The sequence below is a fragment of the Pseudomonas sp. EA_35y_Pfl2_R5 genome (assembly GCF_963970805.1).
Taxonomy (GTDB): Bacteria; Pseudomonadota; Gammaproteobacteria; order Pseudomonadales; family Pseudomonadaceae; genus Aquipseudomonas.
The window spans coordinates 109,385-165,874 of sequence record NZ_CAXAOW010000009.1; the positions used below are offsets into that span (position 1 = coordinate 109,385).

A 56,490-nucleotide genomic window follows, 5' to 3' on the forward strand; every position below is an offset into this window, starting at 1 on the left:
CCGGTAACGGCAAGCGCAGTGCTGCACCGGTTGCCCAGCCAGGCAGCATATAAGCGAGGGACCAGCCGAGCCCGGCCAGAAGGCTGACGATAAAAAAGCGCACGAAGGGCATGTCGAACATGCCAGCGACCATCGGCAACATGGGGCGCAGCGGGCCGATAAAGCGCCCGACCAGCAGGCTGGCGACGCCGTAGCGTACAAAGTAACCGTGGGCGCTATTCAGCCATTGCGGGTTATGGCGCAGCACTGGCAGGCGGCCGATATCCTGATGGAAATAGCGCCCCAGCGCATAGGACAGGCAATCGCCCAGTAAGCCGCCGCAAAACGCCAGCAGCAGGGTTTCACCCAGACCCAGTGCGCCGTTGCCGGCCAATGCCGCGACGGCAAACAACAGCACGGTGCCGGGTACGAGAAGGCCGACAATCGCCAGGCACTCGCCGCAGGCCAGCAAGAAAATTGCCAGGCCCAGCCATTGTGGGTTGGCGCTTAGCCAGAGGGTCAGGGTGTCGAACCATTGGCTCATCGGTGGTCATCCATGATGATTAATCGTTAATAGCCCAGCGGGGTCGGCAAACTTAGGGTGGGTTTGGCTGACATGCGGTGTCACGCTCACGCGGCAGGGCATAGGCTGGGGCGATGATAACAATAAGAGTCTTAACCATGTCTGAACGTGCCCGCGTCAGCAGCGCTCATATCAGTCCCAGTGCCCATTACACCGGCTATATCTGGTATCGCCATCAGCTGGCGGATGCGGCCTTTGCCACCGGATTCGGGCGTTTTGTGCATGGTCTGCTTAGCCCGATCACCTGGGGCGCGCGAGTCGGGTTCGGCCTGGATATCGAGCAGTTTCTGCTGCAGCGGCATTTGCAGATCGATGCCCAGCTGACTGCGGCAATTGAGCAGGGCGGCGTGTGTCAGGTGGTGGAGATTGCCTGCGGCCTGTCGCCACGCGGCCGCCGCTTTACAGCGCGTTACCCGCAGCTGCGCTATATCGAGGCCGACCTGCCGGTGATGGCAGCGCGCAAGCGCTTGCTGCTGAATGCTGAAGGCTGGTTGGGCAGCCAGCATCAGGTGCGCGCGGTGGATATCCTCGCCGAGGAGGGCAGTAAAAGCCTGGCGTCGCTGTTCGCCGAGCTTGATCACAGCAAACCGGTGGTGGTGATCACCGAAGGCCTGGTGAATTACTTCGAACTGACGCTGATCGAGTCGTTCTGGACGCGCCTGGCCGAGCAGCTGCGTGAGTTCCCCCAGGCCACCTACCTGACTGAACTGTACCCGGACCTGCGCGAGCACCCACGTTATCGCCAGCTGCGCTGGGGCGTCGGTCTGATTGGTCGGCTAACCCGTGGTAACTATCCGCTGCACTACCGCAATGATCAGGCGATTGTGCAGGGCTTTGAGAAATGTGGCTTTACTCAGGTAGCGGTGTTCGATCCAAGCCGCACCAGTCAGGCGCTTGGCCTAGCGATATCACGCAATGCCGGGTTGGTGCGGGTAATCGAGGCGCGGGTGTGAACGGCCGCGCCAGGGCGTAGGGTGTATCCGGGGCTGAGGTTCGGAGGGTTACGCGGCGCAGGCAAGATGGGTCGGCATAAGCTGACCTTGGCGCTAACCCACCCTACGCGCAGGCTGCTGTTGGTAGCGGCTTTGGTTGGAATTGCGTCGCCAGTGCCTGGCTGGCCTGCTGGTCGCTGTGCGGGAAGACAAAGGCTAGGCCGTTGTGATCCTGGCGCAGCGGTAGCAGGGGCTGTGCGGGCAGGTCTTTGTACAGCAGTTGCCAGCCGCGCGTGCCACGGATAATCGGCAAGTCGGCCTGTAACAATCCGCCAAAGAACCCCTGCTCATTTACCTCCACCAGCCATTCACCGCCTTCGACATGCTGCAGGCGGGCATGACGCTGGCTGGGCGGCAAGCGTGGCTCGTGACGTTTTTCCAGCTGCAGCAGTTGCGGGTTGGCCAGCAGGCAGCTGCCTGGGCTGTGGTTTGGCAGGGCTTCGCCGCGCAGGAATGGGTTGTACAGGCTGGCGCAGGCATCGCGTTGTTCGAACTGGGCAAGGTGATCAGCATTGTGGATCAGTGCACAGCTGGCCTGTTCGCAGGCGGCAGCAAAGTGTGCGTGCTCCCAGGGTTGGGTGAAGTGGTCATATTCACCGGCCAGCACCAGAGTTGGGCAACTGGGGTGCGCGTGAAATCCCTGAAAATCCAACAGGCGCTGGCTGTTTTGCCGGTAGCGCTCGATGTCGGCGGGGGATAGGCGCTGGATCTGCCGCAATAGTGCCTTGCGAAATACCGGGGCAACGCCGGTCTGTTCCAGGCGCAGTGGATTAAGCAGGCCGGTCAGCGCGCCATGGGCAAAGGCCTCGCAGCGCCCTTCGGCCAGCAGCGCCAGGCCTTCCTGCAGCAGCAGGCGCGCGCCGGGGCGGCCGAAAGCGGTAATTCCAGCGAGCAGCACGCGGGCGCAGCGGGTCGGATGGCGTGCAGCAAACAGCGCGGCTAGGGCCGAGCCATAGGACAGACCGATAGGCATCAATGGGGGCAGGTCGAGCTCCTCGGCGAAGGCGGCGATCAGATCGGCCAACTGCTCCAGGCTCAGGTCGGGCACCACTTGCAGGTTGCCGCCCTGACTGGGCAAGTCGAGCAGGATCACTGGGTGCTCGCCGAGCAGCTCGCTGACCTCAGCGGCAAACGAGCGAAAGCTCTGGAACGCACCGCCCAGCATCAGTACCGGTGGGCGCGGATCGTGGCTGTGGCAGGCGTAGGCCTGGTAGTGCAAGCGCAGATCGCCAAGGTGTAGCACCTGTGGGGCTTCGCTGAGTTGTGCGGCGCAGTAGTCGGTACGGTAATGCATGCTGATCCCACCCCGGCGGTCGGCCGCCTATCTTGCTTTGAATGGCAAGGTAAACATTCGGGCGGTTTTTGTTTACCTAACCTTCGGGCGGCTGATGGTCTGCGGTGTCACTGTTTCTCTGACCGGTCAGCCGGCAGTGGGCTGACGGCGTTACCGCGCGTGCTGCCGAACGCGCTGTATACCGTCCGCCGCGCAGCGCTGGGCGTGGAGCGGCGCGACCGTTATACTCAGCGACTTTTTTCAATCGCCAGACCTGCCAAGACCATGACTGAGTCCGTGCTCGACTATATGACCCGCCTGGGACAGGCCGCCCGCAGCGCTTCGCGTGTGCTGGCGCGTGCCAGTACCGCGCAGAAAAACCGTGCCCTGCAGGCCGCTGCGGCCGCGCTGGATGCGGCCCGCAGCGATTTGACTACCGCCAACGAACTGGACCTGGCCGCCGCTCGCGCGGGTGGTCTGGAGCCGGCCATGGTTGACCGTCTGGCGCTGACGCCGGCAGTGATCGACTCGATGATCGAAGGTCTGCGTCAGGTCGCCACCTTGCCCGATCCAATCGGCGAGATCCGCGATATGCGTTACCTGCCGTCGGGTATTCAGGTCGGCAAGATGCGCGTGCCACTGGGCGTGATCGGCATCATCTATGAGTCGCGGCCGAACGTGACCATCGACGCCGCCAGCCTGTGCCTGAAATCCGGTAACGCCACCATCCTGCGTGGCGGCTCCGAGGCGATTCATTCCAATCAGGCGATTGCTCGTTGCATTCAGCTCGGTCTGGCCGAAGCCGGCTTGCCTGCCAGTGCCGTGCAAGTGGTGGAAACCACCGATCGCGCCGCCGTTGGTGCGCTGATCACCATGCCTGAATTTGTCGATGTGATCGTGCCGCGTGGCGGCAAGGGCCTGATCGAACGCATCAGCCGTGACGCCAAGGTGCCGGTGATCAAACACCTGGATGGTGTGTGCCATGTCTATATCGACGTCGCCGCCGACCTCGACAAGGCGATTCGCGTTGCCGATAACGCCAAAACCCAGCGCTACTCGCCGTGCAATGCCATGGAAACCCTGCTGGTGCATACGGCTGTGGCCGACCAGGTGCTGCCACCGCTGGCGGCGATCTACCGCGACAAAGGCGTTGAACTGCGTGGCGATGCCGCGACCCGCGCGCTGCTCGGCAGCGACGTGTTGGAAGCGAGCGAGGACGACTGGTTTGCCGAGTACAACGCGCCGATTCTGGCGATTCGTATCGTCGATTCGCTGGAAGCGGCCATCGAGCACATCAACCTTTACGGCTCGCAGCACACCGACGCGATCATCACCGAGAACTTCAGTGATGCGCGGCGCTTCCTCACCGAAGTGGATTCCGCCTCGGTGATGGTCAATGCGTCGACTCGCTTCGCCGATGGCTTTGAATACGGCTTGGGCGCGGAGATCGGTATTTCCACCGACAAGCTGCACGCGCGCGGTCCGGTCGGCCTGGAGGGGCTGACCAGCGAGAAGTACGTGGTGTTCGGCGACGGACACATCCGTACCTGATGGCCCGACGTAGCGACGCCCGACGCATTGGCTTGCTCGGAGGCACCTTTGATCCGGTGCATATCGGCCATCTGCGCAGCGCCGTGGAAGTGGCTGAGGCGTTGCAGCTTGATCAGCTGCGCCTGATTCCCAGCGCACGGCCGCCACACCGCGTGACGCCACAGGTCAGCGCGGCGGATCGTCTGGCCATGGTCAGGCTGGCGCTGCCTGAGGCCGGGGTGTTGCAGGTGGATGATCGTGAGCTGCTGCGCGACAAGCCGTCCTACAGCATCGACACCCTGGAGTCGTTGCGCAGTGAGTTGGCAGTGGACGATCAACTGTTTCTGCTGCTGGGCTGGGATGCCTTCTGCGGTTTACCCAGTTGGCAACGCTGGGATGAATTGCTGCAGCACTGCCATATTCTGGTGTTGCAGCGGCCGGATGCCGACAGTGAGGCGCCCGAGGCGCTGCGTAATCTGTTGGCGGCGCGCAGTGTGAGTGATCCTTCGGCCCTGAGTGGGCCGAGTGGGCAGATTGCTTTTATCTGGCAGACACCGCTGGCGGTGTCGGCTACCCAGATCCGTTCGCTACTGGCGAACGGAAAGTCGGCACGTTTTCTGGTGCCTGACGCGGTACTGGCCTATATCCATGCGCACGGACTGTACCGTGGCGCGAATTGAACACGAGGCAAACGAGTTAGTTATGACAAACGCAAGCAAAATGCAGAGCGAAGACCTGGTCAAGTTGGCCATCAGCGCTCTGGAAGAGATCAAGGCGCAGGACATCACCACCATCGATGTGCGCGGCAAGACCAGCATCACCGACTTCATGCTGATCGCCAGCGGCACCTCCAGCCGTCACGTCAAGTCGCTGGTCGACAACGTGCTGGAGAAGGTCAAAGAGCAGGGCGTGCGCCCGATCGGTACTGAAGGCATGGACACTGGCGAGTGGGCACTGCTCGACCTCGGCGACATCGTAGTTCACGTGATGCTGCCGACTGCCCGTCAGTTCTATGACCTTGAGCGTCTGTGGCAGGGTGCCGAGCAGAGCCGTGCGCAGTTCAGCGCCGAGCCGGGCGCAGAACAATCGAGTGGCGAGCAGAAATAAGGACGCGCAGCGGTGCGGATCAAACTGATCGCCGTCGGCTCGCGGATGCCACGTTGGGTGGAAGAGGGCTGGCAGGAATATGCCAAGCGCATGCCCAGCGAGTTGTCCCTGGAACTGGTGGAAATTCCGCTGACCACACGCGGCAAGAATGCCGACGTGGCGCGGATGATCCGCCAGGAAGGCGAGGCCATGCTGGCCAAGGTTGCACCGGGGGAACGCATTGTCACCCTGGAAGTCGAAGGGCGACCTTGGAGTACCGAGCAGCTGGCGGTCGAACTGGACAAGTGGCGCCTGGATGCGCGCACCGTCAACCTGATGGTCGGTGGCCCGGAGGGGCTGGCGCCTGAGGTGCAGGCGCGCAGTGAGCAGCGTTGGTCGTTATCGCCGCTGACCTTGCCGCATCCGTTGGTACGCATTCTGATCGGCGAACAGATGTATCGTGCCTGGACCGTATTATCCGGCCACCCTTACCACAAATGATTTTTCATAAGTAACCAGCAGCCACCGATGCCGCAACCAATTCGCCTCAAAGACCACGAGAAAGACGGCCGCCTGATCCGCAAACGCGCGGTGGTCGGTGCTGTGGTGGTTCTGTTGCTGACCTCGGTGCTGGTGGCACGCATGTATTACTTGCAGGTGGTGCAGTTCGAGCATCACACCACCCTGGCGGAAAACAACCGCATCCACGTGCAGCCGATTCCACCGAACCGTGGGCTGATCTACGACCGCAACGGAGTAATCATCGCCGATAACCGCCCCAGCTTCAGCTTGACCCTGACCCGTGAGCGCGCCGGTGACTGGGCGCAGGTGCTCGATGTGATTGTCGAGGTGCTAGAGCTGGGCCCGGATGAACGCGCGCTGTTCGAGCGTCGCGTGCGTCAGGGGCGGCGCCCCTTCGAGCCGGTACCGGTGTTGTTCGAGTTGAGCGAGGAGCAGATCGCCCGTGTGGCGATCAATCAGTTCCGGCTGCCGGGTGTGGAAGTCGCCGCGCAACTGGTGCGGCATTACCCGCTGGGCGAGCATTTTGCCCATTCGGTGGGCTATGTCGGGCGAATCAACGAGAAAGAGCTGAAAGAGCTCGATCCGGTGGCCTACAGCGGCACACACCATATCGGCAAGACTGGTATCGAGCGCTTCTATGAAGACGAGCTGCACGGTGAGGTGGGGTACGAGGAAGTGGAAACCAACGCCCGTGGCCGCGTGTTGCGCGTGCTTAAGCGTACTGACCCGCTGCCCGGCAAGGATATTGTGCTGAGCCTCGATATCCGCTTGCAGGAGGCCGCTGAAAAGGCCCTGGCTGGTCGTCGTGGGGCGATTGTGGCGATTCAGCCGCAGACTGGTGAAGTATTGGCGATGGTCAGCCAGCCAAGCTTCGACCCCAACCCCTTCGTGACCGGTATCGGCTTCAAGGCCTATGCTGACCTGCGCGATTCCATTGACCGGCCGCTGTACAACCGCATATTGCGCGGTCTCTACCCGCCTGGCTCGACCATTAAGCCGATGGTCGCGGTGGCGGGGCTGGATGCTGGCGTAGTGACGCCGCAAACCCGGGTGTTCGACCCCGGCTTCTATCAGTTGCCCAATCACAGTCACAAATACCGTAACTGGAACCGCACCGGTGATGGCTGGGTGGATATGGACCTGGCTATCGCCCGCTCCAACGACACCTACTTTTACTCGCTGGCGCACAAGATGGGCATCGACCGCATGCATGACTACATGACTCGCTTCGGGCTAGGTCAGCGCGTGTCGCTGGACATGTTCGAAGAAACCGCCGGGCTGATGCCGTCGCGGGACTGGAAGCGCGCGCGTTACCGTCAGGCCTGGTATCCGGGCGAAACGCTGATTCTCGGTATCGGACAGGGCTATATGCAGACCACGCCGCTGCAACTGGCTCAGGCCACGGCGCTGATGGCCACGCGTGGCAAGTGGATTCGCCCGCACCTGGCCAAGACCATCCAAGGCCAGGTGCCGGTTGACCCCAACCCCGTCCCCGATATTGTGCTGCGCGATCCGTCGTTCTGGGATAACGGTCGACATGGCATGGAGCAGGTGATGCACGGCCCGCGCGGTACCGCGCGCAAGGTGGGCGATGCGGCGCTGTACCGAATGGCCGGCAAGAGCGGTACCGCCCAGGTGGTGGCGATCAAGCAAGGCGAGAAGTACGATCGCAGCAAAGTCGCCGAGCGCCATCGTGACCACGCCCTGTTCGTCGCTTTTGCGCCAGCGAATAACCCGCAAATTGCCGTGTCGGTAATGGTGGAAAACGGCGAATCCGGCTCCGGAGTGGCCGCGCCAGTGGTCAAGCAGGTAATCGATGCCTGGCTGCTGGATGAAAACGGTCAGTTAAAAGCCGAATATGCGCCGCCTGTGGCAGCCGAGGTTGCCGCGCCATGAGTAATAGCTTCGACCGAAACTTATCCACCGAAGACTTGCTGCGCCGCCGTGCCACCTTGCTACAGCGTCTACACATCGACGGCATCCTGCTGTTGCTGCTGCTGGTGCTGGCCACCGGCAGCCTGTTTATCCTCTATTCAGCCAGTGGCAAAAACGTCGACCTGCTAATGAAACAGGCCACGTCCTTTGGTATTGGCTTGGTCGGCATGTTTATCATCGCCCAGTTTGAGCCGCGCTTTATGGCGCGCTGGGTGCCGTTGGCCTATGTCGGCGGCGTGGCCTTACTGGTGGCGGTGGATGTGATGGGGCATAACGCCATGGGCGCCACGCGCTGGATCAATATTCCCGGGGTGATCCGTTTCCAGCCTTCTGAATTTATGAAGATCATCATGCCGGCGACTATTGCCTGGTATCTGTCCAGCCGCAGCCTGCCACCGCGGCTCAAGCATATTGCGGTCAGTCTGGCGATGATCATCGTGCCCTTTGTGCTGATTCTGTTGCAGCCGGACCTGGGTACTTCGTTGTTGATCATCGCCTCGGGCGGTTTCGTGCTGTTTATTGCCGGCTTGCAGTGGCGCTGGATTCTCAGTGCCGTCACCGCGGTAGTGCCGATCGCTATTGGCATGTGGTTATTCGTGCTGCGTGACTATCAGAAACAGCGTGTACTGACCTTCCTCAATCCGGAAAGCGACCCGCTGGGCAGTGGCTGGAACATCATCCAGTCCAAGGCGGCCATCGGTTCGGGGGGCGTGCTGGGCAAGGGCTGGCTGCAAGGCACTCAGTCGCACCTGGATTTTCTGCCGGAGAGTCACACCGACTTTATCATCGCCGTACTGGCCGAAGAGTTCGGTCTGGTCGGGGTGTGTTTGTTACTGCTGGTGTACATGCTGTTGATCGCGCGCGGCCTGGTGATTACCGTGCAAGCGCAGACGCTGTTCGGTAAGCTTCTCGCCGGCGCGCTGACCATGACTTTCTTCGTTTATGTCTTCGTTAATATCGGTATGGTTAGCGGCCTGCTGCCGGTGGTGGGCGTGCCGCTGCCATTTATCAGCTATGGCGGCACTTCGCTGATCACCCTGCTGGCGGGATTTGGAATTTTGATGTCGATCCACACTCATCGTAAGTGGATGACACAGGCTTGATTGGGATTATGAATTCAATGCAAAACGCGCGTGGTTGGATGGTACGTACTGCACCTTGGTTGGCGTTGGCCGGGGTGTGCGCAGTGGCTCAGCCCGCATTGGCCGGGGATTACCAGCAATCGCCGCAGGTGGCTGAGTTCGTCGGCGAGATGACCCGCGACTATGGCTTTGCCGGTGAGCAACTGGTCGAGCTGTTCGCCCAGGTCGAGCGCAAACAGGCGATCCTCGATGCCATTTCGCGTCCGGCAGAAAAGGCCAAGCCGTGGAAGGATTACCGGCCGATCTTTATCACCGACAAGCGCATCAGCAAGGGTGTCGAGTTCTGGAAGCGGCACGAGGAAACCCTGGCCCGCGCGGAGGCTGAGTACGGTGTACCGGCCCAGGTGATCGTGGCGATCATCGGTGTGGAAACCTTCTACGGCGGCAATACAGGCAGCTGGCGGGTGATGGATGCTTTGTCGACTCTGGCCTTCGACTACCCGCCGCGCGCGCCATTCTTCCGCAAAGAGCTGCGCGAGTTCCTCCTGCTAGCCCGCGAAGAACAGGTCGAGCCGCTAAACATGACCGGCTCCTACGCCGGCGCCATGGGTTTGCCGCAGTTTATGCCGAGCAGCTTTCGCGCCTATGCAGTGGACTTCGATGGCGATGGTCATATCAATATCTGGAGCAATCCGACCGATGCCATCGGCAGCGTCGCCAGTTACTTCAAACGTCACCACTGGCAGCCGGGGCAGCCGGTGGTCAGCGCTGCCACCATCAAGGGTGAGCAGGCTGAGCAAGGCCTCACTGTTGGCCTGGACCCGGTGAAGAATGTCGGTGAGCTGCGTGCGTTGGGCTGGGCCAGTGCCGACCCGCTGGCTGACGATTTGCCGGTGACGGCCTTCCTTCTGGAAGGTGCTGATGGCGCCGAGTACTGGTTGGGCCTGCCTAACTTCTTTGTGATCACCCGCTACAATCGCAGTGTGATGTATGCCATGGCGGTCAATCAGCTGGCCGAGTTGCTGGTTGATGCACGGGGTAAGAATTGATGTCGCGTTTGTCTTTCAAATTGGCTGCCTATGGCAGCCTGGCGCTGCTGCTGGCCAGCTGCTCATCCACCCGTGCGCCGCAACCGGTTGCGCCAGTGCAGCCAGGTGGGGCGATTTCCGGCCCGGGTGATTTCAACCGTCCACACAAGGATGGCGCGCCCTGGTGGGATGTCGACGTGTCGCGGATTCCCGATGCGGTGCCGATGCCACATTACGGCCGAGTCAAGGCCAGCCCCTACACCGTATTCGGCAAACAGTACTACCCGATTCCCGATGCCCGTCGTTATCAGGCGGTGGGTCCGGCGTCCTGGTATGGCACCAAGTTCCATGGTCAGGCCACCGCAAACGGTGAAACCTACGACCTGTACGGCATGACTGCAGCGCACAAGACCCTGCCGCTACCCAGCTATGTGCGGGTGACCAACCTGGAAAACGGCAAAACCGCGATTCTGCGGGTCAATGATCGTGGGCCGTTCTATTCCGACCGGATTATCGACCTGTCCTTCGCCGCAGCGAAGAAGCTCGGCTATGCCGAAAGCGGTACCGCGCGGGTCAAGGTCGAAGGCATCGACCCGCACGAGTGGTGGGCTCAGCAGGGCCGTCCGGTGCCGATGGTGTTGGCTGCGCCGCAGCAAGTGGCACAGGCTCAGCCCATTGCGCAGCCTATCGCGCAGCCGGTTGAACAATATTCACCGCCACCGCAGCAGCATGCCGCCGCGGTGCTCCCCGTGCAGATTGACGCAAAAAAAAACGCTTCAGTCGGAGCCTCTGGCCTGTATCTCCAAGTGGCCGCCTTCGCCAATCCGGACGCTGCGGAGCTACTCCGGTCGAAGCTGAGCGAGACAGTGGCTGCGCCAGTGTTCGTCAGCTCAGTGGTGCGCAACCAGCAGATATTGCACCGCGTGCGCCTGGGGCCAGTGAGCAGCCAAAGCGAGGCTGAGCAGTTGCAGAGCAGCGTGCGCCTAGCCAATCTCGGTGAACCGACCCTGGTCAAGGCAGACTGACAGGGCACTTATGGTTCTTCTGCGGGACTAAACAAACAACTCTGGCCAGCCAACGGTTAGCCGGGGGGATCAGCACCTTATGCCCACTGGGCCTGTTCACCATCAGCAATCTAGAGAGACGGATGAATATCACCAGCTTTACGCAACGCGTTTTCCTTTCACTTTGCCTACTCAGTGCATCGACCGCCTGGGCCGATCAGCCAGCAATTCCTTCGGCGCCGCAATTGGCTGCCAAATCTTATGTGCTGCTGGATGCCGCCAGCGGCAAGGTGCTGGTGGAAAACAATGGTGATCAGCGTCTGCCGCCGGCCAGCCTGACCAAGCTGATGACGGCCTACATCGCCACCCTGGAAATCCGTAAGGGCAAGATTGGCGAGCAGGATCTGGTGCCAGTCAGCGAGCACGCTTGGCGCACCGGTGGCGCTGCATCCGGTGGATCGACCATGTTCCTGCCGCTGAATAGCCAGGCCACTGTGGATGACCTGCTTCACGGTGTGATCATCCAGTCCGGCAACGATGCCAGCATTGCCCTGGCCGAGTACATCGCCGGTAGCGAAGATGCCTTCGCCGACATGATGAACGAGACCGCCGCGCGCCTGGGTATGAGCAATAGCCACTTTATGAATGCGACCGGTTTGCCACATCCGGAGCATTACTCCAGTGCCCATGACATGGCCGTTCTGGCTCGCGCGATCATCAATGAAGACCAGCAGCACTATGCGATCTACGCGCAAAAGGAGTTCCTCTGGAACAACATCAAGCAGGGCAACCGCAACCTGCTGCTGTGGCGTGACAAGACTGTTGACGGTCTGAAGACCGGCCACACCGAAGAAGCGGGCTACTGCCTGGTTGCTTCCGCCGTACGTGATGGCGCGCGGATGATCACCTCGGTATTCGGCACCGTCAGCGAGTCGGCCCGTGCTGCGGAAACCCAGAAGCTGCTGACCTATGGTTTCCGCTTCTTCGAAACCCGCACCTTCTACAAGCAAGGTCAGGAGCTGGCTCAGGCCCAAGTTTGGAAAGGCGCTGTGCGCCAGGTCAAAGCCGGCCTCGGCGCTGATCTGAGCCTGACGCTGCCGAAAGGCCAGCTGGAAAAACTGCAGGCCGGCATGATCCTCAACCCGCAGCTGACGGCCCCGATTGCCCAGGGTGATGTGATCGGCAAGGTTGAAGTGAAACTGGGCGAAGAAGTGGTACACAGCGCCGATCTGATCGCTCTTGAGGCCGTTGAGGAAGGTAGTTTCTTCCGTCGCCTGTGGGATAGCATCAGCCTGTTCTTCTACGGATTGTTCAACTGATAGCGTGACCAATAACGCCCCTGCCGACCCGCAGGGGCGTTGTTGCTGCCACGGCTTACGAGGCCGTTACTGCCATGACTCAACCAGACGTCAAATCGCACAAAATCGAATTCCCCTGCGCGGACTACCCGATCAAGGTCGTCGGCGACAGTGGCGACAACTACAAGAGTACGGTGATCGAGATCCTTAGCCAGCACGCCAAGGTCGATCTCAGTACCCTGGCCGAGCGCCAGAGCAGCAACGGCAAATACACCACTGTGCAGCTGCATATCGAAGCCACCAGCGAAGATCAGCTACGCGATATCAACAGCGCCCTGCGCGCGACCGGTATCGTGCATATGGTGCTGTGATGAGCCTACCGCTCGGCTTTCGTGAGCTGGGCCAGGTTGACTACGAGCCTACCTGGCATGCCATGCAGCGGTTTACCGATGCCCGTGGCGTGAGCACGCCTGATGAGATCTGGCTGCTCGAACACGCGCCCGTATTTACCCAGGGCCAAGCTGGCAAGGCCGAGCATGTGCTGTTTCCGGGTGATATTCCGGTGGTGCAGGTGGATCGCGGCGGCCAGGTGACTTATCACGGTCCGGGCCAGTTGGTGGCTTACCTGCTGCTGGATGTGCGCCGTAGCGGCATTGGTGTGCGCGAACTGGTGAGTCGTATCGAGCGCAGTCTGATCGATCTGCTTGCCAGTTATGGTGTCAGCGCCAGCGCCAAGCCGGATGCGCCAGGGGTTTATGTGGGTGGCGCGAAGATCGCCTCGCTCGGTCTGCGTATCCGCAACGGCCGTTCCTTTCATGGTCTGGCGCTGAATGTGGACATGGATCTGCAGCCGTTCCAGCGCATCAACCCCTGCGGCTATGCCGGCATGGCCATGACGCAGTTGGCCGATCTGGTGGCAGAGCCGATAAAGCTATCCGAAGTCAGTGCGCGGCTACGTGAGCAACTGGTCAAGCACCTCGACTACGCGCAGCAGCAGAGCCTGGCGGGCGCAATAGACTGCTAGAGCGGGCAGAGCAGATACACAAACGCCTGACCCCAGGCAAAGCCGCAAGGTCAGGCGCTGTGTGGCTCAATCAGTTTAGATTGAGGGCAGGAATCAGACTGTTGTCGAGCTGTTGACCCGGTACGGGTACCGGGGCGGCCAGGCCCAGGTTGTTCTTCTCGAACACCTTGTCGGCACGGTAGCTGGAACGTACCAGCGGGCCGGCGGCGACCTCCATAAAGCCTTTCTGCAGACCAATTTCGCGCAAGCGATTGAACTCTTCCGGGCTGACCCAGCGCTGCACCTTCAGGTGGTTGCGTGTCGGTTGCAGGTACTGGCCGAGGGTGAGGATGTCGACGTTGATAGCGCGCAGGTCATCCATGGTCTGGATGATCTCTTCATCCGTCTCGCCCAGGCCGAGCATCAGGCTGGTCTTGGTCAGCACGTCCGGGCGGTGGCGCTTGGCGTGTTCCAGCGCGCGCAGGGTCTTCTCGTAGCCGGCACGCGGGTCGCGCACTTCATAAGTCAGGCGTTTGACCGTCTCAACGTTCTGCGCGAACACCTCAAGACCGGAATCCACCACGCGCTCGATTGCTTGCAGGTCGCCGTCGAAGTCCGGGGTTAGGGCTTCCACCACCACGTGCGGGGTATTGTCCTTAATCGCCCGCACGCAGGCCGCGTAGTGGCTGGCGCCACCGTCATCCAGATCGTCGCGGTCCACTGAGGTCAGCACGATATAGCGCAGGGCCATTAGCTCCACAGACTTGGCAGTGTTCTGCGGCTCTTCCAAGTCCAGCCAGCCGTTGGGGTTGCCGGTGTCCACTGCACAGAAACGGCAGGCGCGGGTACACACCGAACCCATCAGCATGATGGTCGCGGTGCCGTTGGACCAGCACTCGCCCATGTTTGGGCAGTGGGATTCCTGGCACACGGTGCTCAGGCGGTGTTCGCTGACGTTGCGTTTGACCGCCTCGAAGCGGCTGCCGCCAGGCGCCTTGACTCGTAGCCACTTGGGTTTGGGCTCGAACACCTGAGGCTCGCTGGAGGCGCGGCGCTTTTGCCCGTCCTTGATCGCGGTGATGCCTTGGGTGGTACGGAATTTTTCGCCACTGGCGACGGTTTTAGGCGTGGAGGTATCGGACATCGACAATCTGGGCTCCGCTAGAGGCTCCGTGAACGAGGCGGCTTGTGGCCGCCGCGCAGCTTATCATAGAAGCTGACCGTTCAGTCCGGCGGGCGCCGTGCGGTTCTGCCGCCACGCGCTGCGCGATTGCTTACCTGAGTTGCTGCAGCAACTTATGGCTGGGATAGCCATCGGCAGGTTGCCCTTGGGATTGCTGAAAGGCACGTACGGCCTTGCGCGTGTTGGCACCGATGATGCCATCAGCCGGGCCTGGCTCGTAGCCTTTGTTGGCCAGCAACTCTTGCAGTTCGATCCGCTCGCTGCGGCCCAGCTGGCGATCATTGCGCGGCCAGGCGGCTTGTACGCCAGGATTACCGTCCAGTGCATCACTCAGCAGGCCGATGGCCAGGGCGTAGGCGGTGGAATTGTTGTACTTGAGGATGCTGCGGAAGTTGTTCAGCAGTAGGAACGCCGGGCCGCGATGACCTGCAGGCAGAAACAGCGAGGCCTGGCTTTGTTCATTGGCATCAATGGCTCTGACCGGGTTGATCCCGAGGATGCGCCACTGCGCCAGGCTGCGGCGTACTTCTGGATCGGCCAGAGCGTAATCGAAGCCCTGCGGCAGGTTCACTTCAAAACCCCAGGGTTGGCCGTTCTCCCAGCCTGAGGCTTGCAGGTAATGCGCGGCAGAAGCGAGGGCGTCGGGAGTTGAGGTCCACAGGTCACGCTTGCCATCGCCATCAAAATCCACGGCATGCTGATTGAAGGTGGTCGGCATAAATTGGGTTTGCCCCATAGCGCCCGCCCATGAACCGATCAACCCCTGTGCTGGGGCATCGCCAGCTTGCAAGATTTGCAGCGCGGCCAGCAGTTGGCTGCGCCAGAACACCTGGCGGCGGCCATCGTAGGCCAGGGTGGCGAGGGAGCGAATGACGTTATGGCTGCCGATATTGCTGCCGTAATTGCTTTCCATGCCCCAGATCGCGATCAGCACTTCATGGTCGACGGCGTAGGTGCTGCGGATAGCTTTCAGGGTTGGTCGATGCTGCGCCTTGAGCAGGCGTCCCTGTGCAATACGCGGAACGGAAACGGCACCATCAATGTAGTCCCACACCGGGCGGGTGAACTCCGGCTGGCTGTTATCGGAGGTGACAACTCTGGGGTCCAGGGTGATACCGGCGAATGTGCGATCGAACAGTGCGGCATCAATACCGGCGGCGATGGCATCGCTGCGCAACAGCATGCGCCATTCATCGAAGCTGAGTAGCGGGGTTGGGCTGCTGGCAACGCTAGCGGCTGGGCTTGCAGGCGCTGTGCTGGTTGTAACTGGTGTGGCGGCAAGCGGCTGGGCCGGTGCTTCGGCACAGGCGGTCAGAAACAACAGGATGCAGGCGGTAGCGCTATGAGATAGGCCCCGAAGAAGCAGGTAAGGCATGGTGGTCTCGGCACATTTTGCAGGCCGTAACCTTAGCATGATTGAGCTGGTGTGCGGGTGCTGGCGGGCTGTGACGGGCTTTTCAGGCAGCCAGAACGTATGAAGCCTCCCAGTTTTGCTGGGAGGCTTCGCGGCGGTAGCTACCTTTGCCTTTGCTCGGCGTTTCCTGGCGTGAGCGAAACAGTGGCTGAGCTATCAGAGATTTGGCCTTGTTCGGGCCGCGTTTGGCTTTCTTCGCCATGACCTTTCCTCGGTAAATGACCTGCAAGTCGCAGGCGTGCGAAGCATGATCCGCACGCCGCTAAAAGTCCAGAGTCTGTGGCTAGCGGGATATACCCAGGCGTTGACCGCAGATGTTTAGCGTCAACAGGCTTAGGCCGCTCCAGGGATCGCCGGCCGCCTGGCCTTTGATCTGCGCATCGATCTGCTGGGCATCCTGCAGCAGCGCGGCCCAGCGGGCGGCGGAGAGGCGTTGTAAGGCTTTGCTGACCAGCGGCCGTCGCTTCTCCCAGACTGGAGGGCGCGCCGAGCTGAAGGCTTTTTCCAGCGGCATACCCTGGCCGTACTGCTGGGCGATGGTGGCCAGCAGGCGGATTTCCCGGGCCAGGGCCCAGAGAATTACCGGTGGCTCAACACCTTCCCCGCGCAGCCCTTCGAGCATGCGCAGGGCGTGGGCGGCTTCGCCATTGAGGGCGGCATCGATCAGGCCAAATACATCGAAGCGTGCGCTGTCGGCGACCGAGGCATGTACGGTGTCGACGTCGATCTGCGTGCCTTCGGCGAGCAGTTTGAGTTTTTCGATTTCCTGGGCGGCAGCGAGCAGGTTGCCTTCGACACGTACAGCAATCATATCCACGGCTTCGGCGCTGGCGCTGAGGCCCGATTGTGCGAGGCGCTGGCGAATCCACTGCGGTAGCTGGTGGGCATCGACCGGCCAGATCTGCACAAACTGCGTCTGCGCGCCTTCGATCAGCGCCTTGGCCCATTTGGTCTTCTGCGCGCTGCCGTCGAGTTTCGGCAGGCTGATCAGCAGCACGGTGTCTTCGGCGGGGCGGGCGAGGTATTCGATCAGCGCAGCAGCGCCTTTGTCGCCGGGTTTGCCGTTGGGTAGGCGCAGTTCCAGCAGGCGCTTGTCGGCAAACAGCGACAGGCTGGCACCTGCTTGCAGCAGGTTGCCCCAGTCGAAATTGTTGTCGGCGTTAAACACCTGGCGCTCGCTAAAGCCCTGTTGGCGGGTGGCGGCGCGAATAGCGTCGGCGGTTTCCTGGCAGAGCAGAGGTTCATCGCCACTGACCACATACACCGGACTCAGGTTGCCCTGCAGGTGTTTGCCGAGTTGTGCAGAGTTAAGCTTCATGGGGTCGCAGAGCGGGGCCGCTGGCGCGGCCCGGCAAAATCTACTGGGCCGGAGTCGGCAGCTGAATTGGCGACTGCTGAGGTTGCGCGGCCTGTTGCTGGCGAGCGGCTTCCAGCGCATCGGCTTCTGCCTTGGCTTTGGCTTCTGCAGCTTGCTGCAATTGGTCCAGTTGCACAGGGTCGACCTGTTGTAGGCGCTGAACCAGCTGCTGAACCAGTTCGCGGTTCATTTCCCGGCGTACCTGAGCGGCTTCTTGGTCACCACCCGTCAGGTTGTTGCCGTCGTGGTTGTAGAAGCGCTGCATTTCAACTTTGTCGCTGATCAGCAGCAAATCTTTGCTGCCGCGGATTTCGTAGTCGAGTGTTTTAGTCATCTCGTACTCCGCAGTGCGGGCCGCGCTGGTGAAGCTTGCGGCGCGGCGTTCTTCCTTTTCCTTGCTCAGTACCAGGCGGTATGGTGCGCCTGCGTAGACCCGTACGCCGTTGTTCTGCAGCACGTCGCGCACGTCGTTGACGGTTTCGCCATAGGCGTTACGTGCGCTGACATCCAATTCCTTGAGGGCGAATTGCACGTCACCAGTGCCGCGCAGCTGGAAGCCGCAAGCGCTAAGCAGAGTAGCCAGGCCAATTACCAACAGATTCCGTTTGATCATCTTTTATCCCCTTGGCGTGTCTTGCGGCGCGCCGCTGTGCGGGCGCGCCAAGCTTAATCAGTTGGCAACAATATTCACAAGTTTGCCTGGCACTACGATGACCTTGCGAATGCTTAGGCCTTCGGTAAAGCGCAGCACGCTCTCATTGCCACGTGCAGCTGCTTCCACCTCCTCGCGAGAGGCTGATGCCGGTACTTCAATTTGTCCACGCAGCTTGCCGTTTACCTGGATCACCAAGGTCAGGCTGTCCTGTACCAGAGCAGACTCATCCACCTGAGGCCAGGATGCGTCGATGATAGCTTCGTCGTGGCCCAGTTCCTGCCACAGCTGATGGCTGATGTGCGGTGTGATCGGCGCCAGGAGCAGGGCCACGGCTTCCAGGCCTTCTTGTAGCAGGGCGCGATCTTGAACTGTGGTTTGTGCCGCTTTCTCCAGCACGTTCATCAGCGTCATCACTTGGGCGATGGCAGTGTTGAATTTGTGGTGCTGGCCAATATCGAAACTGGACTGTTTGATTGCCAGATGAATCGCACGGCGTATGGCTTTCTGGCCGTCATCCAGGCTATCCAGGTCGAGCGCACCGGCGATGCCCTGGTTGACGTGGCTTTGCGCCAGGCGCCAGACGCGGCGCAGGAAGCGATTGGCGCCTTCAACGCCGGAATCGGACCATTCGCAGCTCATGTCCGGCGGCGAAGCGAACATCATAAACAGGCGGCAGGTGTCGGCGCCGAACTGATCGATCATCGACTGTGGGTCGACGCCGTTGTTTTTCGACTTGGACATCTTCTCGGTGCCGCCGATTTCCACTGGCAAACCATCGCTTTTAAGCTTGGCGCTGATGACCTTGGCTTTGCTGTCGCGCTCCAGCTCGACATCGGCCGGGTTGAACCAGTCCTTGCCGCCGTTATCCAGCGTGCGGTAGTAGGTCTCGGCGACCACCATGCCCTGGGTCAGCAGGTTCTTGAATGGCTCATTGGAGCTTACAAGGCCTTCGTCACGCATCAGCTTGTGGAAGAAGCGCGCATACAGCAGGTGCAAAATCGCGTGTTCGATACCGCCGATGTACTGGTCCACCGGCAGCCAGTGGTTGGCTGCCGCTGGGTCGACCATGCCACCGGTGTAATGCGGCGAGGCGTAACGCGCGTAATACCAGGACGATTCGACGAAGGTGTCCATAGTGTCGGTTTCGCGCTTGGCCGGTGCGCCGCATTTCGGACAGCTGCATTCGTAGAACTCGGGCATGCGTGCCAGCGGGCTGCCGGCGCCATCTGGCACTACGTCTTCTGGCAGCACAACGGGCAGCTGGTCTTCGGGCACGGGTACGTCGCCACAGCTGTCGCAATGAATGATTGGGATCGGGCAGCCCCAGTAACGCTGACGGCTGATGCCCCAGTCACGCAGACGGAACTGGGTCTTGCGCGCGCCATGCTCATTGGCTTCCAGATCAGCAACGATAGCGTCGAAGGCTGCGCTGAAGTCGAGGTTGTCGTACTTGCCGGAATTGATCGTGGTCAGCCCGGTTTTGTCGCCATACCAGTCTTGCCATTGGCTGGCGTCGTAGTCTTTGCCTTCGCCGGCATAGACCTGAGTGATGGGTAGGCCATATTTAGTAGCGAATTCGAAATCGCGCTCATCGTGCGCCGGTACGGCCATGACCGCGCCTTCGCCGTAGCCCCACAACACGTAGTTGGCGACGAACACTGGCAACTTGTCGCCGCTCAGTGGGTGAATCACGAACTGGCCGGTGGCAACACCCTTCTTCTCCATGGTGGCCATATCGGCCTCGGCCACGGAGCCGGCTTTGCATTCGGCTATAAAGGCCGCGATAGCTGGGTTGCTCTCGGCGGCGCGCTGCGCCAGTGGATGCTCAGCCGCCACGGCGACGTAGGTCGCGCCCATCAGGGTGTCGGGGCGGGTGGTGTAGACCTTGAGCTGGCCGTCGATACCGACGCTGGTCTGGTCATAGTCGAACACCACGTCGGCGCCGAAGCTCTTGCCGATCCAGTTGCGCTGCATGGTCTTGACCTGTTCCGGCCAGCCATCCAGTTCATCCAGGCTACTCAGCAGCTCTTCCGCGTAGGCGGTGATCTTGAAGTAGTACATGGGGATTTCGCGCTTCTCGATCAGCGCGCCGGAGCGCCAGCCACGGCCGTCGATAACTTGCTCGTTGGCCAGTACGGTCTGGTCCACCGGGTCCCAGTTAACGCTGCCGTTTTTACGGTAGATCACGCCTTTTTCGAACAGGCGGGTAAACAGCCACTGTTCCCAACGGTAGTAATCCGGCTTGCAGGTGGTGACTTCGCGTGTCCAGTCCACGGCCAAGCCCAGCGATTTCAGCTGGGTCTTCATGTACTCGATGTTTTCGTAGGTCCACTTCGCAGGAGCGACCTGGTTCTTCATCGCGGCGTTTTCCGCCGGCATGCCAAAAGCGTCCCAGCCCATCGGCTGCAGCACGTTCTTGCCGAGCATGCGCTGGTAGCGGGCGATCACGTCACCGATGGTGTAGTTGCGCACATGGCCCATGTGCAGCTTGCCGCTTGGGTAAGGGAACATCGACAGGCAGTAGAAGGTCTCCTTGCCAGGCTGTTCGCTCACTACAAAGGATTTCTGCGCGTCCCAAAGGGACTGCGCGGCGGCTTCGATTTCACGGGGCGAGTACTGTTCTTGCATGGCTACCGGCGCTGGGAATAAGGGCTTGCGGAAAACGCCGTAGCATACATGAGCCCCGCTTATTCAGGGAAACCCTGATTGCGCCGCGCTCCAGCTACGGCGGCCTGGCCACGCCCAGCGGCCTGCGCCGTTTGTCGCCAGGCACCGCTGGTTAAAGCGCGAACGCTAAGCTTGCTATATGGAGCGGCAATCTGCTCCGGGGCGAGGTGAAGGATGGCGGAGTTTCGGCGTGGTGCAGCTGGGGGCGGGCTCTATGAGCGGCTGCTGCAACGCCTTGCCATGGCCTTGGATGAGGCAGACAACCTGAGTGCTCTGTCTGCGCAGCCGCCACTGGAACTGGAGTTGCGCGGCTTGACGGTGGCGGAAATGGAGCTGATTCGCGCCTACCTGGATCGTGACCTGAACTGGCTACGCGGCTGGCATGCGGCCGCTCAGGAAATGGCACAGATCGAGCAGCTACCAAGTGCACGCAAGGTCGGCCGCTCCGGCCACAAAGCCACCGCCGCGTTGCCTGGCAAGATCAAACCGCTGCTCAAACGCCGTTTACAGCTGTGCTGCGCGCTGTGCGGCACTCTGGCGGGCTGGCAGTCCGGCAATGGCGTACAGGCGTGCAAGGCCTGCGGCTCGCAGTTGTTTCGGGCGAGTAATCATCGGTAGGCTGCGCGCACCCATGGAGGTGCCCAATGCCGATTCGCTACATTCTCAAACAGTTCTTTCTGCCGCCAGGCCTGTTCCTGCTGTTGCTGCTGGTCGCCTGGTGGCTGCGTCGTCGCTTCCCGCGCTTGGCGGCGGCTTGCCTGGTCGTTGGGGTGGGCGGTATGTGGCTGTTCAGTCTGCCGGTGGTGGTTGAGTTCTCGGCGCGAGTGTTGGAAAGCGAGCCGGCATTGGATGAGCGGCAATGGGCCGCGCTAGCTCGGCAGGCTGACGTGATTGTGGTTCTGGGTGGCGGGCGTGAGCTGGCTGACCCCGGTTGGGGCGCTGATCAGCCCAGCTTGCTGGCGTTGGAGCGCGTGCGTTTCGCTGCTCGCCTGGCTAAGGCCTCAGGTTTGCCACTGCTCACCAGTGGCGGGTTGCACTTTGGCGCACCGCCCAGTGAAGCGGCCTTGATGGCCGAGGTGCTGGCGCGCGATTACGCCTTGCCGGTGCGTTGGCAGGAAGGCTTGAGCCGCACCACTTGGGAGAATGCGACCCACAGTGCTGAACTGCTTAAGCAAGCGGGGATTACCCGCGTGGTGCTGGTGACCCAGGCCTGGCATATGCCGAGGTCGCGCTGGAGCTTCGAGCAGGCAGGTTTACAGGTGGTCAGCGCACCGATGGGTTTTCTCGGCATACCCAACGGCCGACCTGCTGGCGGCTGGTTGCCGGAAAGTAAGGCCGTCTGGCAGAACGGCCTGCTGCTTAACGAGGCTATTGGCTTGCTGGCTTATCGGTTGTTCTACCGGGCTGCGCAGGAATAAGCCCCGGCTGGCCGGGGCTTGCATACTTCAACTATTGATCAACTCGGCATGGTGGCAAGCCACTTGCCGCGCATCCAGCAGGCGCAGCGCCGGTTGTTCAACCTGGCAGCGTTCGCTGGCATGCGGGCAGCGTTGGTGAAAGGCGCAACCGCTAGGTGGCGACAGCGGGTTGGGCAGTTCGCCACTGATCTTGATCTTCGCTTTGCTTGGGTCAGGACGGATGGTCGGCGTCGCCGACAGCAGCGCCTGAGTGTAAGGATGCAGCGGGCGGTCATAGATTCGCTCGCTGGGGCCCATTTCCACCGGGCGGCCGAGGTACATCACCAATACATCATCGGCGACATGGCGCACTACTGAGAGGTTGTGCGAGATAAACACATAGCCGGTATTGAACTGCTCCTGCAGGTCCATAAACAGGTTGAGCACCTGGGCCTGGATCGACACGTCCAGCGCCGATGTCGGCTCGTCCGCCACCAGCACTTTGGGTTGCAGCATCATCGCGCGGGCCAGGGCGATGCGCTGGCGCTGGCCGCCGGAGAACATATGCGGGTAGCGCTGGTAATGCTCGGGGCGCAGGCCGACCTGCTGCATCATTGCCTGCACCCGCTCGCGCCGTTCCGGCTGCGACAGCTGAGTATTGATCAGCAGCGGCTCGCCTAGCTGGTCGCCGACCTTCTGCCTTGGGTTGAGCGAGGCGTAGGGGTTTTGAAAGACCATCTGCACATCACGGCGCAGCTGCTTGCGCTGCGCCTTGTTGGCGCCAGTCACTTCCTGCCCGGCGATCTGCAGGCTGCCGGAACTGGGCTGCTCAATCAGCGTCAGCGCACGGGCCAGGGTGGATTTGCCGCAGCCGGACTCGCCGACCACCGCCAGGGTCTTGCCCGCCTGTAATTCAAAGGACACGCCATTCAGCGCCTGCACCTGGGCGTTGGGCTGAAACAGGCCGCGGGAGATTTCGTAGTGGCGGGTGAGGTCGCGAGCAGTTAGGACGGCGCTCATCAGGCCACCTCCGCAGTCAGGTTGAGCGGGTAGAAGCAGCGCGCTGCGCCACGTTCATGGGCGTCCAGGGTTGGCCGTTGTTCACGGCAGTGCGCCTGGGCGTAAGGGCAGCGTGGTGACAGCAGACAACCCACTGGCCGGTCGTAACGACCTGGGACAATGCCGGGCAGGGTGGTCAAGCGGCGCTGGCCCTGGCTGTGTTCGGGGATCGCCTTGAGCAATGCTTCGGTGTAAGGGTGCGTGGGTGCATTGAACAGCTGCGGCACGCTGCCGATTTCCACCGCCTGGCCGGCATACATCACGCAGACCCGTTGCGCGGTTTCGGCGACCACGGCCAGGTCGTGGGTGATCAGCACCAAGCCCATATCCTCTTCGCGTTGCAGGTGGACCAGCAGGTCCATGATCTGCGCCTGAATGGTCACATCCAGCGCCGTAGTCGGTTCGTCAGCGATCAGCAGTTTGGGCTCGGCGGCAATCGCCATGGCAATCGCCACCCGTTGGCTCATACCGCCGGATAGCTGGTGCGGGTAGGCATTCAGGCGGCTGGCGGCGGCAGGGATTTCCACCCGGTCGAGCAGCTGCAATGCGCGTTGGCGGGCGGCCTGGCCCTTGAGATTAAGATGCTGGCGCAGCACTTCCTCGATCTGGAAACCCACGGTAAAGCTGGGGTTGAGGGCGGTCATCGGGTCCTGAAAGACCATCGACAGGTCCTTACCGACGATATGCCGACGCTGGCGGCCCTTGAGGCGCAGCATGTCGGTGCCGTCAAACTGCAGGCTGTCGGCCGTGACGATGCCGGGGGCGTCGATCAGGCCCATCAGCGCCATCATGGTCACCGATTTACCGGAGCCGGACTCGCCAACAATCGCCAGCACTTCACCCTTTTCCACACACAGGTCGAGGCCGTCGACCACCGGGATTGCAGTGGCGTCGCCGAAGCGCACGCTGAGGTTTTTGATATCCAACAGGCTCATACGGGGCTCCTCACTGCGCATTCTTGAGTTTCGGGTCGAGCGCATCGCGCAGCCCGTCGCCCATCAGATTGATTGCCAGCACGCTGAGCAGAATGGTCAGGCCCGGCAGGCTGACCACCCACCAGGCGCGCTCGATATAGTCGCGCGCCGAGGCCAGCATGGTGCCCCACTCGGGGGTTGGCGGTTGTACGCCGAGGCCGAGAAAACCCAGGGCCGCAGCATCGAGAATTGCCGAGGAAAAACTCAGGGTGGCCTGCACAATCAGCGGCGCCATGCAGTTGGGTAGCACGGTGATAAACATCAGCCGCGGCAAGCTGGCGCCGGCCAGGCGTGCGGCAGTTACGTAGTCGCGGTTCAGCTCGCCCATCACCGCGGCGCGGGTCAGGCGCACATAGGACGGCAGTGAGACGATGGCGATGGCGAAGATGGTGTTGATCAGCCCTGGGCCGAGGATGGCGACGATGGCCACTGCCAGCAGCAGCGAGGGCAGGGCCAGCATGATGTCCATCAGGCGCATGATCGACGGGCCGAGCAGGCGCGGAAAGAAGCCGGCGACCAGCCCCAGAAGGATGCCGGGGATCAGCGACATCAGCACCGACGCCAGACCGATCAGCAGCGACAGCCGCGCGCCATGGATCAACCGTGACAGCAGGTCGCGCCCCACTTCATCGGTGCCGAGCAGAAATTGCAGCTGGCCACCTTCCAGCCAGGCCGGTGGGGTGAGCAGAAACTCGCGGTATTGCTCGCTGGGGTCGTGCGGGGCGATCCACGGCGCAAACAGCGCGCAGATCACCAGCAGAATCATAAATGCCAGTCCGGCAACGGCGCCCTTGTTGTGGGCGAAGGCCTGCCAGAATTCCTTGAGCGGCGAAGGGTAGAACAACGATGGATCGAGTGTGGCTTGCGTGGTCATTGGGCTCTCCTTAGCGCTGATGGCGAATGCGTGGATTGGCCAGGCCGTAGAGGATGTCCACCACGAAGTTGACCAGAATTACCAGGCAGGCGATCAGCAAGATGCCGTTTTGCACCACCGGGTAGTCACGTGCGCCGATCGACTCGATCAGCCATTTGCCGATGCCCGGCCAGGAGAAAATGGTTTCGGTCAGTACGGCGCCTGCCAGCAGCGTGCCGACCTGCAGGCCGAACACCGTGAGTACCGGGATCAGTGCATTGCGCAAGCCATGCACGAACACCACGCGGGCCGGTGACAGGCCCTTGGCACGGGCGGTGCGCACATAGTCCTCGCGCAGCACTTCGAGCATCGCTGAGCGAGTCATCCGCGCGATGACTGCGAGTGGAATGGTGCCAAGCACGATGGCCGGCAGGATCAGATGGCGCAGGGCGTCGACAAATGCGCCCTCTTCGTCGCTGAGCAGGGTGTCGATCAGCATAAAACCGGTGACTGGCGGGATGTCGTAGAGCAGATCGATACGCCCGGACACTGGCGTCCAGCCCAGCCACACCGAAAAGAACATGATCAGCAGCAGGCCCCACCAGAAAATCGGCATCGAGTAGCCGGCCAGCGAAATGCCCATTACCCCATGGTCGAACAGCGAGCCCCGTTTCAGTGCAGCGATCACGCCGGCGATCAGCCCCAGGGTGCCGGCGAACAGCAGGGCGGCGAGGGACAGCTCCAGGGTGGCGGGAAACAGCGTGGTGAACTCATTCCAGACGCTGGTGCGGGTGCGCAGCGACTCACCCAGATCGCCCTGGGCCAGCTTGCCGATATAGTCGAAATACTGTGCATACAGCGGCTTGTTCAACCCCAGGCGCTCCATGGCCTGGGCGTGCATTTCCGGGTCGACGCGGCGTTCGCCCATCATGACTTCCACCGGATCGCCGGGGATCATGCGGATCAGCGCGAAGGTCAGCAAGGTAACGCCGAAGAAGGTGGGAATCAGCAATCCCAGGCGGCGTGCAATAAAAGCAAACATGGGGTTTTGTTACTCCGCATCAGTTCATTCGCGCCAACGGCTACGTGGGCCGTTGACATATTGTGTCGATCTGCCACTGGCGCGCGGCTGGGGCGCGCCAGTAGCCCTGTTTTGAGTGCAGCTTGCAGAATCAGTGCCGCTTTACCTTGGCGTAATTATTCGAGCCCATGGGGCTGAGGGTAAAACCCTCGACATCACGGCTGACCGCGCTGAATTGCTTGGGGTGGGCCTGGGGAATCCACGGTGCTTGTTGGTGGAAAATCGCCAGTGCCTGGCGGTAGAGCGCGGCGCGCTGCTGCGGCTCGGTGGTTTCCCGGGCCTGGATGATCAGCCGGTCGAACTCGGCATCACACCAGCCGGCCTGGTTCTCGCCGCTCTGCGCGGCGGCGCAGGACAGGTTGGGCGTGAGGAAGTTGTCCGGGTCGCCGTTGTCGCCGGCCCAGCCCATAAACACCAGGTCATGTTCGCCGTTCTTCGCCCGTTTGATCAGCTCGCCCCACTCCATCACGCGGATGTCGGTTTTGATGCCGACCGCTGCCAGGTCGGCTTGCAGCATCTGCGCGCCGAGTGATGGGTTGGGGTTGGTGGGGCCGCCGCCTGGGCGGGTCCAGATCGACAGAGTGATGCCATCCGCGTGGCCAGCCTCGGCGAGCAGCTGACGGGCGCGCTGAGGATCATGGGGCCAGCCCTCAAGCTGATTGTCATAGCCAAGCAGTGTCGACGGATAGGGCGCGATGGCCGGGCTGGCACCCTCGGCGCCGAATTGCGCGCCGAGGTAGGCCTGCTTGTCGAAGGCCAGGTTGATCGCCTGGCGCACGCGCACATCGTCCAGTGGTTTGTGGCGCACGTTGAGGGCTACGTAGGCGGTCAGCAGCGAGTCGAGTTCCAGCACCTTCAGATTGTCATCGGCCTTGAGCGCCGAAATATCGAAGGGGCGTGGATACAGGGCAATGTTGCAGGCTCCGGAGCGCAGTTTCTGGATACGCACATTGGGATCGGTGGTAATGGCAAACAGCAGTTTTTCCGATGCCGGCTCGCCATCCCAGTAGTTCGGATGGCTGGTGTAGCGCACTTGAGCATCCTTGGCGTAGCGCTGCAGGACGAATGGCCCGGTGCCGATTGGTTGGCTGTTGAGCAGTTCCTGCTTGCCGGCTTTGAGCAGCTGCTCGGCATATTCGGCGGAATAGATCGAGGTAAAGCCCATGGCCAGATCGGCGAGGAAGGGCGCCTGCGGCTGGTTGAGCACGAAGCGCACGCGGTGCTCGTCGAGTTTTTCGATGCGGTCAATCAGCTTGCTGAACTCCATGGCCTCGAAATACGGAAAGCCGCGGCCAGGCTGGGCATGCCAAGGGTGCTTGGGGTCATGCTGGCGCTGGATGCTCCACAGCACATCATCGGCATTCATCTCGCGGCTGGGGGTAAACCAGGGCGTGCTGTGGAATTTCACCCCTTTGCGCAGGTAGAAGGTGTAGCTCAGTCCATCCGGGCTGATGTCCCAGCGCTCGGCCAGGGCCGGTTCGATTTCGGTGGTGCCGGGCTTGAAGCGCACCAGGCGATCAAACAGCGCTTCAGACGTCGCATCGGCGGTTACCGCCGTGGTGTATTGCACGATATCGAAGCCTTCCGGCGCTGCCTCGGTGCACACCACCAATGGTTTTGCCTGGATGGCCGCGCAGGCGAAGGCGAGGCTCAAAACAATGCTGGCGCGAAGGGCGAATGTCATCTGTTGGCTCCTGTAACGGCTTTTTATCAGGCAAGGAGTGCTTTGCGGACTATCTGTCGCCGGGGCGAAACAGCCTCGGCAACGCTAGGGGAGCGCACTCTTGCTAACGTTTTGGCAGCTACGAAACACTCAGCCGGAGGTTGCCGGAGGAGGAATACAGTCGTTTTTATTAGGTGTTCGGCGGGCGCTCAGGCCCGCCGTTGATGCCTCTCTCAGCGTGCGTTGCTAACGCCGTAGAAGCTGTTGCGCCCGAAGGGGCTGATCTCGAAGCCTTTTACGCTGTTGCGCATGGGCTGGTAGACCGTTGAGTGCGCGATCGGGGAGATCGGCAGCTGTTGCTGGATGATCTGCTGCGCCTGCTGATACAGCTCGCTGCGGGCATCGCGATCAGTAATCGCCTTGGCCTGTTTGACGATCTTGTCGTAGCCGGCATCGCACCACTTGGAGAAGTTGTTGCCGTTGACCGAGTCGCAGCCGTACAGGGTGCCCAGCCAGTTGTCCGGGTCGCCATTGTCGCCGGTCCAGCCGATCAGCATGGCGTCGTGCTCGCCGGCATGGGCGCGCTTGATGTACTCGCCCCACTCGTAGCTGACGATCTCAGCCTGAATGCCGACCTTGGCCCAGTCGGCCTGGAGCATTTCGGCCATCAGTTTGGCGTTGGGGTTATACGGGCGCTGCACGGGCATGGCCCACAGGGTGATCTTGGTGCCTTCGGCAACGCCAGCCTGCTTGAGCAGCGCCTTGGCTTTCTCGATGTCTTGCGGGATGGCGCTGATGCTTTCGTCATAGGACCACTGGGTTGGCGGCATGGCGTTGACCGCCAGTTGCCCGGCGCCCTGGTAGACCGCGCTGATGATCGCCGGTTTATCGATGGCCATGTCCAGCGCCTGACGCACTTCGACTTTGTCGAATGGCGCGCGGGTCACGTTGTAGGCGATGTAACCCAGGTTGAAGCCAGGCTGGCTGGGCACCTGCAGGTTAGGGTCTTTCTGCAGTGCGGTGAGATCAGCCGGGCGTGGGTTCAGGGTGAGCTGGCACTCGCCGGCCTTGAGCTTTTGCGCGCGCACCGAGGCGTCGGTGTTGATGGCGAAGATCAGGTTGTCGATCTGCACATCTTCCGGCAGCCAGTAGTCCTTGTTGCCCTTGAAGCGAATTTGCGCATCTTTCTGGTAGCGGTTGAACACAAACGGGCCGGTGCCGATTGGCTTCTGGTTGATGTCGGCGGCTTTACCGGTCTTGAGCAGCTGGTCTGCGTATTCGGCGGAGTGGATGGCGGCGAAGTTCATCGCCAAGTTCTGGATAAAGGCCGCGTCCACGCTATTGAGGGTGAAGCGCACGCTGAGGTCGTCGACCTTCTCCACCTTGGCGATGTTCTTATCCAGGCCCATATCGGTGAAGTAGGGGAACTCGGTCGGGTAGGCCTTACGGAACGGGTGATCTTTGTCGAGCATGCGCTGGAAGGTGAACACCACGTCATCAGCGTTGAAGGTGCGGCTGGGGGTGAAGTACTCGGTGCTGTGGAATTTCACCCCAGGACGCAGCTTGAAGGTGTAGCTCAGGCCGTCTTCACTGGCCTGCCACTCGGTCGCCAGGGCCGGCACGGCCAGGGTGCTGCCGCGCTCGAACTGGGCGAGGCGGTTGAATAGGGTTTCCGATGCAGCGTCGAAGTCGGTGCCGGTGGTGTATTGGCCTGGATCGAAACCACCGGGACTGCCTTCGGAGCAGTACACCAGGTTGCTGGCGGATGCGTAGGTGGTGCTGAGTAACAGTCCGGCAACGAGCATGGCCTGGATGGACGTGTGAGTGCGCATGAATACCTCATTTATTCTTTTTTTGGGCGTCATTGAGGGTCAGCCTCGTGGGCTGTGATCAGCACCGCTGCGTTCCGGCCTATCGGGTGAAGAGGCCGGCCCAGAGCTGCGGTGGAGCGAAATCGCTCAGCAACCTGTCGCGCTCGAAATTAAGTCATGCTGAAATTGAGGTCAACAAAAATTAAGCGCTACTAACATTGGTTGTCGCGACATTGTGCTAGAGCAGTAGCAGTGTGAGAGGTCAGGGCGTGCTGTGGTCGTCGAACAAGCTTAGGGTAGTGATGGCCAGCATTTCCGCTACTTCGCTGCCGACATTGGCCAGGCGGTGGGCTTTGCCTGCATCGAAGTGCACCGAGTCGCCGACGCTCAATGGGTATTGGCGGCCGTCGATGGTGTAGAGAATCTTGCCGGATAATACGTAGGCAAATTCGGCGCCTTCATGGGCGATCAATTCGGATTGATAGCCGACCGGCATGCTCATTTTCACCGCGTTCAACTGGTTGCCCGGAAAGCTGCTGGACAGTCGCTCATAGGCCAGGGGCTGGCCTTCGATGGTGTAGCGCACCCGCTCGCCCTGGTGTGAGTCGGGTTCTGGCTGCGGCGGTTGGTCGAACAGCACATTGAGCGGAATATCGAGTGACTTGGCGATGCTGGCCAATGAGGAAATCGAGATACCGGTCAGGTTGCGCTCGGCCTGGGAGAGAAAGCTGGCGGTAAGCCCCGACTCGCTCGCGACTTCATTCAGGGTCTTCTTCGCGGCCCGCCGATAGCGGCGCAAACGTTCTCCGATGCGATCTGCGGTCATAACCCTGGCTCATGCTGAAAGAGCGCCAGTATACCGTTCGGCGTCGCGCATAAAAGTGTCGGCCAGTAGCCGTGCATTTAAGTGACACTAAAATAATCGTTGCGCTCTATTTAAGTCAGACTTAAATTTCGCTCGGTCAACATACAGATCATACAAAGGAGCGCGAGATGACTCTCGGTGTCGGAGGTTGTACGCCGCAACAGGCGCTTGCCGGGCTACACAACATGATGGATGGTGCGCAGCCTATCGAACTCGCCGAGTACCAGGCACGGGTGGGTCGCGCCCAGGCGCGGATGCAGGCTGAAGGTATTGCCGCGATATTTATCAATGCCGGCAGCAATCTGCAGTATTTCACCGGCGTGCGCTGGCATCCCAGTGAGCGCATGGTGGGTGCCATTCTCCCGGCCGAGGGGCCGCTGGAATACCTGGCGCCGGCGTTCGAGGTCGGTACGATCCGCGATTTCCAAGTGCTCGCAGGCGCCATCAATACCTGGCATGAACACGAAAGCCCTTATCAACTGCTGCTCGATACCCTGCAGCGGATGGGCATCGCGGCTGATCCCGAGCGGCCAGTGAAAATTGGCCTGTGTCCTACCTTGGCGTTTTTTATGGTCGATGGCATACGTCGCCTGGCCAGAGGCTACGAGTTTGTCGATGGCGCGGTGATCAGTGCTTACTGCCGGCAGCGCAAGTCATCTGCCGAGCTGGCCCTGATGCAGCGCGCCAAGGACATGACTCTGGAAGTGCACAAGGCCGTTGCTAGTGTGCTGCACGAGGGCATCAGCACCACGGCAGCCGCTGAGTTTATTCAGCAGGCGCATCGCGCCGTTGGGGCCGCGGGCTCGACGTTCTGCATCGTGCTGTTTGGCCCGGCCAGTGCTTTCCCCCATGGCGTCAAACACGCGCAGATCCTCAAGCAGGGCGACATGGTGCTGATCGACACCGGTTGCCAAGTGCATGGCTATCTGTCGGACATCACCCGCAGCTATGTCTTCGGCGAGCCCAGCCAGCGTCAGCGCGACTTCTGGAATATCGAGAAGGCCGCGCAGTTGGCTGCATTCGAGGCCGCGCAGCTCGGCCAGCCCTGTCAGGCGGTGGATGCTGCGGCGCGGCGTACGCTGGAGGCGGCGGGACTGGGGCCGGATTACAAGTTGCCGGGTCTGCCGCACCGCACCGGCCATGGTATCGGTCTGGATATCCATGAAGGCCCCTATCTGGTGCGCGGCGATCTGACGCCGCTGGACGAGGGCATGTGCTTTAGTAATGAGCCGATGATTTGCGTGCCGGGCGAGTTCGGCGTGCGTCTGGAGGATCACTTCTACATGAGCGCCGATGGGCCGCGCTGGTTCACTGCGCCGAGCCATTCGCTGGATGATCCGTTCGGTCTGGGGTAAGTGTTGTTGCAGTAAATAAAACGGCGGCCATTGGCCGCCGTTTTATTTACTGCCAGGGTGGTTACTTGACGCCGACACCGTAGAAGGAGTTCAGCGCGAACGGGCTGATGCGGAAGTCCTCAACCTTCTTGCTCATTGGCTGATAGACCGTGGAGTGGGCGATCGGGGTGATCGGCACTTCGCGCTTGAGAATCACCTGAGCCTGCTTGTACAGCTCGGTGCGCTTGGCGGTGTCGGTCACGCGCTTGGCGGCCTTGACCAGCTTGTCGTAGTCGGCGTGGCACCACTTGGAGAAGTTGTTGCCGTCCACTGCGTCGCAGCCGTACAGGGTGCCCAGCCAGTTGTCCGGGTCACCGTTGTCGCCGCTCCAGCCGATCAGCATGGCATCGTGTTCGCCGGCCTTGGCGCGTTTGAGGTACTCGCCCCACTCATAGCTGACGATCTTGGCCTTGATGCCGACCTTGGCCCAGTCGCTTTGCAGCATCTCGGCCATCAGTTTGGCGTTGGGGTTGTACGGGCGCTGCACCGGCATGGCCCATAGGGTGATCTCGGTGCCTTCCTTGATGCCGGCGGCCTTGAGCAGCTCCTTGGCTTTTTCCGGGTTGTAGGCGGGGTCTTTGATGCTGTCGTTGTAGGACCACTGGGTCGGCGGCATGCCATTGACTGCCAACTGGCCGGCGCTCTGGTACACCGCGTCGATAATGCCTTGCTTGTTCACGGCCATGTCCAAGGCCTGGCGCACTTCGAGTTTGTCGAATGGCGGGTGGGTGACGTTGTAGGCGATATAGCCGACGTTAAACCCGGCCTGTTCGGGCATGTTCAGGCTAGGGTCTTTCTTCAGCGCGTCCAGATCCGCCGGGCGCGGGAACAGGGTGACCTGGCATTCGCCTGCCTTGAGCTTCTGCATGCGTACGGAGGCGTCGGTGTTGATGGCGAAGATCAGGTTGTCGATCTTCACCTCATCCGGTTGCCAGTATTCCTTGTTGCCCTTGAAACGGATCACCGCGTCCTTCTGGTAGCGGCTAAAGACGAATGGGCCGGTGCCAATGGGCTTCTGGTTGATGTCGGCGGCCTTGCCGGCCTTGAGCAGGCTATCGGCATACTCGGCGGACTGGATCGAGGCAAAGCTCATCGCCAGGTTCTGGATAAAGGCGGCGTCGACTTCGTTGAGGCTGAACTTGACGGTCATGTCGTCGAGTTTTTCGATCTTGGCGATATTCGCGTCCATGCCCATGTCGGTGAAGTAGGGGAATTCCGACGGGTAGGCTTTGCGGAACGGATGATCCTTATCGAGCATGCGCTGGAAGGTGAACAGCACGTCATCGGCGTTGAAGTCGCGGCTCGGCGTGAAGTATTCGGTGGTGTGGAATTTCACCTTCGGGCGCAGGTGAAAGGTGTAGCTCAGGCCGTCTTCACTAATGTCCCACTTCTCGGCCAGGCCGGGGATCACTTTGGTGCCGCCACGTTCAAACTGGCTCAGACGGTTGAACACGGTTTCCGCTGCAGCATCGAAATCGGTGCCGGTGGTGTACAGGCCAGGGTCGAACCCGGCGGGGCTGCCTTCGGAGCAAAACACCAAGTTGCCAGCGGCGCTGGCAAGTGGCGAGCTGGCGATCAGCCCAGCGGCGAGTAAAGCCTGGATGACGGCGTTCTTACGCATAGTGACCTCATGGTTATTGTGGTTGTGATCCTGAGGGGCCTCTTATGGAGACCTTGGATGAAGCTATGCAGGGCGTATGCCGTAGGCAAGTGGCATGTCGCGGAGAGAACAGGAATGACGACGCAGCTGTATGTTGGTGTCGCATTTCTATAAAAGCGCGGGTAAAACATGGCAAAGCGCCGCTATCGTCGGATAACGGCGCTGCAACTCTTTAGGGCCTGCTCAAAGTCTTGCGAGCTAGAGTCATGCAAGGCAAAAACAGGCGAGGAAGCGGAGTGTACGAGCTGTACATGAGCATTACTCGTTTCACTCGCCCCTTCGGGGTCGCGCTGAAGCGCGTTAGCCGCAAGCGGCTTCCGAGCCTGTTTTTAACGCAGCAGGGCCGACGCGCAGCAAACTTTGCGCTGGTCCTCAGGGCATCTGCACTTCAATTACGCCATCGGCGTTGATATTGACCTGGCTGGTGCCGGCCTCGATCTCTGGCGTCACCGCATCCATCATCGCCGCGCCTTTCATCGCCTCCATGCGCATCGGCATAGGGCGTTGGAAACCACCGCTGTTGAGGTTCAAGCTAACCAGTTTGTACCCGCTGCCGCCCAACGCTTCAGTCGCAAGCTGGGCGCGGGCTTTGAAGGCGGCTACGGCGTCCTTGAGCAGCGCATCTTCGTGGGTCTTGCGGGTGTCGTCGGCAATGCTGAAGTTCATTCCGCCCATTTTCAGGGTTTGCAGCATTTCCCCGGTGAGCGTGGACAGGGCGCTGAAGTCGGCGCTTTCCAGGCGCAGCTCGGCGCGCTCGCGCCAGGCGGTGATTTTTTGGCCCTTGTCATCGTAAACCGGGTAGCTGTTACGGCTGCCGGAGGCGACGCTGACGCCTTTAACCTTGCGCGCCTGAGCAATGCCGGCGTTGAGGGTTTTGCTGATCTGCGCGGCGAGGGCGGCTGGGTCGCTGTCCTGGGCTTCGCTGTAGAGGGTGACGTGCATCAGGTCGTGGGCGATTTCCTGAGTGACCTCGGCGCGCAGCGCGACCTGGTTGTAACGCGCTTCTTCGGCCATAGCGGTGGTGCTCAACAGGGTGGTGCTCAGCAGCAGAGCGGTGGCGAGGCGGGACAATGGCAGCATGACGATTCCTTTGTATGTTGGGCGCATGGGGATATGCGCGGCTTTCCAGAGGGTAGACGTAGCGATCAGACTGAACGGGTTAAACCCAGTTCACTTTTATCTCTGGTCATCCAGGCGGCCTGCTGCGGCGTGTTGCCGCAGTTGTGTGGCCGGGTGCTTGGTTATACTCCTGCGGCTCGTTAAATGGGCATCTTGGAGATTCTATGCTCGCACCTGTGCAGCTACTGTCGGCGAGTCGGCAAAACCTCTGGCGACTGACCCTGATCCGCATTCTGGTGCTGGCGGCGCAGGCGGGGTCCGTGGGCCTGGCCTACAAGTCTGGCGCTTTGCCGCTGCCCTGGCTGGAGCTAAGCGTCACCCTCGGTATTTCCCTGGTGCTGTGCCTGCTGACCGCGTTGCGCTTGCGCGGCCCATGGCCGGTGACCGAGCAGGAGTATGCGGTGCAGCTGGGCTGTGACCTGATCATCCACAGCCTGCTGCTGTACTACTCGGGCGGCTCGACTAATCCCTTCGTGTCCTATTACCTGGTGCCGCTGACTATTGCGGCGGCCACCTTGCCTTGGCTCTACACCATCACCCTGTCCGGCCTGGCGCTGGGCGGTTACACCTTTTTGCTGGTCTGGTCGCATCCGCTGGCATTGCCGGCAGGGCCACGGGAGAGCCTGCTGATCTATGGCATGTGGCTGAGCTTTGCCCTGGCCGCCGGACTGATCACCTTCTTCGTGGCAAAGATGGCCGAAGAGCTGCGCCATCAGGAAGAGCTGCGCGCCGAACGCCGTGAAGAAGGTTTGCGCGACCAGCAGTTGCTCGCCGTGGCGACCCAGGCTGCTGGTGCTGCACATGAGTTGGGAACGCCGCTGGCGACCATGAGCGTGCTGATCAAAGAACTGCGCCGCGAGCATCAGGAGCCGACATTACAGGAGGACCTGGCCGTGCTGCAGGAGCAGGTCAAACTGTGCAAGGAAACCCTGCAGCATCTGGTGCGTGCCGCCGAGGCGGATCGCCGTCAGGCGGTGGTCGAGTTGTCGTCGGTGGAGTGGCTGGAGGCGGCCCTCAATCGCTGGCACCTGATGCGCCCAGAGGCCAGCTATCGCTACCAGTGCCTGGGGCGCGGTACGCCGCCTCGGCTGATGCCGCCCGCCGACCTGACCCAGGCGCTGCTCAATCTGCTGAACAATGCAGCTGATGCCTGCCCAGACAAGCTGGATGTCCGTCTGGACTGGGATCACCAATGGCTGCGCCTGAGCATTCGTGACTTCGGCGACGGTGTGCCGTTGGCGATCGCCGAGCAGCTTGGACGACCGTTTTTTACCACCAAGGGTAAGGGCTTTGGCCTTGGGCTGTTCCTTAGCCAGGCCAGCGTCACCCGTGCCGGTGGCACGGTTAAACTGTATAACCACGAAGAAGGCGGCACGCTCACCGAGCTGAAGTTGCCGCGCGCCTATGGCCGAGCTTAAGGAAATACCCGAATGAGCGATGAAGTGCTGTTCGAAGGTGAAGAACAACCGCACCTGCTGCTGGTTGATGACGATCCGACCTTCACCCGCGTCATGGCGCGCGCCATGAGCCGTCGTGGCTTGCGCGTATCCACGGCAGGCTCGGCTGAAGAAGGTTTGGCCCTGGCCGAGCAGGATCTGCCGGACTACGCCGTGGTCGACCTGAAGATGGAAGGCGACTCCGGTCTGGTGCTGCTGCCCAAACTGCTGGAGCTGGACGCCGAAATGCGTGTGGTCATCCTCACCGGTTATTCGAGCATTGCCACTGCGGTGGAGGCGATCAAGCGCGGTGCTTGCAACTACCTGTGCAAGCCAGCCGATGCTGATGACGTGCTGGCCGCGCTACTGACCCAGCATGCCGACCTGGATACGCTGGTGCCGGAAAACCCGATGTCGGTTGACCGTCTGCAGTGGGAGCACATCCAGCGCGTACTCAGCGAGCATGAAGGCAATATCTCCGCCACCGCTCGCGCCTTGGGGATGCACCGGCGCACCTTGCAGCGCAAACTGCAGAAGCGCCCGGTGCGTCGCTGAAGAGGGCTGCGTGCTATGCAGGCGACGGTAGCAAGGCAATGGTTAGCCAGCTAACATAGGTTGTCAGACAACCCCTCTGGTGCTTTCATGCTTGCCGTCGTCCAGCAAACCCTCGCCATCACTGCACCGGTATTTGCCATGCTGTTTCTCGGCGTGGTGCTCAAGCGCCTGCACTGGATCGACACGGCATTTATCAACACGGCATCGAGTCTGGTGTTTCGCGGCACCATGCCGACGTTGCTATTTCTCGGTATTGTCAAAGCCGACTTGAGTGCGGCCCTGCAGCCGGCGCTGCTGCTGTTCTTTGTGCTTGCCACCCTGGTCTGTTTTTCCCTGGCCTGGGTCTGGGCGATCTGGCGCATCCCCCGCGAGGATCGCGGCATCTACACCCAGGGCGCGTTTCGCGGTAACAACGGCATTATCGGCCTGGCGTTGGCCACCAGCCTTTACGGCGACTACGGTCTGTCCCTGGGCGCGGTGCTCGGCGGAGTGGTGATCCTTTGCTACAACGTCCTCTCGGCCATCGTCCTGGCTATTTACAGCCCTGGCGTCAAGACCGGGCCGCTGGCCATCGGTAAGAGCATTCTGGTCAATCCATTGATCATTGGTGTGCTGCTCGCGATTCCCTTCGCCTACTGGCAGATTCCTGTGCCTGTCTGGTTGATGACCTCAGCCGAGTATTTTGCGCAGATGACCCTGCCACTGGCGCTGATCTGCATTGGCGGCACTCTCAGCCTGGCTTCGCTGCGCCAGGGTAGCGGCACGGCGCTTAGCGCGAGTTTGATGAAGATGGTCTGGTTGCCGCTGCTTGCTACCTATGGCGCCTGGCTCTATGGCTTTCGTGAAGCGGACCTGGCGATTCTCTTTCTGTATTTCGCCAGTCCCACGGCGGCAGCCAGCTTCGTCATGGCCCGCGCGGTAGGTGCCAATTATGAGCTGGCGGCGGCGATTATCGTGATCACCACCCTGATAGCGGTAGTGACCACCAACGTTGGGCTATTGCTGTTGCAGTGGGGCGGTTGGATATAGCTACTCAGCGCGCATAAAAAAGCCGGGCAGTGCCCGGCTTTCTGTTTTGCGGCGCTCAGGCTTGCTGATGGTCGTCGATCACTTCCTGCGCTGCGCGAAAGGCATCGATGGCCGCTGGTACGCCGGCATACACCGCGCAGTGCAGCAGGGTTTCGCGGATTTCCTCGACTGTGCAGCCGTTGTTCAACGCGCCGCGCACGTGGCCCTTGAGCTCCTGCGGACATTTCAGCGCGGTCAGTGCCGACAGGGTGATCAGGCTGCGGGTTTTGCGATCCAGCCCGTCACGGGTCCACACGCCGCCCCAGGCGTGCTCATTGACGAAGTCCTGCAGCGGCTGGGTAAAGTCAGTGGCGTTACCCAAAGCGCGGTCGACAAAGGCGTCACCCATCACCTCACGGCGGACTTTCAGGCCTTGTTCGTGATTGTCACTCATGCAGCTTTCCTCCCGATGGGCCGTCAGGCTTTCTGCTTGTGCCAGGCGCGACCAGCAATGATCACCAGGGTCACCGCAGTCAACGGCAGCGCATAACCCAGCAGGGCATCGCCGAATACCTCGGCGAACGGGCGACCGGCCGAGGACAGCAGCAGGTAGGCGGTATACGCCAGGTAGTAGGCGACGAACAGTAGGCCTTCCCAGCGGTTGATGCGGTAACCGGAGAAGAAGATCGGTAGACAAGCCACGGCCACTGCAATCATTACCGGGAAGTCGAAGGCCAGGGCGTTGGCGGCCACCGGGATGGCGCTCGGCGATACCAGCGATGCCAGGCCCAGTACGCAAAGCAGGTTGAAGATATTACTGCCGACGATATTGCCCACAGCGATATCGCGTTCGCCCTTGAAGGCGGCAATAATCGAAGTGGCTAGCTCCGGCAGCGAGGTGCCAATGGCAATCACTGTCAGGCCGATCACCAGCTCCGACAGGCCGAGAGCCCGGGCCAGGCTGACCGCGCCCTCAACCAGAAAGTTCGACCCCGCCACCAACAGCACCAGTCCGGCGATCAGCAGGCCCAGATTGATTGCCCAAGCATAGGGCTTGCTCGGTTGATCCAGGCCGAACTCCTTGACGAACTCATCATCCTCGCTGGCGATCGTCTGGTCGCGGCGCGAGCTGATGATCAGGAAGGCGGTATAGCTGAGCACCCCGGCAAACAACAGTGCACCTTCAAGGCGGCTAAGGCTGCCGTCCCAGGCCAAGGCGTACACCACCAAGCTGGCACCAATCATAATCGGCACATCCAGGCGGATCAGCTGGCGCGAGACGATCAGCGGAGCGACCAGAGCGGTTGCCCCCAGCACCAACAGTACGTTGGCGATATTGCTGCCGATCACGTTACCAATCGCCAGGTCGCCGCTGCCGTTCAGTGCAGCTTGCACGCTGACGGCGGTTTCCGGTGCGCTGGTGCCGAAGGCCACCACGGTCAGGCCGATCACCAGTGGCGGAATACCGAATTGCGCAGCGAGTTTGGCCGCGCCGCGCACCAGCACTTCTGCGCCGGCTACCAGCAGCACCAGGCCGGCGATCAGATAAACAAAGGTCATCAGGGTCATTGCAAGGGGCTCCAGAAAAGTGGCGCTAGTTTAATCATCGGCTTGCGTTGCGCCAGAGGCTGAGCGGGGTCGTCTAGGGCTTCTTTGTAAACAGCTATGTTTACTCGGCCAGCTGCTCCACGCGCACCGGCACGACGCCGTCGCGCAGCATATCCAGCTGTTCGGCGGCCTTCTGCGACAGGTCGATAATGCGTTTCTTCGCGTAAGGGCCACGGTCGTTGATACGCACCACCACGCTTTTGCCGTTGCGTAGGTTGGTCACCTGTACCCGGCTGCCAAACGGCAGGCTGCGGTGCGCGGCGGTCAGGGCGTTCTGGTCGAAGCGTTCACCGCTGGCGGTCTTGTTGCCGTGGTGGCGCGCGCCGTAATAGGACGCCTGACCTTCGGCGTGGTAACCATGCGGATCGACCTGGCCCTGGCTGGCACAGGCGCTGAGCAGCAAGCTGGTGATGGCAATCAATAACAGGCGCATGGTAGTTCCTGGCAGTTGGCGGCGGACAAAACAACGCCGGGCTGACCCGGCGTTGATATAGCAAGCCATCCTTGGCTTATAGGGAGCTCCGACCCGACCCGACCCGACCCGACCCGACCCGGCCATGGCGGGTCGTTCGCCGGGCCAAGGCATGCGTTGGCTGCCCCGTCTTACCCTTCGAGCTTTTTCTTCAGCAGTTCGTTCACCTGGCCCGGGTTGGCCTTGCCTTTCGAGGCCTTCATGGCCTGGCCTACGAAGAAGCCGAACATCTTGCCGCGCTTGGCTTCGTCGCTGGCGCGGTACTGTTCGACCTGCTCGGCGTTGGCCGCCAGCACTTCGTCCAGCATGCTTTCGATGGCGCCCGAGTCGGTGACCTGCTTAAGGCCCTTCTTCTCGATCACTTCGTCGGCCGTTGCGCCTTCACCTGCAGCCAGGGCCTCGAAGACCATCTTGGCGATCTTGCCGCTGATGGTGTTGTCCTTGATACGCAGAATCATCCCGCCCAACTGCTCGGCGGAAACCGGCGACTGGTCGATCTCCAGGTTGTCCTTGTTGAGCAGGCTGGAAAGCTCGCCCATCACCCAGTTGGCGGCCAATTTGGCGTCGCCGCACACGGCATTCACGGCTTCGAAGTAGTTGGCCAGTTCGCGGCTGGCGGCCAGTACGTCTGCGTCATAGGTGCTCAGGCCGAACTCACGCTCGAAACGTGCGCGCTTCTCGACCGGCAGTTCTGGCAGGCTGGCGCGGATTTCATCGAGGAAGCTCTGCTCGATTACCACCGGCAGCAGATCCGGGCAGGGGAAGTAACGGTAGTCGTTGGCTTCTTCCTTGCTGCGCATGGAGCGCGTCTGGTCCTTGTTCGGGTCGTACAGGCGGGTTTCCTGCACCACCTTGCCGCCGTCTTCGATCAGTTCGATCTGCCGCTGCACTTCGTGGTTGATGGCTTTTTCGATAAAGCGGAACGAGTTGACGTTCTTGATCTCGGCGCGGGTGCCGAACTCGGCTTGGCCCTTGGGGCGTACCGAAACGTTGCAGTCGCAGCGCAGCGAGCCTTCGGCCATGTTGCCGTCGCAGATGCCCAGATAGCGCACCAGGGCGTGGATCGCCTTGACGTAGGCCACGGCTTCCTTGGCCGAGCGGATGTCTGGCTCGGAAACGATCTCCAGCAGCGGCGTACCGGCACGGTTTAGATCGATGCCGCTCATGCCGTGGAAGTCTTCGTGCAGGCTTTTGCCGGCGTCTTCTTCCAAGTGCGCGCGGGTGATGCCGATGCGCTTCTGGCTGCCGTCTTCCAGAGTGATATCGAGGAAACCCTTGCCGACGATGGGGTCATCCATCTGGCTGGTTTGGTAGCCCTTGGGCAGGTCTGGGTAGAAGTAGTTTTTACGGGCGAAGATGTTCTTGCCGGCGATTTCGGCATCGATTGCCAGGCCGAACTTGCAGGCCATGCGCACCGCTTCAGCATTCAGCACCGGCAGAGTACCGGGCATGCCGAGGTCAACCAGGCTGGCCTGGGTGTTGGGCTCGGCGCCAAAGGCGATAGCGCTGGCGGAGAAAATCTTCGATTGGGTGCTGAGCTGGGCGTGAATTTCCAGCCCGATTACGGTTTCCCATTGCATGTCAGTGCTCCTTAGAATCCGCTCAGGACTGGTTGGTGCCAGTCAGTGATTTGCTGGCGTTGAGCTGGGCGTGAATTTCCAGGCAGACCACGGTCCACGGTTTTCCATTGCATGCGTGTCGTCCTCAGAATCCAGCCGGAGCTTGTGTGTGCCAGTCAGTAACCTGTTGGTACTGATGGGCGACGTTGAGCAGGCGGCCTTCCTGGAAGTAAGGGGCGAGCAGTTGCACACCGACCGGCAAACCATCGACGAAGCCCGCAGGCATCGACAGGCCGGGGATGCCGGCGAGGTTGGCGGTGATGGTGTAGATGTCTTCCAGGTAGGCGGCGACCGGATCGTTGTTCTTCTCGCCGAGTTTCCAGGCCAGGTTTGGCGTGGTTGGGCCGAGGATCACGTCAACGTCGTTGAAGGCGGCGACGAAGTCATTCTTGATCAGGCGGCGGATCTTCTGCGCTTTGAGGTAGTAGGCGTCGTAGTAACCGGCGGAGAGTGCATAAGTGCCGACCATGATGCGGCGCTTCACTTCCGCGCCGAAGCCCTCACCGCGCGAACGCTTGTACAAGTCTTCCAGATTCGCCGGGTTCTCGCAGCGATAGCCGAAGCGCACGCCGTCGAAGCGCGACAGGTTGGAACTGGCCTCTGCTGGCGCGATCACGTAGTAGGCAGGAATCGCATGTTGCATATTTGGCAGGCTGATTTCTTTGACCGTGGCGCCAAGCTTTTTCAGCTCCTCGACCACGGCCATCACCTTCTCGCCGATGCGCGCATCGAGGCCGGCGTCGAAGTATTCCTTCGGCAGGCCAATGCGCAGGCCTGCGAGCGGCTGAGTCAGTGCTGCCAGGTAGTCATCAACCGGCTGATCGACGCTGGTCGAGTCTTTTGGGTCGAAACCGGCCATGGCCTGCAGCATCAGCGCGCAGTCCTCGGCTGTGCGGGCCAGTGGGCCGCCCTGATCGAGGCTGGAGGCGTAAGCGATCATGCCCCAACGCGAGACGCGGCCGTAGGTCGGCTTGATGCCGGTTAGGTTGGTCAGTGCGGCGGGTTGGCGAATCGAACCGCCGGTATCGGTGCCGGTCGCGGCCGGCAGCAGGCGAGCGGCCACGGCCGCAGCCGAACCGCCGGAAGAACCGCCGGGTACGCGGGTCAGGTCCCAAGGGTTTTTCACCGCGCCGTAGTGGCTGGATTCGTTGGCTGAACCCATGGCGAATTCGTCCATGTTCAGCTTGCCCAGGGTCACGCTGCCGGCGGAGGCGAGTTTTTCGACCACGCTGGCGTTATACGGGGCTTTGAAGTCGGTAAGGATTTTCGAGCCGCAGCTAGTGAGTACGTCCTGGGTGCAGAACAGATCCTTGTGCCCGATGGGCGCGCCGAGCAGGGCGCCGCTCTCGCCGCCCGCGCGACGGACGTCGGCGGCTTTAGCTTGCTCCAGGGCAAGCTCCTCGGTGACGCTGATAAAGCTATTGAGCTGCGGGTCGAGTTGCTGAATACGCGCCAGCAGGCTGCGGGTCAGTTCTTCGGCGGAGAATTGCTTGTCGGCGAGTCCGCGGGCGATCTCGGCCAGGGTCAATTGATACATGGCTAGGTGCTTTCCCTTACTCGATGACTTTCGGAACCAGATACAGGCCGTTTTCCACGGCCGGGGCGATAGCCTGGTAGGCATCGCGCTGGTTGCGTTCGGTGACTTGGTCGGCGCGCAGGCGCTGGGTCGCTTCCAGGGGGTGGGCCAGCGGCTCGATGCCGTCGGTATTGACCGCCTGCATCTGGTCAATCAGGCCGAGAATGTTATTGAGGGTCTCAGTGGTTCCCGGAATATCGGCTTCATTCAAGCCCAGTCGAGCCAGATGAGCGATTTTCTCCACGTCGGAGCGTTCAAGCGCCATTGGTTTCTCCCTATATAAAGCAGCGCATTTGCTGGCCGCCTTTGGAAATGTGAACGAGTCGCCATGCACAGGTGCGCAGGGAACAGATAGTGACAGGTGGTGGTCAAAGGCCGCGATGATGGGTCTTAAAGCCCTGAAAAACCGGCAATCTACCATATTGGTGCCTTGCTCAAAATCCCTGCCGTTGTTAGAGTTTGCCGCACTTTTTAGCAGCGCCTTTACCGCGCTTCGCCTTTACCCACGCGTTGCCTAGGGTCCCTATCCCATGTTCAAAAAACTGCGTGGCATGTTTTCCAGCGATCTGTCGATTGACCTGGGCACTGCCAATACCCTGATTTATGTTCGCGAGCGCGGCATCGTCCTGAACGAGCCGTCGGTCGTCGCTATCCGTACCCACGGTAACCAGAAGAGCGTAGTGGCGGTCGGAACCGAAGCTAAGCGCATGCTCGGCCGTACCCCTGGCAACATTGCCGCCATCCGTCCGATGAAAGACGGCGTGATTGCCGACTTCAGCGTCTGCGAAAAGATGCTGCAATACTTCATCAACAAGGTTCACGAAAATAGCTTCCTGCAGCCGTCGCCGCGCGTGCTGATCTGCGTGCCGTGCAAGTCCACCCAGGTGGAGCGCCGCGCCATCCGTGAATCGGCCCTCGGTGCCGGTGCCCGCGAAGTGTTCTTGATCGAAGAGCCGATGGCGGCTGCCATTGGTGCCGGCCTGCCGGTTGAAGAAGCTCGCGGTTCGATGGTCGTCGATATCGGCGGTGGTACCACTGAAATCGCCCTGATCTCCCTTAATGGTGTCGTATACGCAGAGTCTGTGCGCGTCGGTGGCGACCGTTTCGACGAAGCGATCATCACATACGTGCGCCGCAACTACGGTTCGCTGATCGGTGAATCCACCGCTGAGCGGATCAAGCAGGAAATCGGTACCGCTTACGCCGGTGGCGAACTGCGAGAAGTAGACGTACGTGGCCGCAACCTGGCCGAAGGCGTGCCGCGCAGCTTTACCCTGAACTCCAACGAAGTGCTCGAAGCGCTGCAGGAATCCCTGGCGACCATCGTTCAGGCGGTGAAAAGCGCGCTGGAGCAATCGCCGCCAGAACTGGCTTCCGACATTGCCGAGCGTGGCCTGGTGCTGACCGGCGGTGGCGCATTGCTGCGTGATCTGGACAAACTGCTGTCGCAGGAAACCGGCCTGCCGGTGATTGTCGCCGAAGACCCGCTGACCTGTGTTGCCCGCGGTGGTGGCAAGGCGCTGGAAATGATGGATCGCCACACCATGGACTTGCTGTCCTCGGAGTAAGGCGCCACTGTTCCACGTCCTAAGCTGCAACCGGGTTCTACTCGCTTGCAGCTTTTTGTTTGCTGCCTGACGCCGTGAGGAGCTGCCGATCAAACCGCTATTTGCCAAAGGTCCTTCGCTGGGTGTGCGCCTGTTGGTGTTCACCGTGCTGTCGGCTGCGCTGATGGTGGTCGACGCACGCTTTACCTTGCTGCAGCCGCTACGTGCGCAGCTCGGATTGATTGTCGAGCCGGTTTATTGGGTGGGTCGTCTACCGGTGCGGGTGTGGGAAGGTGCCACGCAAGAACTAAGTAGCCGCAGCGAACTGACCGCCGAGAATGAAAAGCTCAAGGCCGAGCAGTTGATGATGCAGCGCCGCTTGCAAAAGCTCGCCGCGCTGACCGAGCAGAACGTGCGCTTGCGCGAGTTGCTCAACTCGGCCGCCCTGGTCGACGACGAGGTGCTGGCCACCGAGCTGATCGGTATCGACCCCAACCCCTTTACCCATCGCATCCTGATCGACAAGGGTGAGAAGGACGGTGTGGTCCTGGGGCAGCCGGTTCTAGACGCTCGCGGTCTGATGGGGCAAGTGGTCGAGGTCATGCCCTACACCTCGCGTGTTTTGCTGCTCACCGATACCACCCACAGTATTCCAGTGCAGGTCAATCGCAATGGCCTGCGCGCCATCGCCAGTGGCACCGGTAACCCGGAGCGCCTGGAGTTGCGCCATGTCGCCGATACGGCGGATATCAAGGAGGGCGATCTGCTGGTCAGTTCCGGGCTCGGTCAGCGCTTCCCTGCCGGTTATCCGGTGGCCATGGTCAGCGAAGTGATCCATGACTCCGGTCAGCCCTTTGCGATTGTGCGTGCGGTGCCCACGGCTACGCTGAACCGCAGTCGCTATATGCTGCTGGTGTTTACCGACCCGCGTACGCCAGAGCAGCGCGCCACCGAGTCGGCGCAAGCTCAGGAAGCCCTGGACCGTGAAATTCAGCAGCAGGCGCAACCTGCTGCTGACGCGCCAGCAGCGCCCGCCAATTCGCCGGAGGCAGCGCAATAATGGCCGCACGTTCAAGCAATATCTGGGTGGTCTGGCTGACATTCGCCCTGGCGCTGCTGCTTAGCGTGTCGAGCATGCCCAAGTTTATGGAGCTGGGCCGGCCGCTATGGTTGGCGCTGTTTCTGACCTATTGGGTGCTGGCTTTGCCGCATCGCGTGGGTATGACCACGGCCTGGGTCATCGGCTTGTTGGCCGATGTGCTGAACGGCAGTTTGCTGGGGCAAAATGCGCTGATCCTGACCCTGATTACCTTTCTGGTGTTGACCCTGCATCAGCGTTTGCGCATGTTCCCCATGTGGCAGCAAAGCACCGTGCTGCTGGTGGTGTTTGGTCTGGCGCAGCTGGTGCAGCTGTGGCTGAACGCCTTGACTGGTAGTCGCCCGCCAACCCTGGCGTTCGTCTTGCCGGCCTTGGTCAGCGCCTTGCTCTGGCCCTGGGTCTGTACCTTGTTGCGCGGGTTGCATCAGCGTCTGGGCGTCAATTAAGCAAGGCCGCTCGGCCTTGCGTTTATCCGACAGGGAGAAGTCAGCATGGCCACCCTCTATCTCGCCTCCGGATCGCCGCGTCGGCGTGAACTGCTGACGCAAATTGCTGTGCCCTTCCTCACGCAAATCGTCCCCATCGATGAAAATGCATTGCCAGGTGAGTCGCCAATCGCCTATGTAGAGCGTCTGGCTCGCGCAAAAGCGCAGGCTGGGCTTGCTGTCCTGTCCGATACGGCGGATGCCGTGGTGCTCGGTGCTGATACCGCGGTGGTGCTCGATGGGCGGATTCTCGGCAAGCCTGTCGATCGTGACGATGCGTTGGCGACCTTGAGTGCCCTGTCTGGGCGTAGCCATCAGGTGCTCACCGCCGTGGCGCTGGTCAGCCGCGAACGGTTGGAGTCGCGGGTGGTCACAAGCCAGGTAACCTTCCGCCCATTGAGTCAGGCCGAAATCGAGGCCTACTGGGCCAGTGGCGAGCCGCAGGACAAGGCCGGGTGCTACGGTATTCAGGGCCTGGCGGCAGTGTTTGTCAGCCAGTTGCAGGGCAGTTATTCGGCGGTGGTGGGGTTGCCGTTGTGTGAGACTGCTGCGTTACTCGCAGAATTTGCTATTCCGTGCTGGCAGTCGTTGCCAGATCACAGTCAAGAGGTTGCGGGTCGTGGGTGAGTGACCGCCGTTATCGGCGCAGTCCCTGGGCTTTCAGCTTTATCTCAGAAGAGATGAGCGCATGAGTGAAGAGATCCTGATCAACATCACGCCGATGGAGTCGCGCGTGGCGGTGGTGGAAAACGGCGTACTGCAGGAAGTGCACGTCGAACGCACACAGAAGCGTGGCATCGTCGGCAATATCTACAAAGGCAAAGTGGTGCGCGTGCTGCCGGGTATGCAGGCGGCCTTTATCGATATCGGTCTGGAGCGTGCGGCGTTTATTCATGCCGCGGAAATTTCCAGCCGCGAAGGTCCGGCCGTGGAAAGCATCAGCGCCCTGGTGCACGAAGGCCAGAGCCTGGTGGTGCAGGTCACCAAGGACCCGATCGGCAGCAAGGGTGCTCGCCTGACCACTCAGTTGTCGATCCCTTCGCGCTACCTGGTGTATATGCCGCGCACCGCCCACGTTGGAATCTCGCTGAAGATCGAAGACGAAGCCGAGCGTGAGCGTCTTAAGCAGGTAGTCGCCGACTGCGTGGCCGCCGAAGGTATCGAGGAAGCCGGCGGTTTTATCCTGCGCACCGCCGCCGATGGTGCCGGCGCTGACGAAATTCTCGCCGATATCCGTTACCTGCGCCGCCTGTGGGAACAAATCGCTACACAGATGAAGGTCGGCCCGACGCCGTTGGTGATCTATGAAGATCTCAGTCTGGCACTGCGCACCCTGCGCGATCTGGTCAACCCGAAGATCGAGAAAATCCGCGTCGACTCGCGCGAGACCTTCGGCAAGATTACCCAGTTCGTCGATGAGCTGATGCCGGAAATCGCCGACCGCCTAGAGCACTACCCCGGCGAGCGGCCGATCTTCGATCTGTATGGCGTCGAGGACGAAATCCAGAAGGCGCTGGAGCGCAAGGTGCCGCTCAAGTCTGGCGGTTACCTGATCATCGATCCGGCCGAGGCGATGAGCACCATTGATGTGAATACTGGCGCGTTCGTCGGCCACCGCACGTTGGAAGAGACCATCTTCAAGACCAATCTGGAAGCCGCTACAGCGATTGCCCGGCAGCTGCGCCTGCGCAATATCGGCGGGATCATCATCATCGACTTTATCGACATGGAAGATGAGGAGCACCAGCGCCAGGTGCTGCGCACCCTGGAGAAGCAGCTGGAGCGCGACCACGCCAAGACCAACATCATTGGCATCACCGAGCTGGGCCTGGTGCAGATGACCCGCAAACGCACCCGCGAAAGCCTCGAACAGGTGCTATGCGAACCATGCAGCGCCTGTCAGGGGCGCGGCAAGCTGAAAACTGCCGAAACCACCTGCTACGAGATTTTCCGCGAGATTCTGCGCGAAGCGCGCGCCTATCAGCCGGAAGGTTATCGGGTGCTGGCCAATCAGAAGGTGGTCGACCGCTTGCTCGATGAAGAGTCGGGCAATGTCGCCGATCTCGAAGCCTTTATCGGCCGCACCATAAAGTTCCAGGTCGAGACCATGTATTCCCAGGAGCAATACGATGTGGTGCTGCTCTGATATGCGCGCTTACCGCTCGGGCGTGAACTGAATGCAGGCGTTGGCGCGCTGGACTGCCCTGTTGCTGCGTACGGCATTGGGGCTGTGCGCCTTGGCGCTGGTATTAGCCGCGCTGTATGTCAGCCTCGGCCGCGAGCTGGTGCCGCTGGTTGCCGAATACCGCCTGGAAGCCGAAGACAAAGCCCGTGAAGCGTTGGCCATGCCGGTGCAAATCGGTGCGCTGGAAGGGCTCTGGCAAGGCTTCTCGCCGGTACTGACCGCTCACGATGTGGCGGTCGGTGAGGGGGCGGGCGCCTTGCAGCTGGATCAGGTACGCGTGGTGCCGGATGTGCTGGCCAGCTTGTTGGCGCGGCAGTTGCGTATCGCCCGGCTTGAGCTGGATGGTGTGCAACTGGTGGTGCAGCAGGCTGAAGACGGTAGCTGGTCGCTCAAGGGATTGCCGCAACGCCGCGATCCCGCACCACTCGATCTGGCTCAGGTGTTGAACCAGTCGCAGATGCTCAAGCGCCTGTCGTTGTTCAACAGCCAGGTCACCATACAGGCCTTCGATCAGCCGGCGCGGACCCTGACCTATGTAAACCTCACCCTGCGCAACGGCAGCGCGCGTCAGCGCTTGGACGGTCGCCTGCTGTTACCTGATGGCCAACCTCTGGCCTTGCAACTGCGCACGCGGATGCGTGCCGAGCGCTGGAAAGACGCCGAGGCCGACCTGTACCTGAGCCTGCCACAGAGCGACTGGGCGGCTTGGGTGCCGGCGAGCCTGCTTGCACAATGGCGTCTTGAGCAGCTGCAGTTGGGTGGGGAGGTCTGGCTGAGCTGGGCCAAAGGCGGCGTGCAGCGTGCCGTCAGCCGTCTGCATGTGCCGCAGCTCAAGGCTGGCTATGCCAAGCGTGAGCCGGTGGCGCTGAATAACCTGGCGCTGAATGCTTACTTCACCCGTACCGATCTAGGTTTTACGTTGGTATTGGATGACCTGGCCTTCAGCCGTGGTGAGCTGCGCTGGGGTGAAGTGCGTTTGGCGCTTACTCAGCAGGCGGAAAGTACAGAGGTGCAGGAGCAGTGGTTGCTGAGTGCCGATCGTCTCGACCTGGCGCCGCTGCAACCGCTGATAGCGGGGCTTGCGCCATTGCCAGATAAAGGCCTGGCACTGCTTGAGCAGCTCAAGCCGCATGGTGCCCTGCGTAATATTCAACTCGACTACCGGCCGCTGCTGACCGACAGCAAGCGCCTGCAATTCTCGGCCAATCTGGAGCGTATTGGCTTTGCGGCATGGCACGGTTCGCCTGCTGCAGAGAATGTCAGTGGCAGTATCAGTGGCGACCTGGGCCAGGGTGAGCTGCGGGTCGATAGCGAAAACTTTTCCCTGCACCTCGATACTCTATTCCCCAAACCTTGGCACTACCAAAAGGCCAATGCCTTACTGACCTGGCAGATCGATGAGCAGGCGTTCACCCTGCGCAGTCCGTATCTGCAAGTGGTAGGTGAGGAGGGGCCGGCTGCAGGCGATTTTTTAATTCGCCTGCGTTTCGATCCGGAGCTGGAAGACTACATGGACCTGCGCGTCGGCCTGCGTAACGGCGATGCGCGCTATACCGAGAAATACCTACCGAGCCTCGCGCCGGGCATGGGTGCTGAGCTGGATGCCTGGCTGAAAAGCGCCATCCGCGGCGGCGCGGTCGATGAAGGCTATTTCCAGTACCAGGGTTCGCTGAACAAGGGCGCGGAGAATGCAGCGCGTAGCATCAGTCTGTTCTTCGCCGTGCATGATGCCGAACTGGCCTTTCAGCCTGGTTGGCCGTCGCTGCGCGAGGGGCGCGGCAAGGTGTTGATCGAAGACAGCGGCGTGCGGGTCGAACTGGCTGAAGGGCGCATCCTCGATAGCCAGGTGAGTAATGCCACGGCGTTGATCGCGACCTCATTGCCCGGCCAGCCGCCGCGTTTGTTGTTGACCAGTGAGTTGAGCAGCAACGTGGATGACGCCCTGCATATCCTGCAGCAAGCGCCGATAGGCACCGCAGAAACCTTCGCTGGCTGGACTGGCGCAGGGGCGCTGGCCGGCAAGCTCAAGCTCGACCTGCCGCTACGCAAGGGCTTGGCCCCGGCGGTGGTGGTGGATTTCGCTACTAAAGGCGCGCAGCTCAGCCTGCCCACCCCACCCTTGCAGTTCAGCCAGCTGCAGGGCTCATTTCGTTACAACACGGCCAGCGGCCTCAGCGCCCCGGATATTCGTGCTCAGGTACTTGGCCATGCGGTGCGCGGCAAGGCTCTGGCCGAGGGCGCGCGCGGCAAGGCGCGTAGCCGCATCGAGGCCAGCGGGCAGATCGCAGTCAAGGAACTGAGCACCTGGCTGGGCGTGACCCAGCCGCTGCCCGTCAGCGGCAATCTGCCTTATAGCCTCAATCTGATCCTGGACGGCGCCGACAGCCAGCTGCGCGTCAGTTCTACCCTCAAAGGCGCGACGGTGGCGCTGCCGGCACCGTTCGGCAAGACGGCTGCTGAGGAGCTCGCGACGCAGTGGCGCATGACCCTAGGCGGTCGTGAACAGCGCTATTGGCTGGATTACGCTGATTTGCTGAGCCTGACCTTTGCCGCTAGCCCTGGCCAGTTCAACCAGGGCCGTGGCGAGATTCGCCTGGCTGACGGTGCGGCCAGCCTGCCCACCAGCCAGGGCTTGCGTGTGCGCGGCCGCGTGGCGGAACTGAATTGGTCGGACTGGCAACAAGTGTTGCAGCCCTATGCCAGCGTGCCAATCGGTGATGCGCAGCGGCTGTTCAAGGATGCGCAGCTGCGCATTGGCCGCTTCACGGGGTTTGGCATCAGCCTGGATGCGCTGGAAGTAGCGGTTAAGCGCGATGCCGCAACCTGGGCGGTTAGCCTCGACAGTCCTCAGTTGAAAGGCCAGGTGGGCTTGCCGGATGCCCGTGAGTTGCCGATTGTCCTGGCGCTCGACTATCTGCATTTCCCAGCAGCAGAGAAGAGGACTGCAGAAGACACTGCGGTGGATGCACCTGACCCGCTGGCGAGCGTTGATCCGAGCAGCTTTCCGGCGCTGGACGTACGTATCGCCGAGGTTTTTCAGGGCATTGAACCGCTGGGCAGCTGGTCGCTCAAGGCACGCCCGGTTGCTACAGGGGTGCATTTCAGCGAGCTGGATCTCAATCTCAAAGGCTTGAAAATTGGCGGTCGGGCCAGCTGGCTAAACACTGCAAGCGGCGTGCGCACGAGTTACAAGGGGCGTATGGGTGGTGCCGATTTGGCCGATGTGCTGATTGCCTGGGGCTTTGCGCCGACCGCCAGCAGCCGCGATTTCCATATGGATGTTGATGGTAACTGGCCTGGCTCGCCGGCCTGGTTCGGCCTGAAGCGTTTCAGTGGCACCTTGGATGCTTCGTTGCGCAAAGGTCAATTCTCCGAGGTGGAAGGTCCTGCGTCGGCGCTACGCGTGTTTGGGCTGCTGAACTTCAACTCGATTGGCCGGCGCCTGCGTCTGGACTTCTCTGATCTGCTCGGTAAAGGCCTCAGTTATGACCGGGTCAAAGGTCTGCTAGTGGCGGATAACGGCGTATTTGTGACCCGCGAGCCGATCACCCTGACCGGGCCATCGAGCAACCTGGAGCTCAATGGCACCCTGGATATGGCCAATGATCGGATCGATGCCAAGTTATTGGTGACCTTGCCGGTGACCAATAACCTGCCTTTGGCCGCACTGATAGTCGGTGCACCGGCCATCGGCGGGGCGCTGTTTATCGCTGATAAGCTGCTGGGTGACCGCGTTGCGCGCTTTGCCAGTGTGCAGTACGACGTCAAGGGCTCCTGGCAAAATCCGGATATCAGCTTCGACAAGCCATTCGAGAAACCCCAGTAATCCCCACACGGCTGAGATGCAGCCGTGCAGTCTGCCGGTATGGCTTGTAAGCTGAAGCCATACCGGCATTGAGATAAAGGCAGTCATGACCTTCGCAGTCATTCAAATGGTCAGTCAGGCCGATGTCCTGGCCAATCTGGCGCAGGCGCGGCAGTTGCTCGAACAGGCCGCTGCGCAAGGTGCGCGATTGGCGGTGCTGCCGGAAAATTTTGCGGCCATGGGGCGGCGTGATCAGGCCGCGCTGGGGCGTGCCGAAGCACTGGGTGAGGGGCCGATTCTGCCCTGGCTGCAACAGGCCGCCCGCGATCTTGGCCTGTGGATAGTCGCCGGCACCTTGCCCTTACCGTCGGATGGCCAGCCCGAAGCCAAGGCTCATGCCTGCTCGCTGCTGATCGATAATGTCGGCCAGCGTGTGGCACGCTATGACAAGCTGCATCTGTTTGATGTGGATGTCAGCGACAGCCACGGCCGTTACCGCGAGTCTGACGATTACGCCTTCGGCAGCCAGGTGGTGGTAGCCGATACCCCGGTTGGGCGGTTGGGCATGACAGTCTGTTATGACCTGCGCTTTCCTGAGCTATACAGCGCCTTGCGCGCCGCTGGAGCCGAGTTGATCAGCGTGCCGGCGGCCTTTACTGCGGTTACCGGTGCGGCGCATTGGCAGATATTGACCCGCGCGCGGGCCATCGAAACCCAGTGCTATGTGCTGGCGGCTGGGCAGGGCGGCACCCATCCAGGTGGGCGCGAGACCTTTGGTCATTCGGCGCTTGTCGATCCCTGGGGGCGCGTGCTCGCCGAACTGCCGCAGGGGCCTGGCATATTGCTGGCCGAGCGCGATGGGGCAGAACAAGCGGCGATCCGTCAGCGCATGCCGGTGGCGCGGCATAAACGATTTTTTGCAGCGGCCGAAATGCGGCTGCCAAGTTTGGAGTAGTTATGAACACTATGTTGCTATCGGTTAGCGAGCATTTGCTCGGGCCGGGCGGTTTGACCATTGAGCATCTGCCGGCAGTCCTGGCTGACTTGGCCGGGCCGGGAATCGATGCGGCCGATCTGTACTTCCAGAGTCAGGTGTCGGAAACCTGGGCGCTGGAGGATGGAATTGTCAAAGAGGGCAGCTTCAACCTCGATCAAGGTGTCGGCGTGCGTGCCCAGTCCGGTGAGAAAACCGGTTTTGCCTACAGCAATGCGATCACTGCCGATGCCCTGAGTCAGGCCGCGCGCGCGGCCCGTTCAATTGCTCGCGCCGGACAGAATGGCCGTGTACAAGCGTTCAACAACCCGTTGGTCAAGCCGCTATATGCGCAGGAAAATCCGCTGGATGTGCTGGGCCGGGCGGAAAAGGTCGAGCTGCTCAAGCGCATCGACGTCGCCACTCGCGCTCTTGATCCACGAATCAAGCAGGTTTCCGTTAGCCTCGCTGGGGTTTGGGATCGCATTCTAGTGGCCGCCAACGACGGCAGCCTTGGCGCGGATATCCGCCCGCTGGTGCGCTTCAACGTCAGCGTGATCGTTGAGCAGAATGGTCGCCGCGAGCGCGGCAGCCATGGCGGCGGCGGGCGTACCGATTACCGCTACTTCCTCGAGCAGACCAGCAATAACGAAGAGCGCGCCATGGGCTATGCCCGTGAAGCCTTGCGCCAGGCGCTGGTCAACCTCGAAGCCATCCCGGCTCCGGCTGGCACGATGCCGGTGGTGATGGGCGCAGGCTGGTCCGGCGTGCTTCTACACGAGGCCGTCGGCCATGGCCTGGAGGGCGACTTCAACCGCAAGGGCAGCTCGGCCTACAGTGGTCGGATGGGCGAGCAGGTGGCTTCCAGTCTGTGCACCATCGTCGATGACGGCACCCTGGCTGAGCGTCGCGGCTCGCTGAGCATGGACGATGAGGGCACGCAGACCCAATGCACCACGCTGATCGAGAATGGCGTGCTTAAAGGTTATATGCAGGACAAACTGAATGCCCGCCTGATGGGCGTGGCATGCACGGGTAACGGTCGCCGTGAGTCCTACGCGCACCTGCCGATGCCGCGCATGACCAATACCTACATGTTGGCTGGTGAAAGTGACCCGGAAGAAATCATTCGTTCGGTGAAGAAGGGCATCTATTGCGCCAACCTTGGCGGCGGTCAGGTCGATATCACCAGCGGCAAATTCGTGTTTTCCACCAGCGAGGCTTACCTGATCGAGGATGGCAAGATCACCGCGCCGGTCAAAGGTGCAACCCTGATCGGTAATGGCCCGGAAGCCATGAGCAAGGTGTCGATGGTTGGCAACGACCTGGCGCTGGACAGTGGTGTTGGGACCTGTGGCAAAGATGGTCAGTCGGTGCCAGTTGGCGTGGGCCAGCCGACACTGAAGATTGATGCGATTACAGTGGGCGGGACGGGAGCCTGACGGCTGCTACAAGGATGTGGGGTGGGTTAGCCGAAGGCGTAACCCACGATGGTCGGGAGACCTAGCGCAAGCCGCGCTGGGTTTCGTCCAGCTCGCGGATGTATTTGAAAATTTTGCGTGAAGCGGCCGGCGCTTTGTTCTGCGCCAGTTCGTGCTGGCCCTGACGGATCAGCTGACGCAGGTGCTGGCGGTCGGCGTCAGGGTATTCGCCGACGAATTTTTCCAGAGTGTCGTCGTCGCCGTTGAGCAAGCGGTCGCGCCAGCGCTCAAGGTTGTGAAAGCGTTCGTTGTACTGGCGCGTCGAGGCGTCGAGCTGATCCAGCAGCGTCAGGATGGCTGCAATATCCTGGTCGCGCATCAATCGGCCGATAAACTGCACATGGCGCTTCTTCGCGGAGTTGGCGGTGTGCTTGGGCGCTTCGGCCAGCGCGCGGCGCAGCTCGTCGGTCAGCGGCAGCTTGTTAAGCAGGTCGAGTTTCAGGGTGGTCAGGCGTTGCCCCAGATCCTGTAGCGCATGTAGCTCGCGCTTGACCTGGGTTTTGCTCTTCTCGCCGGAGAAGTCGTCAAGGTATTCAGACATGGTGGCGGTCCAGTGGAAAACGCCGACATGATAGCAGCAAGTTTCCAGCTGTAAGCGTCTGGCCTGTGTAGCCGCGCTCTACGGCTTATCGTTCAGGAGTTGTTATGAGTTCAGTAGACATCGTCGGGCCCCAGGCCGTGCCGCAATTGCAGGCGCAGGTGGAGCAGATTATTGCCGAGGCCAGAACGCAGGGGGCAAGCGCCTGCGAAGTAGCCGTGTCGGTGGAGCAGGGCCTGTCCACCACGGTGCGCCAGGGTGAAGTGGAAACGGTCGAATTCAACCGCGACCAGGGCTTTGGCATCACCCTGTACGTCGGTCAGCGTAAGGGCTCGGCCAGCACCTCGGCCAGTGGTGAGGCGGCGATCCGCGAAACCGTCGCGGCGGCCTTGGCGATTGCCAAGCATGCCTCTGAAGATGAATGCGCAGGTTTGGCCGATGCCGCACTGATGGCCCGCGAGCTGCCGCAGCTGGATCTGTATCACGCCTGGTCGATTACTCCAGAACAGGCCATCGAGCAGGCCCTGAGCTGCGAGGCAGCGGCCTTTGCGGCCGATCAGCGGATCAAGAACGCCGATGGCACCACGCTGAATACTCACCAGGGCTGCCGGGTCTACGGCAACAGCCATGGCTTTATCAGTGGCTATGCCAGCACGCGGCACAGCCTGAGTTGCGTGATGATCGCCGAAGACGGCGGGTCGATGCAGCGCGACTACTGGTATGACGTCAATCGTCAGGGCGAGTTGCTGGCCGATGCCGGCAGCATTGGTCGCCGCGCCGCCGAGCGTGCGGTAAGCCGTTTGGGCGCGCGCCCGGTACCGACCTGCGAAGTGCCGGTGCTGTTTGCTGCCGAGCTGGCGACGGGGCTGTTTGGCAGTTTTCTCGCGGCCATTTCCGGCGGCAACCTGTACCGTAAGTCATCCTTTCTCGAAGGCTCCCTCGGCCAGCAGCTGTTCCCCGAGTGGCTGACGATCGACGAGCGCCCGCATATTCCTCGTGCCTTGGGCAGTGCTGCCTTCGATGGTGACGGTCTGGCGACCTACGCCAAGTCCTTCGTCGAGCGCGGCGAGCTTTTATCCTATGTGCTCGGCACCTATTCCGGGCGCAAACTGGGCATGCCCAGCACGGCCAACTCTGGCGGTGTGCATAACTTGTTTGTTAGTCATGGCAATGAAGACCAGAAGGCGCTACTCAAGCGTATGGGGCGCGGGTTGTTGGTCACCGAGTTGATGGGGCAGGGCCTGAATATGGTCACCGGTGATTATTCGCGCGGTGCCGGTGGCTACTGGGTTGAGAATGGCGAAATCCAGTTCCCGGTGCAGGAAGTCACGATCGCCGGTAACCTGCGCGACATGTTCAAGCAGATTGTTGCAGTCGGTAATGATCTGGAGCTGCGCAGTAATATCCGCACCGGTTCGGTTTTGATCGAGCGGATGACGGTGGCGGGTAGCTGATTCCGCTTGTATGATGAAAAAGGGGCTGTCGCTTAAGCGTTCAGCCCCTTTTTATTGGCTATGTCCCAAGACCGTGTTGCAAGGACTACGCTTTAAGGCAGACATCCGCTTGTGAGGTCAGCCCACCATGGATACTCAAGCCTTTCAGCGCTGGTTGGCCCAGGTGAGCCAGCTCAGTGCCA

General features: G+C 61.2%; 51 protein-coding genes (1 of these 51 running past the window's edge). 27 read left to right on the forward strand and 24 right to left on the reverse strand.

Going from position 1 to position 56,490, the window contains the following annotated elements; genetic code table 11:
• A protein-coding gene (locus AACX99_RS15795; RefSeq protein WP_339413238.1) for a bifunctional DedA family/phosphatase PAP2 family protein crosses the window boundary here: on the reverse strand, window positions 1-523 show its beginning. 794 nt of this gene lie to the left of the window's left edge; only the first 523 of its 1,317 coding nucleotides appear in the window; the start codon lies at window positions 521-523; its stop codon lies off the left edge, out of view.
• 137 nt (window positions 524-660) lie between these two features.
• On the opposite strand from AACX99_RS15795, the gene AACX99_RS15800 reads away from it, so the two are divergent.
• Complete coding sequence (locus AACX99_RS15800) at window positions 661-1,515, forward strand: class I SAM-dependent methyltransferase (RefSeq protein ID WP_339413239.1); 855 nt, start codon at window positions 661-663, stop codon at window positions 1,513-1,515.
• A 103-nt stretch (window positions 1,516-1,618) separates the two neighbouring features.
• On the opposite strand, the gene AACX99_RS15805 is transcribed toward AACX99_RS15800, so the two are convergent.
• Window positions 1,619-2,848, reverse strand: coding sequence for an alpha/beta fold hydrolase (locus tag AACX99_RS15805; protein ID WP_339413241.1), 1,230 nt, complete (start codon window positions 2,846-2,848; stop codon window positions 1,619-1,621).
• A gap of 264 nt (window positions 2,849-3,112) precedes the next feature.
• Here AACX99_RS15805 and AACX99_RS15810 point away from each other — a divergent pair, with 264 nt between their 5' ends.
• The 11 genes from AACX99_RS15810 to lipB all read left to right on the forward strand — a co-directional run bounded on the left by AACX99_RS15810 (window position 3,113) and on the right by lipB (window position 13,336).
• A complete protein-coding gene (locus AACX99_RS15810; RefSeq protein WP_339413243.1) occupies window positions 3,113-4,378 on the forward strand; it encodes a glutamate-5-semialdehyde dehydrogenase in 1,266 nt (421 codons plus the stop codon).
• Window positions 4,378-5,037, forward strand: coding sequence for a nicotinate-nucleotide adenylyltransferase (nadD, locus tag AACX99_RS15815; protein ID WP_339413245.1), 660 nt, complete (start codon window positions 4,378-4,380; stop codon window positions 5,035-5,037). The genes AACX99_RS15810 and nadD overlap by 1 nt, the downstream gene beginning before the upstream one ends.
• A 40-nt stretch (window positions 5,038-5,077) precedes the next feature.
• A complete protein-coding gene (gene rsfS, locus AACX99_RS15820; protein ID WP_339413324.1) occupies window positions 5,078-5,464 on the forward strand; it encodes a ribosome silencing factor in 387 nt (128 codons plus the stop codon).
• A gap of 12 nt (window positions 5,465-5,476) precedes the next feature.
• Entirely contained in the window at window positions 5,477-5,944 is a 468-nt protein-coding gene (gene rlmH, locus AACX99_RS15825) for a 23S rRNA (pseudouridine(1915)-N(3))-methyltransferase RlmH (RefSeq protein WP_160016131.1), read from the forward strand.
• Between the two features lie 27 nt (window positions 5,945-5,971).
• Window positions 5,972-7,861, forward strand: coding sequence for a penicillin-binding protein 2 (gene mrdA, locus AACX99_RS15830; protein ID WP_339413248.1), 1,890 nt, complete (start codon window positions 5,972-5,974; stop codon window positions 7,859-7,861).
• A gap of 38 nt (window positions 7,862-7,899) precedes the next feature.
• The gene (rodA, locus tag AACX99_RS15835) at window positions 7,900-9,003 is read left to right on the forward strand and encodes a rod shape-determining protein RodA (protein ID WP_339413325.1); all 1,104 of its coding nucleotides are present in this window, start codon (window positions 7,900-7,902) and stop codon (window positions 9,001-9,003) included.
• A gap of 17 nt (window positions 9,004-9,020) precedes the next feature.
• Complete coding sequence (gene mltB, locus AACX99_RS15840; RefSeq protein ID WP_339413326.1) at window positions 9,021-10,031, forward strand: lytic murein transglycosylase B; 1,011 nt, start codon at window positions 9,021-9,023, stop codon at window positions 10,029-10,031.
• Window positions 10,031-11,035 carry a septal ring lytic transglycosylase RlpA family protein gene (locus AACX99_RS15845; protein ID WP_339413249.1) on the forward strand — a complete coding sequence of 335 codons (1,005 nt, stop codon included), beginning with the start codon at window positions 10,031-10,033 and terminating at the stop codon, window positions 11,033-11,035. Before mltB ends, AACX99_RS15845 begins: the two co-directional genes overlap by 1 nt.
• Window positions 11,036-11,157: 122 nt before the next feature.
• Window positions 11,158-12,333 (forward strand): D-alanyl-D-alanine carboxypeptidase family protein, encoded by a 1,176-nt coding sequence (locus tag AACX99_RS15850; protein ID WP_339413251.1) that lies wholly within the window; start codon window positions 11,158-11,160, stop codon window positions 12,331-12,333.
• A gap of 74 nt (window positions 12,334-12,407) precedes the next feature.
• Window positions 12,408-12,683 (forward strand): DUF493 domain-containing protein, encoded by a 276-nt coding sequence (locus AACX99_RS15855; RefSeq protein ID WP_339413253.1) that lies wholly within the window; start codon window positions 12,408-12,410, stop codon window positions 12,681-12,683.
• Window positions 12,683-13,336, forward strand: a complete 654-nt coding sequence (gene lipB / locus AACX99_RS15860; RefSeq protein ID WP_339413255.1) for a lipoyl(octanoyl) transferase LipB — start codon at window positions 12,683-12,685, stop codon at window positions 13,334-13,336. Before AACX99_RS15855 ends, lipB begins: the two co-directional genes overlap by 1 nt.
• A 70-nt stretch (window positions 13,337-13,406) precedes the next feature.
• Here lipB and lipA read toward each other — a convergent pair whose 3' ends face one another.
• From lipA to leuS, 6 genes are all read right to left on the reverse strand, one after another.
• The gene (gene lipA, locus AACX99_RS15865) at window positions 13,407-14,459 is read right to left on the reverse strand and encodes a lipoyl synthase (protein ID WP_339413257.1); all 1,053 of its coding nucleotides are present in this window, start codon (window positions 14,457-14,459) and stop codon (window positions 13,407-13,409) included.
• A gap of 130 nt (window positions 14,460-14,589) precedes the next feature.
• Complete coding sequence (locus tag AACX99_RS15870) at window positions 14,590-15,873, reverse strand: lytic murein transglycosylase (RefSeq protein ID WP_339413258.1); 1,284 nt, start codon at window positions 15,871-15,873, stop codon at window positions 14,590-14,592.
• A gap of 82 nt (window positions 15,874-15,955) precedes the next feature.
• Window positions 15,956-16,114, reverse strand: coding sequence for an alternative ribosome rescue factor ArfA (gene arfA, locus AACX99_RS15875; RefSeq protein ID WP_090255580.1), 159 nt, complete (start codon window positions 16,112-16,114; stop codon window positions 15,956-15,958).
• Between the two features lie 81 nt (window positions 16,115-16,195).
• Window positions 16,196-17,230 carry a DNA polymerase III subunit delta gene (holA, locus tag AACX99_RS15880; protein ID WP_339413261.1) on the reverse strand — a complete coding sequence of 345 codons (1,035 nt, stop codon included), beginning with the start codon at window positions 17,228-17,230 and terminating at the stop codon, window positions 16,196-16,198.
• A 40-nt stretch (window positions 17,231-17,270) separates the two neighbouring features.
• Window positions 17,271-17,882, reverse strand: a complete 612-nt coding sequence (locus AACX99_RS15885; RefSeq protein ID WP_339413262.1) for an LPS-assembly lipoprotein LptE — start codon at window positions 17,880-17,882, stop codon at window positions 17,271-17,273.
• A gap of 57 nt (window positions 17,883-17,939) precedes the next feature.
• Window positions 17,940-20,552, reverse strand: coding sequence for a leucine--tRNA ligase (leuS, locus tag AACX99_RS15890; protein WP_339413263.1), 2,613 nt, complete (start codon window positions 20,550-20,552; stop codon window positions 17,940-17,942).
• Between the two features lie 213 nt (window positions 20,553-20,765).
• Between leuS and AACX99_RS15895 the strand changes: the two genes are divergently transcribed.
• Both AACX99_RS15895 and AACX99_RS15900 read left to right on the forward strand, forming a co-directional pair.
• Window positions 20,766-21,209: a hypothetical protein gene (locus AACX99_RS15895; RefSeq protein ID WP_339413265.1), complete on the forward strand. Its 444-nt coding sequence runs from the start codon at window positions 20,766-20,768 to the stop codon at window positions 21,207-21,209.
• A gap of 26 nt (window positions 21,210-21,235) precedes the next feature.
• Window positions 21,236-22,009, forward strand: a complete 774-nt coding sequence (locus AACX99_RS15900; protein WP_339413267.1) for a YdcF family protein — start codon at window positions 21,236-21,238, stop codon at window positions 22,007-22,009.
• A 27-nt stretch (window positions 22,010-22,036) separates the two neighbouring features.
• Here AACX99_RS15900 and AACX99_RS15905 read toward each other — a convergent pair whose 3' ends face one another.
• From AACX99_RS15905 to AACX99_RS15935, 7 genes are all read right to left on the reverse strand, one after another.
• Window positions 22,037-23,008, reverse strand: a complete 972-nt coding sequence (locus AACX99_RS15905) for a peptide ABC transporter ATP-binding protein (RefSeq protein WP_339413269.1) — start codon at window positions 23,006-23,008, stop codon at window positions 22,037-22,039.
• Entirely contained in the window at window positions 23,008-23,982 is a 975-nt protein-coding gene (locus tag AACX99_RS15910; protein WP_339413271.1) for an ABC transporter ATP-binding protein, read from the reverse strand. Before AACX99_RS15910 ends, AACX99_RS15905 begins: the two co-directional genes overlap by 1 nt.
• Before the next feature lie 10 nt (window positions 23,983-23,992).
• Window positions 23,993-24,895, reverse strand: coding sequence for an ABC transporter permease subunit (locus tag AACX99_RS15915; RefSeq protein WP_339413273.1), 903 nt, complete (start codon window positions 24,893-24,895; stop codon window positions 23,993-23,995).
• 10 nt (window positions 24,896-24,905) lie between these two features.
• Window positions 24,906-25,916 carry an ABC transporter permease subunit gene (locus tag AACX99_RS15920; RefSeq protein WP_339413274.1) on the reverse strand — a complete coding sequence of 337 codons (1,011 nt, stop codon included), beginning with the start codon at window positions 25,914-25,916 and terminating at the stop codon, window positions 24,906-24,908.
• A 130-nt stretch (window positions 25,917-26,046) separates the two neighbouring features.
• The gene (locus tag AACX99_RS15925; RefSeq protein ID WP_339413276.1) at window positions 26,047-27,639 is read right to left on the reverse strand and encodes an ABC transporter substrate-binding protein; all 1,593 of its coding nucleotides are present in this window, start codon (window positions 27,637-27,639) and stop codon (window positions 26,047-26,049) included.
• A 212-nt stretch (window positions 27,640-27,851) separates the two neighbouring features.
• Window positions 27,852-29,423, reverse strand: coding sequence for an ABC transporter substrate-binding protein (locus tag AACX99_RS15930; RefSeq protein WP_445261875.1), 1,572 nt, complete (start codon window positions 29,421-29,423; stop codon window positions 27,852-27,854).
• A gap of 268 nt (window positions 29,424-29,691) precedes the next feature.
• The gene (locus tag AACX99_RS15935) at window positions 29,692-30,255 is read right to left on the reverse strand and encodes a helix-turn-helix domain-containing protein (RefSeq protein ID WP_339413280.1); all 564 of its coding nucleotides are present in this window, start codon (window positions 30,253-30,255) and stop codon (window positions 29,692-29,694) included.
• Window positions 30,256-30,422: 167 nt separating this feature from the next.
• On the opposite strand from AACX99_RS15935, the gene AACX99_RS15940 reads away from it, so the two are divergent.
• A complete protein-coding gene (locus tag AACX99_RS15940) occupies window positions 30,423-31,649 on the forward strand; it encodes a M24 family metallopeptidase (protein ID WP_339413282.1) in 1,227 nt (408 codons plus the stop codon).
• 61 nt (window positions 31,650-31,710) lie between these two features.
• Here AACX99_RS15940 and AACX99_RS15945 read toward each other — a convergent pair whose 3' ends face one another.
• Together AACX99_RS15945 and AACX99_RS15950 are read right to left on the reverse strand one after the other, a co-directional pair.
• Window positions 31,711-33,309, reverse strand: coding sequence for an ABC transporter substrate-binding protein (locus AACX99_RS15945; RefSeq protein ID WP_339413283.1), 1,599 nt, complete (start codon window positions 33,307-33,309; stop codon window positions 31,711-31,713).
• Between the two features lie 411 nt (window positions 33,310-33,720).
• Window positions 33,721-34,428 (reverse strand): SIMPL domain-containing protein, encoded by a 708-nt coding sequence (locus AACX99_RS15950; RefSeq protein ID WP_339413285.1) that lies wholly within the window; start codon window positions 34,426-34,428, stop codon window positions 33,721-33,723.
• 203 nt (window positions 34,429-34,631) lie between these two features.
• On the opposite strand from AACX99_RS15950, the gene AACX99_RS15955 reads away from it, so the two are divergent.
• From AACX99_RS15955 to AACX99_RS15965, 3 genes are all read left to right on the forward strand, one after another.
• Window positions 34,632-35,885, forward strand: a complete 1,254-nt coding sequence (locus AACX99_RS15955; protein WP_339413287.1) for an ATP-binding protein — start codon at window positions 34,632-34,634, stop codon at window positions 35,883-35,885.
• 12 nt (window positions 35,886-35,897) lie between these two features.
• The gene (locus AACX99_RS15960) at window positions 35,898-36,458 is read left to right on the forward strand and encodes a response regulator transcription factor (RefSeq protein ID WP_090243369.1); all 561 of its coding nucleotides are present in this window, start codon (window positions 35,898-35,900) and stop codon (window positions 36,456-36,458) included.
• An 87-nt stretch (window positions 36,459-36,545) separates the two neighbouring features.
• Window positions 36,546-37,487 (forward strand): AEC family transporter, encoded by a 942-nt coding sequence (locus AACX99_RS15965; protein ID WP_339413291.1) that lies wholly within the window; start codon window positions 36,546-36,548, stop codon window positions 37,485-37,487.
• Window positions 37,488-37,542: 55 nt separating this feature from the next.
• On the opposite strand, the gene pcaC is transcribed toward AACX99_RS15965, so the two are convergent.
• From pcaC to gatC, 6 genes are all read right to left on the reverse strand, one after another.
• Entirely contained in the window at window positions 37,543-37,920 is a 378-nt protein-coding gene (gene pcaC / locus AACX99_RS15970) for a 4-carboxymuconolactone decarboxylase (RefSeq protein WP_339413292.1), read from the reverse strand.
• Between the two features lie 23 nt (window positions 37,921-37,943).
• Window positions 37,944-39,035, reverse strand: a complete 1,092-nt coding sequence (locus AACX99_RS15975) for a calcium/sodium antiporter (RefSeq protein ID WP_339413294.1) — start codon at window positions 39,033-39,035, stop codon at window positions 37,944-37,946.
• Window positions 39,036-39,135: 100 nt separating this feature from the next.
• Window positions 39,136-39,507: a septal ring lytic transglycosylase RlpA family protein gene (locus tag AACX99_RS15980; RefSeq protein WP_339413296.1), complete on the reverse strand. Its 372-nt coding sequence runs from the start codon at window positions 39,505-39,507 to the stop codon at window positions 39,136-39,138.
• A 170-nt stretch (window positions 39,508-39,677) separates the two neighbouring features.
• Window positions 39,678-41,144, reverse strand: a complete 1,467-nt coding sequence (gatB, locus tag AACX99_RS15985; RefSeq protein ID WP_339413329.1) for an Asp-tRNA(Asn)/Glu-tRNA(Gln) amidotransferase subunit GatB — start codon at window positions 41,142-41,144, stop codon at window positions 39,678-39,680.
• A 106-nt stretch (window positions 41,145-41,250) separates the two neighbouring features.
• Entirely contained in the window at window positions 41,251-42,702 is a 1,452-nt protein-coding gene (gene gatA, locus AACX99_RS15990) for an Asp-tRNA(Asn)/Glu-tRNA(Gln) amidotransferase subunit GatA (protein WP_339413297.1), read from the reverse strand.
• A gap of 16 nt (window positions 42,703-42,718) precedes the next feature.
• A complete protein-coding gene (gene gatC / locus AACX99_RS15995; RefSeq protein ID WP_339413299.1) occupies window positions 42,719-43,006 on the reverse strand; it encodes an Asp-tRNA(Asn)/Glu-tRNA(Gln) amidotransferase subunit GatC in 288 nt (95 codons plus the stop codon).
• A gap of 265 nt (window positions 43,007-43,271) precedes the next feature.
• On the opposite strand from gatC, the gene mreB reads away from it, so the two are divergent.
• The 8 genes from mreB (at window position 43,272) to tldD (ending at window position 54,277) form a co-directional block, all read left to right on the forward strand.
• On the forward strand, window positions 43,272-44,309 hold the full coding sequence (gene mreB / locus AACX99_RS16000; protein WP_090255536.1) for a rod shape-determining protein MreB: 1,038 nt from the start codon (window positions 43,272-43,274) through the stop codon (window positions 44,307-44,309).
• A gap of 136 nt (window positions 44,310-44,445) precedes the next feature.
• Window positions 44,446-45,348 (forward strand): rod shape-determining protein MreC, encoded by a 903-nt coding sequence (gene mreC / locus AACX99_RS16005; RefSeq protein ID WP_445261876.1) that lies wholly within the window; start codon window positions 44,446-44,448, stop codon window positions 45,346-45,348.
• The gene (gene mreD, locus AACX99_RS16010; protein ID WP_160016103.1) at window positions 45,348-45,833 is read left to right on the forward strand and encodes a rod shape-determining protein MreD; all 486 of its coding nucleotides are present in this window, start codon (window positions 45,348-45,350) and stop codon (window positions 45,831-45,833) included. The genes mreC and mreD overlap by 1 nt, the downstream gene beginning before the upstream one ends.
• A gap of 45 nt (window positions 45,834-45,878) precedes the next feature.
• Complete coding sequence (locus AACX99_RS16015) at window positions 45,879-46,499, forward strand: Maf family protein (RefSeq protein WP_339413304.1); 621 nt, start codon at window positions 45,879-45,881, stop codon at window positions 46,497-46,499.
• A gap of 61 nt (window positions 46,500-46,560) precedes the next feature.
• On the forward strand, window positions 46,561-48,018 hold the full coding sequence (rng, locus tag AACX99_RS16020; RefSeq protein WP_339413306.1) for a ribonuclease G: 1,458 nt from the start codon (window positions 46,561-46,563) through the stop codon (window positions 48,016-48,018).
• A gap of 31 nt (window positions 48,019-48,049) precedes the next feature.
• A complete protein-coding gene (locus tag AACX99_RS16025) occupies window positions 48,050-51,883 on the forward strand; it encodes a YhdP family protein (RefSeq protein WP_339413308.1) in 3,834 nt (1,277 codons plus the stop codon).
• Between the two features lie 85 nt (window positions 51,884-51,968).
• Entirely contained in the window at window positions 51,969-52,817 is an 849-nt protein-coding gene (locus AACX99_RS16030; RefSeq protein WP_339413310.1) for a carbon-nitrogen hydrolase family protein, read from the forward strand.
• 2 nt (window positions 52,818-52,819) lie between these two features.
• Entirely contained in the window at window positions 52,820-54,277 is a 1,458-nt protein-coding gene (gene tldD / locus AACX99_RS16035; RefSeq protein WP_339413312.1) for a metalloprotease TldD, read from the forward strand.
• A gap of 61 nt (window positions 54,278-54,338) precedes the next feature.
• On the opposite strand, the gene yjgA is transcribed toward tldD, so the two are convergent.
• Window positions 54,339-54,857 carry a ribosome biogenesis factor YjgA gene (gene yjgA, locus AACX99_RS16040; RefSeq protein WP_339413314.1) on the reverse strand — a complete coding sequence of 173 codons (519 nt, stop codon included), beginning with the start codon at window positions 54,855-54,857 and terminating at the stop codon, window positions 54,339-54,341.
• A gap of 104 nt (window positions 54,858-54,961) precedes the next feature.
• On the opposite strand from yjgA, the gene pmbA reads away from it, so the two are divergent.
• Window positions 54,962-56,308 carry a metalloprotease PmbA gene (gene pmbA / locus AACX99_RS16045; RefSeq protein WP_339413316.1) on the forward strand — a complete coding sequence of 449 codons (1,347 nt, stop codon included), beginning with the start codon at window positions 54,962-54,964 and terminating at the stop codon, window positions 56,306-56,308.
• The last annotated feature ends 182 nt before the right edge of the window (window positions 56,309-56,490 follow it).

What these genes read in the sequence shown, in the direction of transcription:
- AACX99_RS15800 (WP_339413239.1), top strand. Translation starts at nt 661, where the DNA reads ATGTCTGAACGTGCCCGCGTCAGCAGCGCTCATATCAGTCCCAGTGCC.
- AACX99_RS15805 (WP_339413241.1), bottom strand. Translation starts at nt 2,848, where the DNA reads ATGCATTACCGTACCGACTACTGCGCCGCACAACTCAGCGAAGCCCCA.
- AACX99_RS15810 (WP_339413243.1), top strand. Translation starts at nt 3,113, where the DNA reads ATGACTGAGTCCGTGCTCGACTATATGACCCGCCTGGGACAGGCCGCC.
- nadD (WP_339413245.1), top strand. Translation starts at nt 4,378, where the DNA reads ATGGCCCGACGTAGCGACGCCCGACGCATTGGCTTGCTCGGAGGCACC.
- rsfS (WP_339413324.1), top strand. Translation starts at nt 5,078, where the DNA reads ATGCAGAGCGAAGACCTGGTCAAGTTGGCCATCAGCGCTCTGGAAGAG.
- mrdA (WP_339413248.1), top strand. Translation starts at nt 5,972, where the DNA reads ATGCCGCAACCAATTCGCCTCAAAGACCACGAGAAAGACGGCCGCCTG.
- mltB (WP_339413326.1), top strand. Translation starts at nt 9,021, where the DNA reads ATGCAAAACGCGCGTGGTTGGATGGTACGTACTGCACCTTGGTTGGCG.
- AACX99_RS15845 (WP_339413249.1), top strand. Translation starts at nt 10,031, where the DNA reads ATGTCGCGTTTGTCTTTCAAATTGGCTGCCTATGGCAGCCTGGCGCTG.
- AACX99_RS15850 (WP_339413251.1), top strand. Translation starts at nt 11,158, where the DNA reads ATGAATATCACCAGCTTTACGCAACGCGTTTTCCTTTCACTTTGCCTA.
- AACX99_RS15855 (WP_339413253.1), top strand. Translation starts at nt 12,408, where the DNA reads ATGACTCAACCAGACGTCAAATCGCACAAAATCGAATTCCCCTGCGCG.
- lipB (WP_339413255.1), top strand. Translation starts at nt 12,683, where the DNA reads ATGAGCCTACCGCTCGGCTTTCGTGAGCTGGGCCAGGTTGACTACGAG.
- lipA (WP_339413257.1), bottom strand. Translation starts at nt 14,459, where the DNA reads ATGTCCGATACCTCCACGCCTAAAACCGTCGCCAGTGGCGAAAAATTC.
- AACX99_RS15870 (WP_339413258.1), bottom strand. Translation starts at nt 15,873, where the DNA reads ATGCCTTACCTGCTTCTTCGGGGCCTATCTCATAGCGCTACCGCCTGC.
- arfA (WP_090255580.1), bottom strand. Translation starts at nt 16,114, where the DNA reads ATGGCGAAGAAAGCCAAACGCGGCCCGAACAAGGCCAAATCTCTGATA.
- holA (WP_339413261.1), bottom strand. Translation starts at nt 17,230, where the DNA reads ATGAAGCTTAACTCTGCACAACTCGGCAAACACCTGCAGGGCAACCTG.
- AACX99_RS15885 (WP_339413262.1), bottom strand. Translation starts at nt 17,882, where the DNA reads ATGATCAAACGGAATCTGTTGGTAATTGGCCTGGCTACTCTGCTTAGC.
- leuS (WP_339413263.1), bottom strand. Translation starts at nt 20,552, where the DNA reads ATGCAAGAACAGTACTCGCCCCGTGAAATCGAAGCCGCCGCGCAGTCC.
- AACX99_RS15895 (WP_339413265.1), top strand. Translation starts at nt 20,766, where the DNA reads ATGGCGGAGTTTCGGCGTGGTGCAGCTGGGGGCGGGCTCTATGAGCGG.
- AACX99_RS15900 (WP_339413267.1), top strand. Translation starts at nt 21,236, where the DNA reads ATGCCGATTCGCTACATTCTCAAACAGTTCTTTCTGCCGCCAGGCCTG.
- AACX99_RS15905 (WP_339413269.1), bottom strand. Translation starts at nt 23,008, where the DNA reads ATGAGCGCCGTCCTAACTGCTCGCGACCTCACCCGCCACTACGAAATC.
- AACX99_RS15910 (WP_339413271.1), bottom strand. Translation starts at nt 23,982, where the DNA reads ATGAGCCTGTTGGATATCAAAAACCTCAGCGTGCGCTTCGGCGACGCC.
- AACX99_RS15915 (WP_339413273.1), bottom strand. Translation starts at nt 24,895, where the DNA reads ATGACCACGCAAGCCACACTCGATCCATCGTTGTTCTACCCTTCGCCG.
- AACX99_RS15920 (WP_339413274.1), bottom strand. Translation starts at nt 25,916, where the DNA reads ATGTTTGCTTTTATTGCACGCCGCCTGGGATTGCTGATTCCCACCTTC.
- AACX99_RS15925 (WP_339413276.1), bottom strand. Translation starts at nt 27,639, where the DNA reads ATGACATTCGCCCTTCGCGCCAGCATTGTTTTGAGCCTCGCCTTCGCC.
- AACX99_RS15930 (WP_445261875.1), bottom strand. Translation starts at nt 29,423, where the DNA reads ATGCTCGTTGCCGGACTGTTACTCAGCACCACCTACGCATCCGCCAGC.
- AACX99_RS15935 (WP_339413280.1), bottom strand. Translation starts at nt 30,255, where the DNA reads ATGACCGCAGATCGCATCGGAGAACGTTTGCGCCGCTATCGGCGGGCC.
- AACX99_RS15940 (WP_339413282.1), top strand. Translation starts at nt 30,423, where the DNA reads ATGACTCTCGGTGTCGGAGGTTGTACGCCGCAACAGGCGCTTGCCGGG.
- AACX99_RS15945 (WP_339413283.1), bottom strand. Translation starts at nt 33,309, where the DNA reads ATGCGTAAGAACGCCGTCATCCAGGCTTTACTCGCCGCTGGGCTGATC.
- AACX99_RS15950 (WP_339413285.1), bottom strand. Translation starts at nt 34,428, where the DNA reads ATGCTGCCATTGTCCCGCCTCGCCACCGCTCTGCTGCTGAGCACCACC.
- AACX99_RS15955 (WP_339413287.1), top strand. Translation starts at nt 34,632, where the DNA reads ATGCTCGCACCTGTGCAGCTACTGTCGGCGAGTCGGCAAAACCTCTGG.
- AACX99_RS15960 (WP_090243369.1), top strand. Translation starts at nt 35,898, where the DNA reads ATGAGCGATGAAGTGCTGTTCGAAGGTGAAGAACAACCGCACCTGCTG.
- AACX99_RS15965 (WP_339413291.1), top strand. Translation starts at nt 36,546, where the DNA reads ATGCTTGCCGTCGTCCAGCAAACCCTCGCCATCACTGCACCGGTATTT.
- pcaC (WP_339413292.1), bottom strand. Translation starts at nt 37,920, where the DNA reads ATGAGTGACAATCACGAACAAGGCCTGAAAGTCCGCCGTGAGGTGATG.
- AACX99_RS15975 (WP_339413294.1), bottom strand. Translation starts at nt 39,035, where the DNA reads ATGACCCTGATGACCTTTGTTTATCTGATCGCCGGCCTGGTGCTGCTG.
- AACX99_RS15980 (WP_339413296.1), bottom strand. Translation starts at nt 39,507, where the DNA reads ATGCGCCTGTTATTGATTGCCATCACCAGCTTGCTGCTCAGCGCCTGT.
- gatA (WP_339413297.1), bottom strand. Translation starts at nt 42,702, where the DNA reads ATGTATCAATTGACCCTGGCCGAGATCGCCCGCGGACTCGCCGACAAG.
- gatC (WP_339413299.1), bottom strand. Translation starts at nt 43,006, where the DNA reads ATGGCGCTTGAACGCTCCGACGTGGAGAAAATCGCTCATCTGGCTCGA.
- mreB (WP_090255536.1), top strand. Translation starts at nt 43,272, where the DNA reads ATGTTCAAAAAACTGCGTGGCATGTTTTCCAGCGATCTGTCGATTGAC.
- mreD (WP_160016103.1), top strand. Translation starts at nt 45,348, where the DNA reads ATGGCCGCACGTTCAAGCAATATCTGGGTGGTCTGGCTGACATTCGCC.
- AACX99_RS16015 (WP_339413304.1), top strand. Translation starts at nt 45,879, where the DNA reads ATGGCCACCCTCTATCTCGCCTCCGGATCGCCGCGTCGGCGTGAACTG.
- rng (WP_339413306.1), top strand. Translation starts at nt 46,561, where the DNA reads ATGAGTGAAGAGATCCTGATCAACATCACGCCGATGGAGTCGCGCGTG.
- AACX99_RS16025 (WP_339413308.1), top strand. Translation starts at nt 48,050, where the DNA reads ATGCAGGCGTTGGCGCGCTGGACTGCCCTGTTGCTGCGTACGGCATTG.
- AACX99_RS16030 (WP_339413310.1), top strand. Translation starts at nt 51,969, where the DNA reads ATGACCTTCGCAGTCATTCAAATGGTCAGTCAGGCCGATGTCCTGGCC.
- tldD (WP_339413312.1), top strand. Translation starts at nt 52,820, where the DNA reads ATGAACACTATGTTGCTATCGGTTAGCGAGCATTTGCTCGGGCCGGGC.
- yjgA (WP_339413314.1), bottom strand. Translation starts at nt 54,857, where the DNA reads ATGTCTGAATACCTTGACGACTTCTCCGGCGAGAAGAGCAAAACCCAG.
- pmbA (WP_339413316.1), top strand. Translation starts at nt 54,962, where the DNA reads ATGAGTTCAGTAGACATCGTCGGGCCCCAGGCCGTGCCGCAATTGCAG.